The following is a 57,671-nucleotide window of genomic DNA, read 5'->3' on the forward strand; positions in this document are numbered from 1 at the left end:
GCCCGGTTACATTCCGAACCCGGAAGCTAAGCCTTACAGCGCCGATGGTACTGCAGGGGGGACCCTGTGGGAGAGTAGGACGCCGCCGAACAATTATTCCGAAAAGCCCCTTCCCATCCGGGAAGGGGCTTTTTGCGTTACCCTCTGCCAATGCAGAACCTGACCCTGACCTGGCAGTCCGCCGGGGCCGCCGCCATCGCTCTCCATGCGGGCGCGTACGCCGTGGCGAGGGGCCGGAAGCCGGCGCTGTCCGCGCTGCTGCGGGAGGCCGGCACGCTGCTGGCGCTGTTCGCGCTCTGGCAGTTGGTCGGGCACCTCTCGGTGATGAGCACGGACCACGCGCTGGATCGGGCGAGCTGGATCCACCACACCGAGCAGGTGGTGGGACTGCCGGACGAGGCCTCCTGGCAGAGGGCGGTCACGCCGTACCCGGTACTGGTGAGGCTGGCGAACTACTACTACGCGGTCATGCATTTCGCGGTGATGCTCGCGGTCCTGCTCTGGGTGTTCGTGCGGCACCGGGAGCGCTACGCGTGGGTGCGCAACACGGTGGTGATCACGACCGCGGTCTGTCTGCTGGTGCAGTTCATCCCCGTGGCGCCGCCGCGGATGCTGCCGGAGAGCGGCTTCGTCGACGTGGCGGCCCAGTACGGGCAGTCGGTGTACGGCGGCGCGGTCGGCGGTGTGGTGGTGGCGGACCAGTTGTCGGCGATGCCGTCGGTCCACGTCGCCTGGTGCGTGCTGGTGGCGGTCGCGGTGATCCGGGTGTCGCGCAGTTCGCTCCGTTGGGTGATGGTGCTGCACCCGTTGCTGACGGTGGCGGTGGTCGTGGTGACGGCCAACCACTTCTGGCTGGACGGCATCGTGGCGGTGGTGATCCTGCTCCTCGCCTACGCCGTGCTGGCGTTGGCGGCACGGCGACGGGGCCGGGCCTCCGCCGGGACGGAGGTCCGGCCCCTCGGTGCCGCCGAGGAGCGGCTGGAGCAGGTCGGCTGAACCGACGGTCACGTGAACCGACGGTCACGTGAACCGACGGTCACGTGAACCGACGGTCACGTGAACCGACGGTCACGTGAACCGACGGTCACCTGAACCGACGGTCACCTGAACCGACGGTCACTTGACCGGCAGGGCGACCCTTCCCCAGGAGCCGTTGGTCAGCCCGGAGGTGGCCCAGTACCAGGCGGCGAGCCCGGAGAGGGCCGCGATCCAGCCCGCGGTCTTGGCCAGACCGCCGTAGCCGCCGAAGGTGGCGATGGCGGAGAGCAGCAGGGAGACCGTCAGCAGGCCGTAGACGGCGCGGCTGAGCAGGTTCGTGCCCCAGCTCGCGGCGGTGAGGGTGAGGGCGAGCAGGGCCCACAGGAGCAGGAAGAGGCCGGCGGCGTTCTTGCCCGCCCCGCCTGCCGCGGACCAGACCGCCCAGAAGGCGCCGAGGCTGGTGAAGGCGGTTCCCGTGAAGCCCTCGCCGCCGCGGAGCTGCCAGAGGCCCGCGATGAAGAGGGTGACGCCGCCGAGCAGATGGGCGAGGTGGGCCGCGTTCCCGACGCCTGCTCCGTGCAGGATGCCGGTGGAGAGCAGGCCGTAGGCGAGCAGTGTGAGTCCGAGCGCGAGGTAGCCGAGGTTACCCGCGTCGGCTCCGGTGGAGCGGGCGTTCGTTGCCCCGGTAGCGTCGTTGCTCACCGGAGGCTCCTTTCACTCTGGTGTTTCACTCTGGGTGCGCGCAGGGCGCGGTGACGCTGTGGTGGCGTCCGGAGGAGTGGAGGTGAGTGGATGCGCGCGACCGCGCCGAGGGCGCACGACTGAGAGCGTGCGCGGGCTGCGGTCGGAAGTGATGGGTCATCCGAAGTGACGGGCAGCGGAGAGCCGCTGGTCACGTCCCCGCCGGAGGGAATCCCCGGTGGGATCGGTCTACCCGGCCCGATCCGCTTGTACCGTTGTGAATATAACAATTTGTGACTGCGTCAGCACGGCGCGATCGTCAAAGCCCGATCGACGCAGCCTGATCGACACAGCCCGGTCGGGGCAGCCCGCTCGGCGGGGCGCACCCCGCGGAGCTCTCACGCCTGACGCTGGGTGGGCACCCGCAGGGTGAGGATCGCCATGTCGTCGGAGGGCGGCTCCGGGGCGAAGCGCTCGACCGCGCGCTGCACCCGGGCCGCCACCGCGCCGGCGGTCAGGCCGGTACAGCCGGTGAGCACCTCGGCGAGGCCGTCGTCGCCCAGCATCCGCCGGCCTTCGCGGCGTTCGGTGACCCCGTCGGTGACGCAGAGCAGGACCTCGCCGGGGGCGAGCACCAGGTGCTCGGCGGTCAGGTCGAGGTCGTCCATGACGCCGAGCAGCGGCTGCGGGGTGGCGGCACGGTCGACCTGGCCGTCGGTGCGCAGCCGTAGCGGCAGCGGGTGGCCGGCGCAGACGAGGGAGAGCTCGGTGCTGCCGTCCGGGCGGGGCGTCAGCTCGCCGTAGAGCAGGGTGAGGAAGCGGCTGCGCGAACCCTCGTCCAGGATGGCCGCGTTGAGCCGGCGCAGGACCTGCGGGGCGTCCAGGCCCTCGCGGGCGAGCAGGCGCAGCGAGTGCCGGGCCAGGCCGGTGACCGAGGCGGCCTCGGGGCCGGTGCCGCAGACGTCGCCGATGGCGAAGCCGTAGGTGCCCTCGCGGATGGTGAACAGGTCGTAGAAGTCGCCGCCGACCTCGTTGCCCTCGCCGGCCGCCTGGTAGTAGACGTCCACCTCGACGCCGGGGATCTCCGGGAGGTCCGGCGGGAGCAGGCTGCGCTGGAGGGCCTGGCTGGTGGCGGTGCGCTCGGAGTAGAGGCGGGAGTTGTCCAGGGCGAGGGCGGCCCGGCGGGAGAGGTCCTCGGCGAGTTCGAGGATCTCCTGGCGGAACCGGACGCCGGTCGGGACGCCGAGCACCAGCAGGCCGATGACGCGGTTGCGGGCGGTCAGCGCGAGGACGACGGTCTCGCCGAGCAGGCCGGCGAGTTCCGGGCCGTCGGTGAGTCCGCAGGCCTCGGCGGTCTCGGCGGGGGCGGTCCAGAACCGGACGCCGTGGGTGGGCCCGGCCTCCGGGGCGGGGGTCTTGTCGAGCAGGTCGCGCAGCGGGTCGATGCGGTCCTCGTCCTCGTGCAGCACGAAGGCGAGCCGGGCCACGGAGGCGTGGTCGGCGGTGGTGTAGACGGCGCACCAGGAGGCGAGGGTGGGGACGGCCATCTGGGCCATCAGCGCCAGGGTCTGCTCGTGTTCGAGGGTGCCGGCCAGCAGGTCGGAGGCCTCGACCAGGAAGGAGAGCGAGCCGCGGCGCAGCTGTTCGAGCTCGGTCAGCCGGGTGCTCTCGACGGCGAGGGCGACCCGGTCGGCGGCGAACTGGAGGCGCAGCGCGTCCTCGTTGTCGTAGCGGCCGGGGACGGCGGCGGCGATGCCGAGCGAGCCGATCAGCCGGCCCTCGACCTTCAGCGGGACGGTGATCAGGGAGCGCATGCCGCTGTCGGAGAGCAGGGGCAGGCCGGTGGGCCGGGTGGAGAGGTCCTCGTGGACGGAGGGCAGCCGGGCGGAGTCGTAGCGGTTGCCGGTCCCGACCGGGAAGCGGGTGTGCCGGCGGTGCCCGGCGGTGAGGCCGGTGGCGGCGCGGACCTCGAACTCGGCCTCGTCCTCGGTGGTGAGCAGCAGGTACGCCGCGTCGCCGTCGAGCAGGTCGCGGGCGCGTTCGACGGTGCGCTGGAGCAGGGTGTCGAGGTCCTCGGTGGCGACCGGGCCGGCCAGCAGGTCGAGCCGGGGGCCGGCCTGGTCCGGGCGGTCGCCGGGCAGGGCGCGGGCGGGGGAGCGCAGCACCGCGCGGTCGGGTTCGAGGACGAGCAGACAGAGGGTGGAGGGGACACCCTCGGTGTCGCGCAGCCGGACCTGGACGCCGTACACCTCGACCTCGCGGCCGTCCTGGCGGCGGATGCCGTAGCCGCCCTCCCAGCGGGCCATCCGCAGGGTGTCGGTCAGGCCGAGGCCGCGGGCGGGGGACTGCGGCCAGACCGCGAGGTCGGCCCAGGGGCGGCCGAGGACGGCGGCGGCCGGGTACTGGAAGAGCGCCTCGGCGTCCTGGTTCCAGGCCAGCACCCGGCCGTCCTCGTCGAGCTGGACGACGGCGACGCGCACCGGGCCGGGGCCACTGGGCAGGTCGCTGCCGGGGGTGGCGGGAACGGCGTAGCGGGTGCCGAGCACGTGTGCTGGCAGCGTGAGGCGGAACCAGACGGTCTTGCGGCCGGCCGCGTACTCGACGCCCCACCGTTCGGCGAGGGCGGAGCACATCAGGAGGCCGCGGCCGCCCTCGCCGTCCGGGTCGGCGTAGCGGTCGGAGTCGGCGACCGGACCGTCGCCGAGCGAGGGCAGGCCGCGCTCGGGATGGTGGTCGGTGACCTCGATCCGGACGCTCTCCTCCTCGCGCAGGCAGCAGACCTCGGCGGCGGTGCCGGCGTGCACGACGGCGTTGGTGACGAGCTCGCTGACCAGCACGACCGCGTCGTCGACGACCTCGGGCAGCCCCCAGCCGAGCAGCGCGTCCCGGACGAAGCCCCGCGCGGCGGCCGCGGACCGGCCGTCGGGGTCGAAGGTGGCGGCTGCGCGCGCGGTGACCACGTTGCCACTTCTCCTCTGCTGCTCTTGCCCTGGTTGTCCGGGGTGCGGCGCCGACTCCCCCTGCGCGCCGTCGGGGGTGAGCGGCGGCGCTGGGTCGGGTTGTGGCCCGGTGCAGCGCTCCACCCTACTTTCCGCTTGGTTCCCCGTGGGGGCGGGGAGTCGAAACAGGCACCAGAGGGTGATTCTGCCCACCTGTTTCGGACGGTGCGGTACGAACCGAGCGCAACCGGCCGTACACCCGGTGCCGGTGCTGCCAGACTGGGGGGTCCGCGACGGCCGACGGGAGCAGTACGGTCGTGTGGGTGCCGGCGCGTCGAGGGCCGCCGGTACACAGCCCAGCCGGGCCGGTGCCCGGGTGCGTGCCGCACCGGCACGGCCGGTCACCGGACAGTTCACGATGTGGGAGGGGCCCGTTGAGTTCGGCCACCAAGGACGCAACCGGAACGACGCCGCCCGCCCCGCGCGGTGCGCGCCCCGGGGCCGTGCCGCGGAACGCGGCCGGCCGTCGGGCGAGCCACAACCGCGGAGCGGAGCCCGCCGAGCTGCGCAAGCTGCTGTCGGCGCTGACCGCGATGAGGGACGGCAACTTCCGGCGCCGGCTGACGGTCCCCGGGGACGGGCCGCTGGCCGAGATCGCCGCGGTCTTCAACGAGGTCGCCGAGCGCAACCAGCACCTGACCGGTGAGCTGGCGCGGGTGCGTCGGGCGGTGGGCCGCGAGGGCCGGCTGAACGAGCGGCTGGAGACCGGCGCGGGCGAGGGCGCCTGGATGGCGGCGGTCGACAACTGCAACGCGCTGATCGACGACCTGGCCCGTCCGATGTCCGAGGTGGGCCGGGTGCTCACCTCGATCGCCGAGGGTGACCTGGACCAGAAGATGGAGCTGCGCTCGCTGCACAGCAACGGGGTGAGTCACCCGCTGCGCGGCGAGTACCTGAAGATCGGGCGGACCGTCAACGGGCTGGTGGACCAGCTCTCCGAGTTCACCGACGAGGTGACCCGGGTGGCCCGCGAGGTCGGCACCGAGGGCAAGCTCGGCGGCCAGGCCAAGGTCCGCAGCGTGTCCGGCAGTTGGAAGGACCTGGCGGACTCGGTCAACACCATGGCGGGCCGGCTGACCGCCCAGGTGCGCAACATCGCCCAGGTGACCACGGCGGTGGCCAAGGGCGACCTGTCCCGCAAGGTCACCGTCGAGGTGGCCGGCGAGATGCTGGAGCTGAAGAACACCGTCAACACGATGGTGGACCAGCTGAACGGCTTCGCCGCCCAGGTCACCACGGTGGCCCGGGACGTGGGGACGGAGGGACGGCTCGGCGGTCAGGCCCAGGTGCCGGGGGTGGCCGGGGTCTGGCGGGACCTGACCGACTCGGTGAACTTCATGGCCGACAACCTGACCGGCCAGGTGCGCAACATCGCCCAGGTGACCACGGCGGTGGCGCGCGGGGACCTCTCGCAGAAGATCGAGGTGGACGCGCGCGGCGAGATGCTGGAGCTGAAGAACACCATCAACACGATGGTCGACCAGCTCTCCGGCTTCGCCGAGCAGGTGACCCGGGTGGCCCGCCAGGTGGGCACCGAGGGACGGCTCGGCGGTCAGGCGCAGGTGCCCTGGGCGGCCGGGGTCTGGCGGGACCTGACCGACAACGTCAACTTCATGGCGAACAATCTCACCGATCAGGTGCGGAACATCGCCCAGGTGACGACCGCGGTCGCCAAGGGCGACCTGTCGCAGAAGATCCAGGTGGACGCGCGCGGGGAGATCCTGGAGCTGAAGAACACCATCAACACGATGGTCGACCAGCTGGGCGCCTTCGCGGACGAGGTCACCAGGGTCGCCCGGGACGTCGGCACCGAGGGCATCCTCGGCGGCCAGGCCAGCGTGCCCGGCGTGGCCGGCATCTGGAAGGACCTGACCAACTCCGTCAACCTGATGGCCAACAACCTCACCAGCCAGGTCCGGAACATCGCCGAGGTGACGACGGCGGTGGCGCGCGGCGACGTCTCCAAGAAGATCACCGTCGACGCCCGGGGCGAGATCCTGGAACTGGTGACGACCGTCAACACCATGGTCGACCAGCTGTCGGCGTTCGCCGACGAGGTGACCCGGGTCGCCCGTGAGGTGGGCACCGAGGGCATCCTGGGCGGCCAGGCCCGGGTGCGCGGGGTGTCGGGCATCTGGAAGGACCTGACCGACAACGTCAACTTCATGGCGTCGAACCTGACCGGGCAGGTGCGCAACATCGCCGAGGTCGCCGGTGCGGTGGCGCGCGGCGACCTCTCCAAGAAGATCGCCATCGACGCGCAGGGCGAGGTGGCGGCGCTCGCCGCGACCCTCAACACCATGGTCGACCAGCTGTCCTCCTTCGCGGTGGAGGTCACCCGGGTGGCCCGCGAGGTGGGCACCGACGGCACCCTGGGCGGCCAGGCGAGCGTGCCGGGCGTGGCCGGCATCTGGAAGGACCTGACCGACAACGTCAACCAGATGGCCAACAATCTCACCGGTCAGGTGCGGAACATCGCGCTGGTGATCACCGCGGTGGCCCGCGGCGACCTCTCGCAGAAGATCGACGTCGACGCGCGCGGCGAGATCCTCCAGCTCAAGACCAACATCAACACCATGGTGGACCAGCTCTCCGCCTTCGCCGACGAGGTGACCCGGGTCGCCCGGGAGGTGGGCACCGACGGACGGCTCGGCGGCCAGGCCCGGGTGCCCGGCGTGGACGGCACCTGGCAGGACCTCACCGAGTCGGTGAACGAGCTGGCCAACAACCTGACCCGGCAGGTGCGCGCGATCGCCCAGGTCGCCACCGCGGTCACCAGGGGCGACCTGAGCCTGCGGATCGACGTGGACGCCGCGGGCGAGCTCGACGAGCTCAAGGACAACATCAACCAGATGATCGCCAACCTGCGCGAAACCACCCGCACCAACCAGGAGCAGGACTGGCTCAAGACCAACCTGGCCCGGATCTCCGGCCTGCTCCAGGGCCGCCGGGACCTGGAGGCCGTCGCCTCGCTGATCATGACCGAGCTGACCCCGGTGGTCTCCGCCCAGCACGGTGCCTTCTTCCTCTCCCAGCCGGCCGGCCGCACCGCGGAGCTGATCACCGAGGACGACGACGAGAACGACACCGTGCTGCGCCTGATCGGCAGCTACGGCTACCAGCGGCGGGCGATGCCGACCACCTTCCGGCCCGGGGAGTCGCTGATCGGGCAGGCCGCGGTGGAGAAGCGGGCGATCATCCTCAAGGAGGCGCCGCCCGGGTACCTGAAGATCGCCTCCGGGCTCGGCGAGGCCTCCCCGGCCCACATCGTGGTGCTGCCGGTGTTGTTCGAGGGCCGGCTGCTGGGTGTGATCGAGCTGGCCACCTTCAGCTCCTTCACCACCGTCGCGCTGGACTTCCTGAACCAGATCGCCGACCTGATCGGCGTCACCGTCAACACCATCAGCGTCAACACCAAGACCGAGGGCCTGCTGCTGGAGTCCCAGCGGCTGACCGCCGAACTCTCGATGCGTTCCGCCGAGTTGGAGGCCCGCCAGGAGGAGCTGGAGCGCACCAACGAGGAGTTGCAGGAGAAGGCCGAGCAACTCGCCCAGCAGAACCGCGACATCGAGATCAAGAACGGCGAGATCGAGGAGGCCCGGCAGGTCCTGGAGGAGCGCGCCGAGCAGCTCGCCCTGGCCTCCCGGTACAAGAGCGAGTTCCTCGCCAACATGTCGCACGAGCTGCGCACCCCGCTCAACTCGCTGCTGATCCTGGCCAAGCTGCTCTCCGACAACAACGAGGGCAACCTCTCGCCCAAGCAGGTCGAGTTCGCCGACACCATCCACGGCGCGGGCTCCGACCTGCTCCAGCTGATCAACGACATCCTCGACCTGTCCAAGGTCGAGGCCGGCAAGATGGACGTCCGCCCTGCCCGGATCGCCCTGGTCCAGCTGGTCGACTACGTCGAGGCCACCTTCCAGCCGGTCGCGCTGGACAAGAACCTGGACTTCGCCGTCCGGGTCTCGCCCGCGCTGCCGGTCACCCTGCACACCGACGAGCAGCGGCTCCAGCAGGTGCTGCGCAACCTGATCTCCAACGCGGTGAAGTTCACCGACGCCGGAGCCGTCGACTTCTCGATCCGCCCGGCCGGCCCGGAGGTCCCGCAGCACGTGCGCGAGCGGCTGCTGGAGTCCGGCTCGATCCAGGACCCGGACGACGGGCTGATCGCCTTCTCGGTCTCCGACACCGGCATCGGCATCCCCGGCAACAAGCTGCGGGAGATCTTCGAGGCGTTCAAGCAGGCCGACGGCACCACCAGCCGCAAGTACGGCGGTACCGGCCTCGGCCTGTCCATCAGCCGCGAGATCGCCCGGCTGCTCGGCGGCGAGATCCACGCCGAGAGCGAGCTCGGCAAGGGCTCCACCTTCACGCTCTACCTGCCGCTGCGCACCGAGGCCCCGGAGGCCATCGGCGAGCCGCGTCCGGGCGTCTCCAACGGCCTGGCGCCGCGCGCCTCGGTCGGGGTGACTCCGGTGGGCCTGCCGGTGCCGGTCGGCGAGAACCCGGCCGACCACTGGGCCCAGGAGGTCCGCGAGCTGGCCGAGGAGCGCCGCCGAGGCGCGGTGGAACGCCGGCGCAGCGCCCTGGAGAGCGCCGCCGGGCCGCGGGCGGTGGAGCCCGTGCAGCCCCGCCCGGTCAACGGCGACCGGCGCTTCGACGGCCAGCAGGTGCTGATCGTGGACGACGACGTCCGCAACGTGTTCGCCCTCACCAGCGTGCTGGAGCAGCACGGCCTGACCGTCCTGTACGCGGAGAACGGCCGCGAGGGCATCGAGATGCTGGAGCAGCACGAGAGCGTGGCGCTGGTCCTGATGGACATCATGATGCCGGAGATGGACGGCTACGCGACCACCGAGGCGATCCGCCGGATGCCCCAGTTCGCCGGCCTGCCGATCATCGCGCTGACCGCCAAGGCGATGAAGGGCGACCGGGAGAAGTCGCTCCAGGCGGGTGCCACCGACCACATCACCAAGCCGGTGGAGACCGACCACCTGCTGTCGGTCATGCACGAGTGGTTGAACGGTGACCGCACGTGATCGCGAGGGGAGGCGTGAACCCCGGACCGGGCCCCCGGGTTCACGCCGGTCGGCCGGTCGGTTTGCTGGCGGTCGGACCCGGGAACCCGGTAGGGTCACCGATCGTTGCGAACAGTGACCGGACGGCGACACGCTGGTGAGCGTGCGCCGGAGCACTGGCTGCGCGCCGCTCCGATTCGGGTCACGACGGGGCGATGTGCCGGGCGAGGGGGTGCGGCTAGCATGACCGGGGTAGCGGTGGGCAGTACGCGGGTGCCTGCACCGGGCGGCAGGCAGGCGACAGGAGGGCGAGCCCTGATGCAGAAGGCCAAGATCCTCCTGGTCGACGACCGACCGGAGAACCTGCTGGCGCTGGAGGCGATCCTCTCGGCGCTGGACCAGACGTTGGTGCGCGCGGCCTCCGGGGAGGAGGCGCTGAAGGCACTGCTCACCGACGACTTCGCGGTGATCCTGCTGGACGTCCAGATGCCGGGGATGGACGGCTTCGAGACGGCCGCCCACATCAAGCGCCGCGAGCGCACCCGGGACATCCCGATCATCTTCCTGACGGCGATCAACCACGGCCCGCACCACACCTTCCGCGGCTACGCGGCCGGCGCGGTGGACTACATCTCCAAGCCCTTCGACCCGTGGGTGCTGCGCGCCAAGGTCTCCGTCTTCGTCGACCTGTACGCGAAGAACTGCCAGCTGAAGGAGCAGGCCGCACTGCTGCGCCTGCAGCTGGAGGAGGGCGGAGGCGAGCAGACCCTCGGCGGGGCGCTGCTGGGCGAGCTGTCGGCCCGGCTGGCGGCGGTCGAGGAGCAGGCGGAGGCGCTCGGCAAGCAGCTGGACGGCGGCGAGGACGCCGGGGTCGCGGCCACCGCCGCGCACCTGGAGCGCAAGCTCGCGGGGCTGCGTCGGGCCCTGGACGCGATGCGTCCGGGCAGTTCCTGACCCTCGGTTCACCCGTCCGGGTGGTCTCGATGCGGCGACCGGGTGAAACCCGGTCAGGGTGACGGTGTGTCTGCGACACGTCCGGCCGCCCGGGCTCGGGCACATGTGCAGTGGTCGCCCGCCCCGGTAGGCTGCTGACCCATGGCCACTCGCACGCCCGGGAACGCAGCACGTAAGCCGAGTCCGGGACCGTCCAAGAAGACGGCGGCGGCGAAGGCCCCGGGCAAACCGCCCGCGAAGAGGGCGGCGGCGAAGAAGGCGGCACCCGCGAAGAAGGCGGCGGCCAAGTCGGCCCCGCCCCCGCCGAAGCCGTCCAGGTCGGTGCTGATGGGGGCGCTCAACGCCCTGGCGAGCCCGATCGCCGCGATCTTCCGGGGCTTCGGTGACGGTGCCAAGAACCTGCACCCGGACCACCGCAAGGACGGCGTGGGACTGCTGCTGTTCGCGCTCGCGCTGGTGACCGCGGCCGGCACCTGGTTCAGCCCGCAGGGCTGGCTGGGCGAGGGGGCCACCGCCGTGGTGTCCGGGCTGTTCGGCCGGCTCGACGTGCTGGTGCCGTTCCTGCTGGCCGCGATGGCGATCCGGCTCTGGCGCCACCCGGAGCTGCCGGAGGCCAACGGGCGGATCATGATCGGGCTGAGCGCCCTGCTGGTCGGCGTCCTCGGGCTGGTCCACATCGGCTGCGGCGCGCCCATGATGGGCAGCGGCGCCTCCCGGATACGGGCGGCCGGCGGGATCATCGGGTGGGCCGCGTCCACCCCGATGATGGCCGCCGCCGGGCCGGCCCTGGCCGTGCCGCTGCTCCTGCTGCTGGCCTTCTTCGGGCTCCTGGTGGTCACCGCCACCCCGATCAACCGGATCGGCGAGCGGGTGCGGGGGATCGGCATACGGCTCGGCGTGGTCGAGCCCCGGCCCGAGGACGAGCTGCACTGGGGGCGCACGCCGGAGCGCGAGCTGTCCACCGACCCGCCGGAGGACGCCGACCCCGACGCGCTGCCGTTCACCGTGGACACCAACGGTGACGACCCCTCGGACGAGGTGGCCGCCCGCCGGCGCCGCCGCCGGCGCAAGCCGACCGACGAGCCGGAGGACGCCGAGCGGATCTCCCTGGACAAGGAGCCGCTGGACCCGTACGCCACCCGGGACCTCGCCGCCGGCGCGGCCGCCGACCTCGACGGCGCGCTGGTCTACGGCGTACCCGCCTCCTCCGCGGTGGCGGACATGATGCACCAGGTGCAGGACCGCACCGCCCCGCCCGAGGAGGCCGCCGTCCCGGCCGCCCGCAGCGGCCCGGGCGCGCCCGAGGAGCACGGCCCGGCGCCGGTGCGGATGGAGCAGCTCCAGCTCGGTGAGGGCGTCACCTACGCGCTGCCCTCCCTGGACCTGCTGGAGCGCGGCGGCCCGGCCAAGGCCCGCAGCGCCCTCAACGACGAGGTGGTCGCCCAGCTCACCGGCACCTTCGCCGAGTTCAAGGTGGACGCCAAGGTCACCGGCTTCACCCGGGGGCCGACGGTCACCCGCTACGAGGTCGAGCTCGGCCCGGCCGTCAAGGTGGAGCGGATCACCGCGCTCGCCAAGAACATCGCGTACGCGGTGGCCAGCCCGGACGTGCGGATCATCAGCCCGATCCCGGGCAAGTCCGCGGTCGGCATCGAGATCCCCAACCGGGACCGCGAGATGGTCAACCTCGGCGACCTGCTGCGCTCGCGCACGGCCGCGGAGGACACCCATCCGATGGTCGTCGGCATGGGCAAGGACGTCGAGGGCCACACCGTGATGGCCAACCTCGCGAAGATGCCGCACATCCTGGTGGCCGGCGCGACCGGCGCGGGCAAGTCGTCCTGCATCAACTGCCTGATCACCTCGATCCTCGCCCGGGCCACCCCGGACGAGGTGCGGATGGTGCTGGTCGACCCCAAGCGGGTCGAGCTGACCGCCTACGAGGGCATCCCGCACCTGATCACGCCGATCATCACCAACCCCAAGAAGGCCGCCGAGGCCCTCCAGTGGGTGGTGCGCGAGATGGACATGCGCTACGACGACCTCGCGGCGTTCGGCTTCCGGCACGTGGACGACTTCAACGCGGCGGTGCGGGCCGGCAAGGTCACCCCGCCGCTGGGCAGCGAGCGCGAGCTGAGGCCGTACCCGTACCTGCTGGTGATCGTCGACGAGCTGGCCGACCTGATGATGGTCGCGCCGCGCGACGTCGAGGACTCGGTGGTCCGGATCACCCAGCTGGCCCGCGCGGCCGGCATCCACCTGGTGCTCGCCACCCAGCGGCCCTCGGTGGACGTGGTCACCGGCCTGATCAAGGCCAACGTGCCGTCCCGGCTGGCCTTCGCAACCTCCGCGATGGCCGACTCCCGGGTCATCCTGGACCAGCCCGGCGCGGAGAAGCTGATCGGCAAGGGCGACGCGCTCTTCCTGCCGATGGGCGCGAGCAAGCCGATCCGCATGCAGGGCGCGTTCGTCACCGAGGCGGAGATCGCCAAGGTCGTGCAGCACTGCAAGGACCAGCTGAGCGCCGTCTACCGGGACGACGTGATGGCCGGGGCGGGCCCGAAGAAGGAGATCGACGAGGAGATCGGCGACGACCTGGACCTGCTGATCCAGGCGGCCGAACTGGTGGTCTCCACCCAGTTCGGTTCGACCTCGATGCTCCAGCGCAAGCTCCGGGTCGGCTTCGCCAAGGCGGGCCGGCTGATGGACCTGATGGAGTCGCGCGGGATCGTCGGCCCGAGCGAGGGCTCCAAGGCCCGCGACGTGCTGGTGAAGCCCGACGAGCTGGACGGGGTGCTGATCACCCTTCGGGGTTGACGGAAGGGGCCGTGCGGGGCCCGGACCGTGTCCTGAGCGAGGCATCACTCGTTCGGAGGAGGGTAGGCGCCGTGTGGGGAACCGAACGTCCGTGCGCCGCGTCACACGGCGGAAAGCGAACGCCGGGCTCCCCGCGCGGCCGCGCTGACGGCCCGTCGGCGCGATGCCGGGCCCCGGCCGGATCGGGCGCGCACATTCGGGCCCGTTCCGCTTGAGAAACGATCCGCCCACGCCCCTAGACTGTTCCCCAGCAGGTGGCCATCCGCTCGAAAGGCGTGCCCCGTGACCATCGGCAAGTCCTCCGACCGCGAGAACGCCATGTCGTCCGTCGAGCCGACCGACGACGTGGCGCAGGCGGCCGATGCCCCGAGCATCGGCCGGGTGCTGTCCACCGCCCGGATCGACTCGGGGCTCACGGTGGACCAGGTGAGTACCGCCACCCGGGTGCGGGTGCCGATCGTCCATGCCATCGAGGAGGACGACTTCGCCCGCTGCGGCGGGGACTTCTACGCGCGCGGGCACATCCGCCTGATCGCCCGGGTGGTCGGCCTGGACGGCGAGGCGCTGGTCGCCCGCTACGACGCCGCGCACGGCGGCCCGCCCGCCGACAAGCGCCCGGCGACCCAGCTGATCGACAGCGGCCCGATCAAGGTGCCCGGTCGCGGCCGGCCGAACTGGGCGGCCGCCATGGTCGCCGCGATCGTCGCCGTGGTCGCGCTGATCGGCTTCAACCTGGTCAGCGGCAAGGGCGGGCACGGCACCACCGGCTCGGCCAGCGCTCCGCTGCCCAGCGGCTCCGGGACCGGCTCGGTGGCCCCCGCCGCCACGCCCACCGTCCAGCCGCCGGCGCCCGTGCCCAGCGCCGCCGCGATCGCCGCCGTCCCGGCCGACAAGGTCACCGTGAAGCTGGTCGCGGAGGGCACCAGCTGGGTTTCCGCGATGGACGGCAACGGCAAGTCGCTGTTCCAGAACAACATCGGCAACGGCCAGGACCAGACCTTCACCGACCCCAAGCAGATCAAGCTGGTGCTCGGCAACGGCGGGGCCGTTCACGCGTACGTCAACGGGAAGGACCTCGGCCTCCTGGGCAAGGACGGGCAGGTGGTGCACGTCACGTACACCCCCGGAGACCCGCAGGCGGGCTGACCACAGGGGTCGGACGGCCCACTGATGATCAGCTGATCCGAGGCGCGCGGCCTCCGGGGCGAACGGCACCGGAGCCCGCGCGTTAATCTTGGCCCTATGCCTGAACGCCGTACTGTCGCCCTTGTCACGCTCGGATGCGCCCGCAACGAGGTGGACTCCGAGGAACTCGCCGGGCGACTGGAAGCCGACGGCTGGTTGCTCGTCGACGACGCCGCCGAAGCGGACGTCGCCGTCGTCAACACCTGCGGCTTCGTCGAAGCCGCCAAGAAGGACTCGGTGGACGCCCTCCTCGAGGCCAACGACCTCAAGGACCACGGCCGCACCCAGGCCGTCGTCGCCGTCGGCTGCATGGCCGAGCGGTACGGCAAGGAGCTCGCCGACGCCCTCCCCGAGGCGGACGGCGTCCTCGGCTTCGACGACTACGCCGACATCTCCGACCGCCTCCAGACCATCCTCTCCGGCGGCCACCACGCCCCGCACCTCCCGCGCGACCGCCGCAAGCTCCTGCCGATCAGCCCGGCCGAGCGGCAGACCGCCGCCGAGACCGTCGCCCTGCCCGGCCACGGAGCCGAGGCCGCCGCCGAACCGATCGCCGACCTGCCCGACGGCCTCGCCCCGGCCTCCGGCCCGCGCACCCTGCGCAAGCGGCTGGACGACAACCCGGTCGCCTCGGTCAAGCTCGCCTCCGGCTGCGACCGGCGCTGCTCCTTCTGCGCGATCCCGGCCTTCCGCGGCTCCTTCATCTCCCGCCGCCCCTCCGACGTGCTGCAGGAAGCCCAGTGGCTGGCCGGGCAGGGCGTGCGCGAGATCGTCCTGGTGAGCGAGAACAACACCTCGTACGGCAAGGACCTCGGGGACATCCGGCTGCTGGAGACGCTGCTCGGCGAGATCGCCGCGATCGAGGGCGTCGAGCGGGTCCGGGTCTCCTACCTCCAGCCGGCCGAGATGCGCCCGGGCCTGGTCGACTCGATGACCGGGACCGCCGACGTGGTGCCGTACTTCGACCTCTCCTTCCAGCACTCGGCGCCCGCCGTGCTGCGCCGGATGCGCCGCTTCGGCTCCACCGACCAGTTCCTCGAACTGCTGGGGACCATCCGCGGCAAGGCCCCGCAGGCCGGTGCCCGGTCCAACTTCATCGTCGGCTTCCCGGGCGAGACGGCGGAGGACTTCGCCGAGCTGGAGCGCTTCGTCACCCACGCCGGGCTGGACGCGATCGGCGTCTTCGGCTACTCGGACGAGGACGGCACCGAGGCCGCGACCTTCGACGGCAAGCTCGCCGACGACGTGATCGCCGAGCGGCTGGACCGGCTGAGCCGACTGGCCGAGGAGATGACCGCCCAGCGGGCCGAACAGCGGATCGGCACCGAGGTCGAGGTGCTGATCGAGTCGGTCGAGGACGGCGTGGTCGAGGGCCGCTCCGCCCACCAGGCCCCGGAGACCGACGGCCTGACCACCCTCACCGGCGTCGAGGCCCCCGCGATCGGCCAGTTCTGGCGGGCCAAGGTGGTCGCCAGCGAGGGCGTCGACCTGATCGCGGAGGCGCTGGAGCAGGTGCGACTGCCCAAGGCGGCCGGGGCCTCCCAGGCCGGGACCCAGCAGGCCGGGACCTCGGGGGTCGGGACCTCGGGGGTCGGGGAATGACCAAGGGGCCAGGCGCCCCGGCCGCGGCCCACCCGGGGAGACCGGTGGCCGCGGCGCCGTCCGCCCCGGGGGTCTGGAACATCGCCAACGTGCTCACGATGGTCCGGGTGCTGCTGGTGCCCGTCTTCGTGGCGCTGCTGTTCGCCGGCGGCGGGCACGACCCCAAGTGGCGCTCGGTCGCCTGGGCCTCGTTCGCTATCGCGATGATCACCGACCTGTTCGACGGTGAACTGGCCCGGCGCAAGGGCCTGGTCACCGACTTCGGGAAGATCGCCGACCCGATCGCCGACAAGGCGATCATGGGCTCCGCGCTGATCGGCCTCTCGCTGCTCGGTGACCTGCCCTGGTGGGTCACGGCGGTGATCCTGGCCCGCGAGCTGGGCATCACCCTGATGCGGTTCTGGGTGATCCGCTACGGGGTCATCCCGGCCAGCCGCGGCGGCAAGCTCAAGACGCTGACCCAGGGCACCGCGGTCGGCATGTACGTACTGGACCTGACCGGCTGGCTGGCCACCGGGCGGGCCGTGCTGATGGGGCTGGCGGTGCTGCTGACCGTCGGCACCGCGCTGGACTACATCGGGCAGGCGCTGCGCCTGCGCCGCGAGGGACGACAGGCCGCCGCGCGGGCGGGCCGCTGAGCGACGGGGGGACCGGGTGGCGGATCGGGACGCGGTGGAGCGCGACGCGGCGGAGCGGGCCGAGGCGGAGCGGGACTACGCACTGGCCGAACGCGCGCACGCCGCGCTGCGGGCCGAGGGCGGCACCCTGGCCGTCGCCGAGTCGCTGACCGGGGGCCTGCTGGCCGCCGCCCTGGTGGACGTCCCCGGGGCGTCCACGACCTTCCGGGGCTCGGTGACCGCGTACGCGACGGAGCTGAAGGCCTCGGTGCTCGGGGTGGACGAGGGCCTGCTGGACGTGTACGGGCCGGTCCACCCGGTGGTGGCCCGACAGATGGCCGAGGGCGTGCGGGGGCTGCTGGGCGCCACGTACGGGCTCGCGACGACCGGGGTGGCCGGGCCGGACCCGCAGGACGGGCGACCGGTGGGCACCGTACACCTGGCGGTCGCCGGCCCGGGCGGAACTCTGGTCAGTTCTCCCCTGCTGTCGGGCGGTCGTGCCACAATCCGTCACGGGGCGGTGACCGCCGCGCTGGAGCTGCTGGTCGGTCGGTTCGCACGGTAGGCCCCTTCGTACGGCGGGTCCGTCCGTACGACAGGGGGCCCGCCGGGAACGGCTCCACGGACCGGGATCCGTCGGCCCGGCGCGCGGGTATGGGACAGCTGGAGGATCGTGTTACATCCAACACCCTGGTTGGGCAGAAACCAGGTGGCGAACGAGTTGCGTGACGGTGGCCGGGCGGGCCGCGACGGGTACCACGAGGGGCCCGCGAACCCGGGTGCGACACCGGAACAAGGAGGGGGGCGGCCTTGCAGCCCAGAGTGAACACGACCGGGGTCCCCGCACGCGAAGCGGGCAAGGCGGTACGGTGGGGACGTGACATCTCGATCCGCAGTCCGAGGAGGGAGGCACCGATGATCCTGCTCCGTCGCCTACTGGGCGATGTACTGCGTCGGCAGCGCCAGCGCCAGGGCCGCACACTCCGCGAGGTGTCGGCGGCCGCCAGGGTTTCGCTCGGATACCTCTCCGAGGTCGAGCGGGGACAGAAGGAGGCCTCCTCGGAGCTGCTCTCCGCCATCTGCGACGCACTCGACGTCCGGATGTCCGAGGTCATGCGCGAGGTCAGCGACGAACTGTCGCTCGCCGAACTTGCGGCGATGGCCACCCTCTCCGAAGGTGATCTGCTGAGGCCGGTTCTCGAACCGGTTCCGCTGCCCGCCCCCGGCACCGACCGGGCGAACCTGTCGCCCAAGGCCGCCGCGATGGACGTGGTCGCCGCCTGACCCCGGCCTCGATTCCCGGGCGTCCCTGCCCGGGGCGAGCGAAGGGAGGGCGGTCGTGCGAACAGACGCGCAGACGCGCCCGATGGCCCGAATACGGGCCCGGGCGCGACTGTTCCTCCGGGTACGGCGTCCGGTGCGGTGGGTGCTGGTGGTCTCCGTGACCGGGCTCGCCTGGTGGCTCCTGGCCGTCCAGGGGCAGCTGACCCACGGCGCGGTGCTGGGGCTCCTCGCGGCCGGCGGCTGGGGACTCGGTCTCATACCGGTCCACGCCGACTGGAACGCGACCGGACCGGCCCGGCGCCCCCGTACGGAACCGGTGGGCCCGGTGGAACCTGTGGAGGCGCAGCCGCCGCCGATCGGGTGATTCGACGTTGCGAAAGGCCGCGGGGTTCTCGACCCCGCGGCCTTTCGGCGTTCTCGCACCCCCGGACCGGCGCCCCGGGCCACCGGTCCACGGTGGTCCGGGGCGCCGGGGGCTTCAGGGACGCAGCCGCAGGCCGCGCGGGGTGGCGTGGAAGCCGGCCTCCTCCAGGGCGCGGCCGAGCGGAGAACCGAGGGCGGGCTCCCCGTTGGCCCGCTCGACCGTGACGCTGCCCAGCGCGCCCTCCCGGACGGCGGCCGCGAGCGCCCCGGCCGCCAGCGCCCGGGTGGCCTCGTCCTCCGGCCAGGCCAGCAGGGACTTGCCGCCGCGCTCGACGTACAGGGCGAGCTCGCCGTCCACCAGGACCACCAGGGCACCCGCCTTGCGACCGGGGCGGTGGGCGGTGGACTCCCGGCCGCCCGGGGCGGTGGGCGGCTCGGGCCAGGGCAGGGCCGCGCCGTAGGCGTTGGCCGGATCGGCGGCGGCCAGCACCAGCGCCTGCGGCGGCTCCCCGACAGGGGAGGCCGGCCACTCGGCGGCCCGGGCGCGCTCCAGCCGGCCGCTGACCGAGCGCAGCCGGTCGGCCGCGCCCTCCATGGCGAACTGGGCACCGCCCAGGCCCTCGACGAAGTAGCCCCGGCGGGCCCGGCCGCGCTCCTCCATCGCGGCCAGCACCCGGTAGACCCCGGCGAAGCCGCCGGGCACCCGTTCGGCCGCCACCGCGCCGCGGGTGAGCAGACCGTGCCGGTCCAGCAGGTTCTGCGCCTGGGCGGTGGCCCGGACCGTCGGGTCGGAGGCGAAGGCCGGCAGCAGCGACCAGCGGCCGGCCACCGTCGGCGGACCGCTGCGCAGGGCCCCGCCGACCCGGCCGAACGACCGGCCGGCACCCCCGTAGCGGCCGCGCGGCGTGGACCGGGGCGCGCGGTGGGCGGTGGCGCCCGCCGTCCGGCCGGAGCCGAGCAGGGCACGCAGCGGGGCGAGGGTGTCGTTGGTGACGAAGCCGGCCCAGAGGAGGTCCCAGAGGGCCTCGACGACCTCCGGTTCGGGCGTCTCCTCCGGGAGCTGCTGGACGAGTTGGCGGAAGAACAGGCCGTAGCCGCCGGTCAGCGCGGACATCAGGGCGCTGTGCACCGGCGTGAGCGCGGGCGGAACGGGCTCGGGGCGCAGCAGGTGGGCGTTCTCGGCGAGGTGCAGGCTGAGCCAGCCGTCCTTGCCGGGCAGGGCGCCGGCCCCGCACCAGCCGATCTCGCCGGCCGCCATCAGCTCGTCCAGCAGGCCGGGGGAGTAGTCGGCGAGCCGGGCCGGGAGGATCAGCTTCTCCAGCGCGGAGGCGGGCAGGGCGGTGCCCTGGAGCTGCTCGACCACCCGCAACAGGCCGTCCGGGCCGCGCAGTCGATGGCCCGCCAGGTGCTGCCACTGCGGCAGGAAGGCGCCCAGGGCACGCGGCGGGACCGGCTCGACCTCCTGGCGCAGGGCGGCCAGCGAGCGGCGGCGCAGCCGGCGCAGCACCTCGGCGTCGCACCACTCGGGGGCGGTGTGCCACTCGGGGTCGATGTGGCTGCCGGCCGGCCTGAACTGGCCCTGGACCAGGCGGCCGGCGGTAGTCAGGCGGTGCAGGGTGCCGGTGACCACGGCGGTGCCGAGGCCGTGGCGGGCGGCCGCCTCGGCGGCGGTGAACGGGCCGTGGGTCCGGGCGTGGCGGGCGATCAGGTCCCCCAGGGGGTCCTTGACCGGCTCGGTGAAGGCCTCCGGGACGCCGACCGGCAGCGGGGTGCCCAGGGCGTCGCGCAGCCGCCCGGCGTCCTCGATCGCGGCCCAGCGCTGCTCGCCGGCGATCCGGACCTGGATCACCCGGCGGGCCGCCTCCAGCTCCAGCGCCCAGAGCGGCTCGGCGCCGCGGGCCGTCAACTCGGCCTCGGTGAGCGGACCGAGCAGGCGCAGGGCGTCGGCGACGCCCTCGGCGTCCTTGATCCGGCGTTCGGGGGTGAGGCGCTGGAGCTCGGCCTCCAGCTCGGCGAGCACGTCGGGGTCGAGCAGCTCGCTCAGCTCGGCCTGGCCGAGGAGTTCGGACAGCAGCCGGGAGTCGAGGGAGAGGGCGGCGGCGCGGCGCTCGGCGAGCGGGGAGTCGCCCTCGTAGAGGAACTGGGCGACGTAGCCGAAGAGGAGCGAGCGGGCGAAGGGCGAGGGCTCGGGGGTGGTGACCTCGACCAGCCGGACGGCGCGGGACTCCAGATCGCCCATCAGCTCGACCAGGCCGGGGACGTCGAAGACGTCCTGCAGGCACTCCCGGACGGCCTCCAGGACGATCGGGAACGAGCCGTACTCGGAGGCGACTTCGAGCAGTTGGGCGGCGCGCTGGCGCTGCTGCCAGAGCGGGGTGCGGCGGCCTGGGCTGCGGCGGGGCAGCAGCAGGGCGCGGCCGGCGCACTCCCGGAAGCGGGAGGCGAACAGGGCGGAGCCGCCGACCTGGTCGGTGACCAGCTGCTCGATCTCGCCCGGGTCGAACAGGGTGGCGTCGGCGCCCACCGGGGCCTCGTCCGGGGCGGAGCGCTCCGCGGGGGCGTTGAAGTCGAAGTCGAGGGCCAGCAGGTCGGCGTCGGGCAGGCGGAGCACGATGCCGTCGTCGGCGTGCATGACCTGGGGGTCCAGGCCGTGCTTCTCGCGCAGCCGGGCGCCGAGGGCGAGCGCCCAGGGGGCGTGCACCTGGGCGCCGAAGGGCGAGTGGACGACGATCCGCCAGTCGCCGAGCTCGTCCCGGAAGCGCTCGACCACGATGGTGCGGTCGTCCGGGAGGTGCCCGCAGGCGGCGCGCTGCTCGGCCAGGTAGTCCAGCAGGTTGGCGGCCGCCCAGTCGTCCAGGCCGGCCCGCTTGAGGCGTTCGGTGGCGGCCTCGGGGCCGAGGGCGCTCAGCTCGCGGGTGAACGCGCCCAGGGCGCGGCCGAGTTCGAGCGGGCGGCCGAGGGTGTCGCCCTTCCAGAACGGGAGCCGGCCGGGGACGCCGGGGGCGGGGGTGACCAGCACCTTGTCGTGGGTGATCTCCTCGATCCGCCAGGAGGTGGTGCCGAGGGTGAACACGTCGCCGACGCGGGACTCGTAGACCATCTCCTCGTCGAGCTCTCCGACGCGGCCGCCGCCCTTCTTCGCCGTCTTCGGGTCGGAGGCGGCCGACCCCGCGATGAAGACGCCGAACAGGCCGCGGTCGGGGATGGTGCCGCCGGAGGTGACGGCCAGCCGTTGGGCGCCGGGACGGCCGGTCACCGTGCCGGCCACCCGGTCCCACACCAGGCGGGGGCGCAACTCGGCGAAGGCGTCCGAGGGGTAGCGGCCCGCCAGCATGTCGAGCACGGCGTCGAAGGCGGACTGCGGGAGGGTCGCGAAGGGCGCGGCCCGGCGGACCACGGCGAGCAGCTCGTCCACCGGCCAGGAGTCCAGGGCCGTCATCGCGACGAGCTGCTGGGCGAGCACGTCCAGCGGGTTGCGCGGGATGCGCAGTGCCTCGATCCGGCCGGCCCGCATCCGCTCGGTGACCACGGCGGACTGCACGAGGTCTCCCCGGTACTTGGGGAAGAAGACGCCGGTGGAGACGGCGCCGACCTGGTGGCCGGCCCGGCCGACCCGCTGCAGGCCTGAGGCGACCGAGGGCGGGGACTCGACCTGGACGACCAGCTCGACGGCGCCCATGTCGATGCCCAGCTCCAGGCTGGAGGTGGCCACCACGGCGGGCAGCCGGCCGGCCTTCAACTCCTCCTCGACGAGCGAGCGCTGCTCCTTGGAGACGGAGCCGTGGTGGGCCCGGGCGATGACCGGGGGCGCGCCCCTGGCGGCGCCCGAGCCGCCCATCAGCTCGGCGGGGGCGTGCGCCTCGGGGAAGGCGGTGCCGGTGGCGCGCTCGTGGGCGATCTCGTTCAGCCGGTTGCACAGCCGTTCGGCCAGCCGGCGCGAGTTGGCGAAGACGATGGTCGAGCGGTGCGCCTCGACCAGGTCGACGATCCGCTCCTCGACGTGGGGCCAGATCGAGGCGCCCCCGGCCCGGCCGCCGGGAGGTGCCCCCTGCCGCTGCGGATCGCTCCCGGCGGCGCCGCCGGTGGCCGGGGCGGCGGGCAGGTCGTCCAGGTCGGGGACGGGGACGACCACCGAGAGGTCGAACTCCTTGGCGGCGGCGGGCTGGACCACGACGGCGCCCCGCCGCGGGCTGAGGAATCGGGCCACCTCCTCGACCGGGCGGACCGTCGCGGACAGGCCGATCCGGCGGGCCGGGCGGTCCAGCAGCTCGTCCAGCCGTTCCAGGCTGAGCGCGAGGTGCGCGCCGCGCTTGGTGCCGGCGACCGCGTGCACCTCGTCCAGGATCACCGTGTCCACGCCGCGCAGGGCCTCCCGGGAGGCGGAGGTGAGCAGCAGGAACAGCGACTCGGGCGTGGTGATCAGGATGTCCGGCGGGTGGGTCGCGAAGCGGCGGCGGTCGGTGGCCGGGGTGTCGCCGGAGCGGATCGCGACCTGGACCTCGGGCTCGGGCAGGCCGAGGCGGACGGCGGCCTGGCGCAGGCCGGTCAGGGGCGCGCGCAGGTTCCGTTCCACGTCCACGGCCAGGGCCTTGAGCGGTGAGACGTAGAGGACCCGGCAACGGCGCTTGGACTCGGCGGGGGGCGGGGTGCTGCTGAGGCGGTCGAGGGCGGAGAGGAAGGCGGCCAGCGTCTTCCCGGAGCCGGTGGGGGCGACCACCAGGACGTCCGTCTCCCGCTGGATGGCGCGCCAGGCCTCGGCCTGGGCGGCGGTGGGGGCGGAGAAGGCACCGGTGAACCAGGCCCGGGTGGCCGGGGCGAAGCCGGCCAGGGGGTCGTCGGCGGGCGGGGTGGGGTGCTGGGGCGCCATGCCCCCATGGTGCCGGGTGGGACTGACACGTGGGGCGGGAGGCGAGGGGGGCAGGGGAATCGGCGGGAGGGGGATACGGGCGGGGAGCAAGCCGGGGAGCAGAAACGATGATCCGCTCATATGGTGAGGAATCGGATGTTTGACCCATCCGTGACCGAACGGACCGACGAGCGGAGACCGTGCGATGGTGCAGGCGCACCCGTCGGGCCGGACCGCCCGGCGCCGTCGGCCCCGCGGACCGGCCAGGGCGCTGCTGGCGATGCTGCTCACGGCGCTGGTGGTCGGCGGCGCCGTCCCGTACATGGCCGGGCCGGGGCGGGCGTACCTCAGCTACCTGGTGCTGGCCGAGGGCGAGGACGCCGCCGGCGCGGCCCGGGCCGGGACGGAGAGCAGGGCGGCGGGCGGGCAGGTGGTCCAGGAGTACCCGCAGATCGGGGCCGTGCTGGTGTACGCGACCGGGCCGTTCGCCGAGCGCGTGCGGGCCAGGCCCGGGATCGCCGCCGTCGGGGCGACCAGGACCGCGCCGGTGGTCGCGCCGCCGCGGCAGGTGGCGGGCGCGGGGGACTTCACGGCGGGCCCCCGAGGGGGACGGGGCGGCGACCGGGCCGACGGGGAGACCGTCACGGTGCCCGACCCGGGGGAGGGGGACGCCTGGAACCTCGCCATGATCGGCGGCGGCGCCGCGCCCGGCCCCGACGTGCTGCGCGGGGTGCTGGTCGCCGTACTGGACTCCGGGGTCGACGACACCCATCCGGACCTGCGCGCCGCCGTCGACCCGAAGGCCTCCGCCTCCTGCGCGGACGGCCGGCCCGACGCCCGCACCGGCGCCTGGCGGCCCGAGCCCGGGGTGGCCGAGAGCGGCCACGGCACGCACGTCGCCGGGATCGTCGGCGCCGCCCGGGACGGCCACGGGGTCTCCGGGGTGGCGCCCGGCGTGCGGATCGCGGCGGTGCGGCTGCTCGGGCCGCTCGGGCAGTACTACGCGGAGAACATCGTCTGCGGCCTGCTCTGGGCCGCCGACCACGGGGCCAGGGCGATCAACAACAGCTACTTCGCCGACCCGTGGAAGTACAACTGCCCCGAGGACGCGGACCAGGCCGCGCTGGTCGCGGCCGTCGGCCGGGCCGCCGGCTACGCCCGGCGGAAGGGGGCGGTGGTGGTCGCCTCGGCGGGCAACGACGGGCAGGACCTCGGCGCGGCGCGGACCGACGAGCGGAGCCCCAACGACCGGATCTCGGGGCCGGCGCCCGTCCGCCGCCTCGGCACGGAGTGCGTGCGGCTGCCCGGGGAACTGCCGGGGGTGGTCACCGTCACCGCGCTGGACCGGGACGGGCACCCGGCGGGCTACTCCAACCACGGGCGCGGACGGGTCTCGCTGGCCGCGCCGGGCGGCGAGCCGGACGGCGGGCCGCAGGGGGCGGTCGTGTCCGACTGGCCGGACGGGAGGTACGCGGCGCTGGCGGGGACCTCGATGGCGGCGGCGCACGTGACGGGAGCGGTGGCCGTGGCGGCGGCGCTGCGTCCGGGGGCGGGGGCGGACGAGCTGGTGGGGATGCTGACCGGCGCGGCGGGGGCCGGGTGTGCCGCGGGGTGCGCGGACCGGGGGTACTTCGGGGCGGGGGTACTGGCCCTGCCCCGTTGAGGGGGCCGAGGAAAAGCGGGTGACGGGGCGGTGTCGCCGGGGCGAGGATCGGGGCATGGGCGATGCGGATGCGGGTGTGTTCCTGGAGACCGAGCGGCTGGCGTTGCGGCGCTTCGGCCCGGATGACGTCGAGCGGCTCGTGGAACTGGACGGTGACCCACAGGTGATGCGCTTCCTGACCGGGGGGAAGCCGAGTGCGCGGGAGTGGGTCGAGGGGGAGCTGCTGCCGCGGTACCTGGAGTGCTACCGGCGGTACGGCGATCTCGGGTGGTGGGCGGCCGAGGAGCGGGCGGGCGGGGCGTTCCTGGGGTGGTTCGAGTTCCGGCCGACGCGGGAGGGGGAGCGGAGCGAGGTCGAGCTCGGGTACCGGTTGCGGCGGGCCGCGTGGGGGCGCGGGTACGCGACGGAGGGGGCGCGGGCGCTGGTCCGGCTCGGGTTCGCGGAGCTGGGGGTGGAGCGGGTGGTGGCGTACACGATGACGGTGAACGCGGGCTCGCGGCGCGTCATGGAGAAGAGCGGGCTGTCGTTCGTCCGCACGTTCCACGAGGACTACCCGGAGATGATCCCGGGCAGCGAGCACGGGGAGGTCGAGTACGCGCTGACGCTCGGGGAGTGGCGGGCGCGGTCCGGGATACTTGGGGCATGAGGCTGACGGAGTTCTGGCGACGGATGTACGCGCACTTCGGGGAGGCGTACGCGGAGTCGTTCGCGACCGACCACGTGATGAGCGAGCTGGGCGGCCGGACGGTGCGGCAGGCGCTGGAGGCGGGCTGGGAGGCCAAGGACGTCTGGCGCGCGGTCTGCGACACCCAGGGCGTCTCCGGGGCGCTGCGCTGACTGCCGGCCTCCGGACGGCATGGGACAGACTGTCCGGGTGACAAATAGCGCGGAACAGAAGAATTCGGACCGGGATGCCGACGGCACCCCGGCGGGTGGGGGGCTGTGGGGCGGCGGCGGGATGCCGCGCTGGCTGCCGCGGGCGATGGTGCTGTTCCTGGTGCTGGTGGGGCTGTTCCAGCTCGCGGACTGGGCGTTCCGGCAGCTGATCGACCTGTTCGTGATGCTGCTGGTGTCGTTCTTCCTGTCGTTGGCGCTGGAGCCGGCCGTGGACCGGATGGCGGCGCGGGGGGTGCGCCGGGGCATCGGGACCTTCCTGGTGTTCGTGGCGGTCGGGGTCGCGGTGGTCGGCTTCCTCGCCGCGCTCGGGACGCTGCTGGTCGACCAGGTGGCGAAGATCGCCGGGGATCTGCCGCACCTGGTCGACAGCCTGATCGGGTGGATCAACCGGACCTTCCACCAGGAGCTCTCACTGGGTGAGCTGCAGAATCGATTGCTCAAGGACTCCGGCGCCATCGAGAGCTACGTCCAGCAGGCCGCCGACAACGTCTGGGGTGTCTCCTCCACCCTGATCGGCGGGCTCTTCCAGGCCTTCACGGTCGGGCTGTTCACGTTCTACTTCACCGCCGAGGGCCCGCGGGTGCGCCGGACGGTCTGTTCGATGCTGCCGCCGGCCAAGCAGGGCGAGGTGCTGCGGGCCTGGGAGATCGCGCTCGCCAAGACCGGGGGCTACCTCTACTCCCGGGCCCTGCTCGCGGTGGTGTCGTCCATCGGGCACTGGGTGATGTTCGCGCTGCTGGACCTGCCGTACGCGGCGGCGCTGGCGGTCTGGGTGGGCGTCATGTCGCAGTTCGTGCCGACCATCGGGACGTACCTCGCCGGGGCGCTCCCGGTGCTGGTGGCGCTGACGGTGGACCCGGTGGACGCGCTGTGGGTGCTGGGCTTCGTGGTGGTCTACCAGCAGATCGAGAACTACCTGCTGCAGCCGCGGATCACCGCGCGGACGGTGGACGTGCACCCGGCGCTGGCCTTCGGCTCGGTGATCGCGGGGGCGGCACTGCTCGGCGCGGTGGGCGCGCTGATCGCGATCCCGGCGGCGGCGACGCTCCAGGGCTTCGTGGGCACGTACGTGCGGCGCTACGAGGTGGCCACCGATCCCCGGATCGACCGGGGCGAGCAGCGGCGGGCCAGGCGGGAGCTGCGCCGGGAGGCCGCCCGGAGGCTGCGCCGGATGGTCGGCCGGGACGGGGCCAGGCGCGGGGAGTGACCCGGGACGCCGCTCCCGGGGGTGCCTCGGGAGCGGCACGGCCCGGACGTGCGACGCTTGAATCGAACAGATGTTCTTTGTACTCTCCGGCGAGGAGTTTTCCACAGGCGGAGCCCGGTCGGGCTCGTTTGTCAGTGGGACGCGCTAGCGTCGATGACGATGAAGCGCACAGCACAGAACCCGAGGGAAAAAGCCATGGCAGGTACGGACCGCGAGAAGGCCCTTGAGACCGCTCTCGCCCAGATCGAGCGGCAGTTCGGCAAGGGCTCGGTGATGCGCCTCGGCGAGAAGGCCAACGAGCCGGTCGAGGTGATCTCCACCGGGTCCACCGCCCTGGACGTCGCCCTCGGGGTCGGCGGCATTCCGCGCGGCCGAGTGGTCGAGATCTACGGCCCCGAGTCCTCCGGCAAGACCACCCTGACCCTGCACCTGGCCGCCAACGCCCAGAAGGCCGGCGGCACGGTCGCGTTCGTCGACGCGGAGCACGCGCTCGACCCGGAGTACGCCAAGAAGCTCGGCGTGGACACCGACGCCCTGCTGGTCAGCCAGCCGGACACCGGTGAGCAGGCGCTGGAGATCACCGACATGCTGATCCGCTCCGGCGCGATCGACCTGGTGATCATCGACTCGGTCGCGGCGCTCGTGCCGCGCGCCGAGATCGAGGGCGAGATGGGCGACTCGCACGTCGGTCTCCAGGCGCGACTGATGAGCCAGGCGCTGCGCAAGATCGCCGGTGCGCTGAACCAGTCGAACACCACCGCGATCTTCATCAACCAGCTGCGCGAGAAGATCGGCGTGATGTTCGGTTCGCCGGAGACCACGACCGGTGGCCGGGCGCTGAAGTTCTACGCCTCGGTCCGCCTCGACATCCGCCGGATCGAGACCCTGAAGGACGGCACCGAGGCGGTCGGCAACCGCACTCGCGTCAAGGTAGTCAAGAACAAGGTCGCCGCGCCGTTCAAGCAGGCCGAGTTCGACATCCTCTACGGCGTGGGCATCAGCCGCGAGGGCGGCCTGATCGACATGGGCGTGGAGCACGGCTTCATCCGCAAGTCGGGCGCCTGGTACACCTACGAGGGCGACCAGCTCGGCCAGGGCAAGGAGAACGCCCGCAACTTCCTGCGGGACAACCCGCAGCTCGCCGACGAGATCGAGCGGAAGATCAAGGGCAAGCTCGGCATCGGTCCCAAGGTGGAGGAGCCGGCTGAGGGCGCGGAGGCCGCCGCCGCTGCCGACGGCGCCGCCAAGCCGATCACCGCGACCGCCACCAAGACGGCCGCGGCGAAGAAGACGGCGGCGGCCAAGGCCTGAGCCGTTGACGCAGCACGACATGGCGGGCGGCGGCCCGGAGGACGACGACCACGGGCCGCCGGACTGGTTCGCCGCGGTCGCGGAGGAGCCCGAACCGGTGGTCGCGAAGCCCCGGGGGTCGCGCTCCCGGGGCCGCGGCCGGGCCACCACACCGTGGGCATCCGGCCCTGAGCCGGAGTTCGACCTGGCTCCGGCCCGGGCGCGGCGCGGCGCGGCGCCCGGGCCGGAGTCGGCGGAGATCCCGGTCGAGGCGCTCGGCCTGGTCTCCGCCTCCGAGCTGCCCACCGGCCGCCGGCGGAGACGCTCGGCCCTGGCGGCCGAGGAACTCGGAGCGGGGCCCGCTCCGACACCGACGGCCGCGGAGAGCGGCCGGGGCGGAGCCGAGGCGGCCGGTCACGGGGGTGCGGCCGCCTCGACCTCCCGTCGCGGCGCACGGCGGGGCCGTTCCGCGGCGGGGCCGTCCGACGAGAAGGGCACCGCCCGGGCCTCCCGGAAGCAGTCCGAGGAGTCCGCCGACCCGGAGGCCCGCGCCCGGGACATCTGCCTGCGGCTGCTGACCGGTGCCGCGAAGACCCGCAAGCAGCTCGCCGACGCCCTGCGCAAGCGGGAGATCCCCGACGAGGTGGCCGACGAGGTGCTCACCCGGCTCGAAGAGGTCGGGCTGATCGACGACGCGGCCTTCGCCCAGGCCTGGGTGGAGTCCCGGCACGCCGTCCGGGGTCTGTCCCGGCGGGCGCTGACCCAGGAACTGCGCACCAAGGGCGTCGCCGCCGACCTGGTCGAGCAGGCCGTCGCCCAGCTCGACCACGACGACGAGACGGACGCGGCCCGGGCCCTGGTCGAGCGCAAGCTGCGGTCCACCCGGGGGCTGGACGCCCAGGTGCGCACCCGGCGACTGGTCGGGATGCTGGCCCGGCGCGGCTACTCCGAGGGGCTGGCGTTCCGGGTGGTGCGCGGTGCGCTGGAGGAGGAGCAGAATGAACTGCCGGGTCCGGAATAGTCAGGAGCGGTGGCAGTTCTGTAGGCGTCTTGGAGTGAACCAGATCAACTCTTGACCGTTTCGTGACCCCCACCTAGCCTCGCCATCAGTTCCCGGGCGCCTCCGGACGGCGGCCCGCGCGGCGACGGGGGAGTGGGCGGCAATGGGGATCTCGGCGGGCACCGGCCCGAGCGGCTCACTGGTGGTGGTCGCCGGATCGGCCGCACTCCTCCTGCTGCTGTTCGCCGCGGCGGCCGGGCTGGCGATCGGGCGGCTGCGAGCGGCCCGGCGCCGTGCGTCGGCCGAGGCCGAGCAGGCCCGGCGGTGGGCCGAGGGGCAGGCCGACCGGCAGCGGGTCGAACTGGCCCGGCGCGAGGAGGACATGGCCGAGGAGCTGCGCAGGCTGCGCCGTCGAGAGGACGAACTGGCCGAGCGCTCGGCCGAGTTGGAGCTGTCCCGGGGTGAGGCCGAGGCGCTGGTCACCCGGCGGGTGGCGGCCCTGGAACGGGCCGCCGGGCTCTCCGCCGAACAAGCCCGCGCCGAACTCCTGCGGGAGGCCGAGGAGTCGGCCCGGCGGGAGGCCGCGGTCACCGTCCGGGAGATCGAGCGCGAGGCCAGGGAGGAGGGCGAGCGCCGGGCCCGGGACATCGTCGCCGGGGCGGTCCAGCGGCTGGCGACGGAGCAGACCGCGGAGAGCGCCGTCACCGTCCTCCCCTTGCCGAACGAGGACATCAAGGGCCGGATCATCGGCCGCGAGGGCCGCAACATCCGCGCCTTCGAGGCGGTCACCGGTGTGAACCTGATCGTCGACGACACCCCGGAGTCGGTGCAGCTGTCCTGCTTCGACCCGATCCGCCGGGAGACCGCCCGGCTCACCCTGGAGCAGCTGGTCGAGGACGGCCGGATCCACCCGACCAGGATCGAGCAGCTGTACGAGCGCAGTCGCGAGGAGGTCGGGCAGCGCTGCGTCCGGGCCGGCGAGGACGCCCTGATGGAGGCCCGGGTCGGCGGGATGCACCCCGAACTCGTCCGCACCCTGGGCTCGTTGCGCTACCGGGCGTCGTACGGGCAGAACGTGCTCGGGCACCTGCTGGAGTCCGCGCACCTGGCCGGGATGATGGCCGCCGAGCTCGGGGTGGACCCGGAGCCCGTGCGGCGCGCGGCGCTGCTGCACGACATCGGCAAGGCGCTCACCCACGAGTCCGAGGGCAGCCACGCCGCCGTCGGCGCGGAGCTCGCCCGGCGGTACGGCGAGACCCCCGAGGTGGTGCACGCGATCGCCGCCCACCACAACGAGGTCGACCCCCGCACCGTGACGGCCGTGCTGACCCAGGCCGCGGACGGCTGTTCGGGCGGTCGGCCGGGCGCGCGCAAGGAGTCGCTGGAGCTGTACGTCCGGCGGCTGGCGCGGCTGGAGGAGATCGCGCGCTCGCACGAGGGCGTGGCCGAGGTGTTCGCGATGCAGGCCGGCCGCGAGGTCCGGGTGATGGTCCGGCCGGAGGCGGTGGACGACCTCGGTGCCGAACTGATCGCCCGCGAGGTGGCCCGCCAGGTCTCGACCGAGCTGACCTACCCGGGCCGGATCAGGGTGACGGTGGTCCGCGAGAGCCGGGCCACCGCGGTGGCCGGCTAGGGCGGCCCCTGGCCCCCGAGCCTCGGCCCGCGCCCCGTTGGCGCGACGCTGCCTAGGAGGCGCCCCGGCTCGGGGAGTCCACCTGCTCGGACGCGGGCTGGTCGGCCGGCTCGGGCGCCGGGGTGAGTGTGGCCGGGCCGCCGCGGGCCTTGTCGGCGAGGGCGAGCAGGTCCTCGGCGACGGCGCCCTGGGTGACGCCGACCAGGTGGCCGTCCGGGCGGATCAGCAGGACGGTGTGCGGGCCGGCGCCCGGATAGTCCTCGGTGACCAGCACCTCGGCCGGGACGGGCAGAGCGGCGGCGACCTCGGCGAGGCGGGGCATCAGGCCGGCCCCGAGCCAGTGCTCGGAGGACCAGACCGCGGTGCCGGGGGCGACCAGCAGCAGCAGGAACGTGGAGCCGAGCCGGGCGTGCAGGTGGTCGGGGGTGCCGTCGTCGGCGAGCACCGGCAGGTCCGGGACGAGCACGCCGGGCGCGGTGGCGGGCAGCAGTTCGCTGAGCGAGGTGGTGCCGCGCGCGCCGCGCTGCACCGGGACCCGGCCGGGGACGCCGGAGGGCGCGGCCGGGTAGGCGGGCGCGCCGCCGAAGCGGCCGGTGCCGAGCGGCCCGTCGGCGAGCAGCGGGGCGTGCTTGCGGAAGCCGCCGACCAGCAGCGAGCGTCTGGTCTGCTGCCAGCCGCGCAGCGGGCGCAGCAGCGGCATGGACTGGTCGACGGCGCGCAGCCGGGCGCCGACCGCGCCGCGCCGCTCGGCCTCGTAGCCGTCCAGCAGCGAGCCGCCGGGCTGCGGGCCGCCGGAGTGGAGGTGCCAGGCGAGGGCGAGCCGCCAGGCGAGGTTGTCGGCGTCGCGCAGGCCGTCCGTGAGGTTCTGCATGCCGAGCGCGCCGTGCAGGTGGGCGGCGTCGCCGGCCAGGAAGCAGCGGCCGATCCGGAAGCGGGCGGCGAGCCGCTGCTGGGCGGTGTGGTCGGCGGCGGCCAGCAGCTCGAAGCGGGGCAGCTCGCCGCACCAGCCGGTGAGGGTGGAGGTGACGCGGGTGAGCAGGGTGTCGCCGGTGACGATGCCGGGCCAGGTGGCGTGCGGGTCGACCGTCTCGGTGGCGGCGGGGCGGCCGGGGGGCAGCCGCCAGTCGAGCCGCCAGACGCCGTCCGGCAGCGGACGGGCCGAGGCCTCGCGGTCGCCCCGCCACGGGGGCTCGCGGTGCAGCCGGGCGCCGTCGAAGGGCAGGTCGACCCGGACGGTGGCGATGGCGTTGCGGTCGACCGCGGGCCGGCCGGGGAAACGGATCTTCAGGAGCTTGCGGACGGCGGATCTCGCGCCGTCGCAGCCCACCAGGTGGCTGCCGCGCCACCAGGTGGTGGTGCCGTCCTGGGTGCCCACGGTGCGGATGCTGACGCCGCCGCGGTCCTGTTCGAGCTCGACGACCCGGTTGAGCGGGACCAGCTTGATCAGCGGGGTGCCGCTGAGGGCGTCGCGCAGCCCGCGCTGGAGGCGGTGCTGGGGCAGGTGGAAGGTGGGCGAGTCGGTGAGGTCGATCCGCAGCACCTCCTGGCGGCGCCGCCAGACCTCGAAGGAGTCCCAGAGCGCGGAGTCCGAGACGGCCCGCGGGTAGCCGATCCGGGTCAGGAAGGCGGCGGTGTCGGCGCCGAGGACGAGGCTGCGCGGGCCCTCCGGGCAGAGCCCGGAGCCCTCGTCGAGGACGATGGTGGGCACCTCGTGCCGGGCCAGGGCGAGGGCCAGGGCCAGACCGACCGGTCCGGCCCCGACCACGATCACCGGGTCCATGAGGGGACCTCCGGGCACGAACCGGCCGATCGGCCGGCGTCAGTTACCGCTGCCGCATATGCCGCGTGGATGCTCCCGGGAGGTGTCACGAACAGCAATGCAACAGATCACCTGCGTGTCCGTCAAGCAGAAGCCGAAGTGCGCCGGTTCGCGCCGCGACGGCCGCGTGCTTCGATCCAGCGTGCGAGCGCGGTCAACAGAAGGCACATCGCGATGTAGATCGGTCCGATCACGAGCACCACGGGGATGTAGGGGAAGCCCGCGGCGTTGATCGGCTGGCTGGCGATCTTCTTGCCCATGAACAGCAGTTCGTTGTAAGTGATGACGAAGCCGAGCGAGGTGTCCTTGAGGGTGACGACCAGCTGGCCGATCATCGAGGGCAGCATCGAGCGGACGGCCTGCGGCACCAGGATCGACGTCATCACCTGGGTCTTGCGCATGCCGAGCCCGTAGGCCGCCTCGCCCTGGCCGCGCGGGACGGCGTTGACGCCGCTGCGGATGATCTCGGCCTGGACCGCCCCGTTGTAGAGGGTCAGGCCGAGCACCAGCGCCCACATCGGCTGCTGGGCGAAGAAGGCGTAGTAGAGCGCGACGATCAGGATCAGCAGCGGCATCGCCCGGAAGAACTGGGTGAAGCCCGTGCAGAACCAGCGGACCGGCCGGTGGTCGGAGAGCTGACCGGCCGCCAGCAGCGCGCCCAGGGTGAGGGAGAAAGCCGCCGCGAGCCCGAAGGCCTCCAGGGTGGACAGCAGACCGTCCACGATCTGCTGCTGGACGTAGGTGTACTGGAAGGCGTCCCAGAGACCGGCGTCGAACTGGCCGTTGTCGTTCAGCGCGCCGAAGACGTACCAGAGGAGGCCGGCGATGCCGAGCACCGAGAGGACGCCGAACGCGCGGTAGCGGGTGCGGGCCTTCGGGCCGGGGGTGTCGTAGAGGACGCTCGCCGAAGCCTGACGGTTGAAGACGCTCATCGGGCCACCGCCAGTCGGGATTCCAGGACGCGGAAGAACGTGGCGACCGCGGCGCTGATCAGCAGGTAGGCGCAGGCCACCCAGAAGAAGATGGAGAAGATCGAGTAGCCGCGCTCGGAGAAGGTCTGCTGGGAGCTGTACAGCTCGGTGACGCTGAACGCGCCGGCGATCGCCGAGTTCCTGGGCAGGGCGATGAACACGCTGCTCATCGGGCCCAGGACGGTGCGGGCGGCCTGCGGCAGGACGACCAGGGTGAGGGTCTGGCCGAAGGACATGCCGAGGCTGCGGGCGGCCTCCGCCTGGCCGAGCGGCACGGTATTGATGCCGGAGCGGATCACCTCGCAGACGAACGAGGCGGTGTACCCGCCGAGCGCCAGCACCGCGAACACCAGGTGACTGAAGTGCACGCCCAGCGGCGGCAGTCCGAAGGTGACGGCGAAGAACAGCAGGGTCAGCGGGGTGTTGCGGAAGAGCGTCACCCAGGCGGTGCCGAAGGCGCGCAGGACCGGCACCGGGGAGACCCGGAAGGCCGCCAGCAGGGTGCCCAGCAGCAGGGCGAGCAGAGCGCTGAGCGCGCTCACCTCGATCGTCTGTAGGAAGCCGTCGCGGAACAACGCGAAGTTGTCGTCCTCGAACAGGAACCCCATCCGGCGGCCCTCCTCTCAGTTCATGGTCGGGAAACCGACGTGCGGCGGGTGGATCAGTAGCGGTCGAGGGCCGGGATCTCGGGCGCCGGGGAGCCGGAGGCGCCCAGGGTCGCGTCGTAGGCCTTCTTCCAGTCGCCGTTGTCCTCGTGGGCCTTGAGGGCGTCGCTGATCGCGTCGCGCAGGGCCTTGTCGTCCTTGTTGAGGCCGACGCCGTAGTTCTCCTTGGTGAACGGCTTGCCGACCACCTTGAGCTTGGGGGCGTACTTGGAGGCGTAGCCCTTGAGGATCGCGTCGTCGGTGGTGACCGCGTCGACCTCGCCGGACATCAGCTTCTCGACGCAGGCCGAGTAGGTGTCGAACTGGGTGACCTTCGGGTTGTACTGCTTGATGTTCTGGATCGAGGTCGACCCGGTGGCGGTGCAGACGTTCTTGCCGCCGGTGGTCTCCGCGCCGGTGATCGTGGTGTTGTCGGCCTTCACCAGGAGGTCCTGGCCGGCGATGTAGTACGGGCCGGCGAAGGAGACGCTCTTCTTGCGCTCGTCGTTGATGCTGTAGGTGCCGACGTAGAAGTCGATCTGGCCCTTGGCGATGGCCGGCTCGCGCTGCGAGGAGACCAGGGTCTGCCACTTGATCTGCTGCGGGGTGAAGCCGAGGTCGGCGGCGATCATCTTGGCGATCTCGATGTCGAAGCCGCTGCGGTCGCCGCTGGCGACGTCCTCCCAGCCGAGGTTCGGCTGGTCGGCCTTGGCGCCGATGATCAGCTGGCCGCGCTTCTTGGCCTCGGCGAGCACCGCGGAGTCGATCTTGACGTCGGTCTTGACCGTGTAGCTCGGCAGCGCCGGGGCGCCGGTGCCGCCGCTGCTCGCGGCGGTGGCACCGGGGGTGCCGTCCTTGCCGCAGGCGGCGGTGGCGGTGAGCGCGACGGCACAGAGCGCGACGGCGAGGGTGCGGGACGTCCTCATGAGGGTTCTCCTGGGGCTGGGCCGCGGTGTCGACCGGGCTCTGGCGGCTGGAAGGCGTGCACGGGCGGGGCCGGCCGGCGCCGGTGCCGGAGGCTGCCCCGCTGGTCTCGAAGCGTCAGTGGTGGAGGATCTTCGAGAGGAAGTCCTTGGCGCGGTCGGAGCGCGGTGCGGTGAAGAAGGCGTCCGGGGTGCTCTGCTCGACGATCTTCCCGTCGGCCATGAACAGCACCCGGTTGGCGGCGGAGCGGGCGAAGCCCATCTCGTGGGTGACCACGACCATGGTCATGCCGTCCGCGGCCAGCTGGCGCATGACCTCCAGCACCTCGTTGACCATCTCCGGGTCCAGCGCCGAGGTGGGCTCGTCGAAGAGCATCACCTTGGGCTTCATCGCCAGCGCCCGGGCGATCGCCACGCGCTGCTGCTGTCCGCCGGAGAGCTGGGCCGGGTACTTGTCCGCCTGCGCGCCGACGCCGACCCGCTCCAGCAGTCCCCGGGCGGTCTTCTCGGCCTCCGGGCGGGGCACCTTGCGCACCTTCACCTGGCCGATGACCACGTTCTCCAGCACGGTCTTGTGGGCGAACAGGTTGAAGCTCTGGAACACCATGCCGACCTCGGCGCGCAGCCGGGCCAGCTCCTTGCCCTCGGCGGGCAGCGGCCGGCCGTCGATGGTGATCGTGCCGGAGTCGATCGTCTCCAGCCGGTTGATCGTCCGGCAGAGCGTCGACTTGCCCGAGCCGGAGGGGCCGATCAGCACGACCACCTCGCCCTGGGCGATCCGGAGGTCGATGTCCTGCAGGACGTGCAGCGCCCCGTAGTGCTTGTTGACGTTGCTCAGCACGACCAGTGGGGCGGCTGCGGGGGTGGAGTCCTCGACCGGGCTCTCGGTCATCGCGCCTGCTCCCTCTGTCGTTGAATGGTGCCTGCCCGAGAAGTCCCAACTCCCTTGGCGGGCAACGGTGGTACGAATCCGGGAGCCGCGGCCGGCGGAGCCGCAGCCCCCGGTGGGCCGACCTTAGGAGGCGTGGCCGCGCGCCGTCAGCCCATCTGAGCGGAACTTGAGGATCACGAAACGGCCACACGGCGCCCATGCGCTGTTCGCCCGGGCGCCGACGGGGCATGTCACAGCGGGAATCCGCTCCGGTGCTCCCCGTCCCCCACGAGCCCGGTGCGCGGTCGAACCTGGCGCCGGGCCGCTCACTGGCTCATACTGCGCAGGACCGGGACCGGAACGATCGGCCCGGTGATCACGGGTGATCACGTGGGGGAAGGAGGAGGACAGGATGCGACTGCTGCTCGTCGAGGACGACGAACGCGTGGCCGCCGCGCTGGTCGCGGTGCTGGGCCGGCACGGCTTCCAGGTCCGGCACGCCCGCAGCGGGCACGAGGCACTGGACGCCCTCGTCCCGGACGGCAACGAGCCGTACCGCGTGGTGCTGCTCGACCTCGGGCTGCCCGACCGCGACGGCTTCGAGGTGTGCAGCCGGATCAGGGCCGGCAGCGGCGTGCCGGTGATCATGGTCACCGCCCGCGCCGACGTCCGCTCCCGGATCCACGGCCTCAACCTGGGCGCCGACGACTACGTCACCAAGCCGTACGACATGGGCGAACTGCTCGCCCGCATCCACGCCGTCGCCCGCCGCGGCGCGGCCCCCGCCGCGGCTGCCGTACCCGCACGCGACTCCGTGCCGCAGCAGCGCGGCCCGCTGGAGTCCCGCGGCATCCGGATCGACCGGGAACGCCGCAGGGTCAGCGTGGACGGCCGCGACGTGCCGCTCACCCGCAAGGAGTTCGACCTGCTCGCGCTGCTCGCCCAGAGCCCGGGCGTGGTCTACCGCCGCGAGCAGATCTTCAGCGAGGTCTGGCGCAGCGGCTGGGAGGGCAACGGGCGCACCCTGGAGGTGCACATCGGCTCGCTGCGCAACAAGCTCGCCCTGCCCGGCCTGGTCGAGGCCGTCCGCGGGGTCGGCTACCGGCTGATCCCCGACATCCCCGCGCCCGCCGCGACCGAACCGGCCCCGCCCGCCCCCGCGGAGCACTGACCGCACGTGCGCACCCGCCTGCTCGGCATCCTGATCGCCCTCATGCTCTGCGTCCTGGCCGCCCTTGGGCTGCCGCTCGCGGCGGCGGTCGCGGCGGCCGAGCAGACCAAGGTGGTCGTCGACCGGCTCGACGACGCCGCCCGCCTCGCCCAGGACCTGCCCACCTCCGGCGCCGCCGACTCGGCACGCAAGGGGGACCCGGAACCCGCCCCGGGGGACCAGAGCCGCGAGCGCGCGATCGACAGCGAGGTGCGCCGCTACCACGACCTCTACGGCGTGCACCTGGGCATCTTCCAGCGCGACGGCGCGGCGATCAGCGCCGCTCCGGACGGCTGGCGGGTGCCCGCCGGCGGCTGGGCCGCCCAGGCCTTCCAGGAGGCGCTCGACGGGCGGCGCAGCCACAACCCGCCGCAGGTCTGGCCGTGGACGCCGGACCGGACGATCACCGTCGCCGCCCCGGTGGTGCGCGACGGCGACGTGGTCGCGGTGGTGCTGAGCGAGTCCCCGACCGAGGCGCTGCGCACCCGGGTGCTGCACCAGTGGCTGGTGATCGGCGCGGGCGAGGCCGCCGCGATGATCGTCGCCGTGCTGCTCGCCGTCCGGCTCACCGAGTGGGTGCTGCGCCCGGTGCGCACCCTGGACCGGGCCACCCACGACATCGCCACCGGCCGGATGGCCGCGAGGGTCGCCCCCGGCGGCGGACCGCCCGAACTCCAGCGGCTGGCCCGCTCGTTCAACGAGATGGCGGACCACGTGGTGCTCGCCATGGACCAGCAGAAGGCCTTCGTCGCGGACGCCTCGCACCAGCTGCGCAACCCGCTGTCGGCACTGCTGCTGCGGGTCGAGGTGCTCGGTCTGGAACTGCCCGAGGGCCACGAGGAGGAGCTCAGCGGCGTACGGGAGGAAGGCGTCCGGCTGGCCCGGGTGCTGGACGACCTGCTCGGGCTGGCCACGGCCGAGCACGCCCGCCCCGAACCGGAGCGCACCGACCTCGCCGAACTCACCCTGGCCCGGGTGGACGCCTGGCGGCCGGCGGCCGAACAGCGCGGGATCGCGCTGCGCTGGGACGGCCCGGCGCTGGCGATCGGGATGGCCGACCCGATCGGCTTCGGCTCGGCCCTGGACGCCGTGGTGGACAACGCGCTCAAGTTCAGCCCGGCCGGCAGCGAGGTGCGGCTGCGGGTCGCGGTGCGCCGGGACGAGGTCGCGGTGACCGTCAGCGACGCCGGGCCCGGCCTCACCGAGGACGAGCTGTCCCGGGCCGGGGACCGGTTCTGGCGCAGCACGCGGCACCAGAACGTGGACGGATCGGGGCTCGGGCTGTCCATCGCCCGCACCCTGCTGGCGGCCGGCGGCGGCTCGCTCGGCTTCGCGCCGGTCAGGCCGACCGGGCTCGCGGTGACGCTCGCGGTGCCCCGGCCGGAGAAGTAGCCGCCGGGACGGCCCCCCGGGGCGCCCGCGGGAGGCGTCCCGCGGCTCCTACGGCTTCACCGAGCGGTAGTAGCGCGCCGCGCCGGTGTGCAGCGGGAGCGGGTCGGTGTAGACGGCCGTGCGCAGGTCGACCAGCTGGGCCGCGTGCACCTGGGCGCCGATCTGGTCCCGGCTGTCGATCACCGCGCGGGTCATGCCCTCGATCAGGCCCGGGTCCGCGTCGTCCCGGGTGATCAGCAGGTTGGGCACGGCCACCGTGGCGACGGCGTCCTTGGGCTCGGCGTTCGGGTAGGTGCCCTTGGGCATGGTGGCCGCCCGGTAGGCGTCGCTGCCGCCGCCCTCGGCCTTGTGCAGCGCCTCGGAGAGGTCGCCCAGCGGCACGACCCGGATCGGGAAGTGGTCGGAGAGGTCGGTGAGCGCGCTGGTGGGCAGGCCCCCGGACCAGAAGAAGGCGTCCAGCCGGCCCGCGCGCAGGTCGTCGGCGGCCTCGCCGATGCCCTTCGGCACCGGGACGACGTCGTGCTCCGGGTCCAGCCCGGCCGCGTCCAGCAGCCGCGTGGTCACCAGGTTCACCCCGGACTGCGGCAGCCCGACGCCGACCCGCAGGCCCTTGAGGTCGGCCGTGCGGCGCACCGGGGAGGAGGCCGGGACGATCAGCTGCAGGTAGTCGTCGTACAGCCGGGCTATCGCCCGCAGCCTCCCCTTGCCGGCGCTCTGGTAGTCGGCGACCGCGTCGGCGGTGGCTATCGCGAAGGTGTCCCGGCCGTCGACCACCCGGGCCAGGTTGTCGATCGAGCCCTGGGTGTTGTCCAGCGCCAGCCGGACCCCCGGCATCGCCCGGGAGACGTGGGCCTGGAGCAGCTGCCCGTACCGGTCGTAGACGCCGCGCTGCACCCCGGTGGCGAAGCGGACCTCGCCGCGCGGGTACCCGGGCGAGCGGCCCGCCGACAGCCACCAGCCGCCGAACCCCGCCACCAGCAGGACCAGCACCAGCACCGTCCGCCACAACGGGCTGCGGGCCGTGGTGCGGACGGCGGTGCCGAGACGGGACGGGGTGGTGGGGACCATGCAGGGATACTGCCAGGCGCTCCGCCCGAACGGGAGGGGAACGGGTGGTGGAAGCTCGGGGAAAAGCCCTTCGCGGCTGCCCGTACCCTGGTCTGGTGAGCGGTGAGAGCGGATTGAAGAGCTACAAGGTCGTCACGCACGGCTGTCAGATGAACGTCCACGACTCCGAGCGGCTGTCCGGCCTGCTGGAGGACGCGGGGTACGTCAAGGCCGGGCCCGAGGGCGACCCGGACCTGGTGGTGTTCAACACCTGCGCGGTGCGCGAGAACGCCGACAACAAGCTGTACGGCAACCTCGGCCAGCTCGCGCCGGTCAAGACCCGCCACAAGGGCATGCAGATCGCCGTCGGCGGCTGCCTCGCCCAGAAGGACCGCGAGACCATCGTCAAGCGCGCCCCCTGGGTCGACGTGGTCTTCGGCACCCACAACATCGGCCACCTGCCGGCGCTGCTGGAGCGGGCCGCGGTCGAGCGCAAGGCCCAGGTCGAGATCCTGGAGTCGCTGGAGACCTTCCCCTCCACCCTGCCGACCCGCCGCGAATCCGCGTACGCCGCGTGGGTCGCCATCTCGGTCGGCTGCAACAACACCTGCACCTTCTGCATCGTCCCCGCGCTGCGCGGCAAGGAGGAGGACCGCCGCCCCGGCGACGTCCTCGCCGAGATCGAGGCACTGGTGGAGGAGGGCGTCATCGAGGTGACCCTGCTCGGCCAGAACGTCAACGCCTACGGCTCCGACCTGGGCGACCGCGAGGCCTTCTCCAAGCTGCTGCGCTCCGCGGGCCGGATCGAGGGCCTGGAGCGGATCCGCTTCACCTCGCCGCACCCGCGCGACTTCACCGACGACGTGATCGCCGCGATGGCCGAGACCCCGAACGTGATGCACCAGCTGCACATGCCGCTGCAGTCCGGCTCGGACCGCGTCCTCAAGGCGATGCGCCGCTCCTACCGGCAGGAGCGTTTCCTCGGGATCATCCGGAAGGTCCGCGAGGCGATGCCGGACGCGGCCATCTCCACGGACATCATCGTGGGCTTCCCCGGCGAGACCGAGGAGGACTTCGAGGAGACGATGCACGTCGTCCGCGAGGCCCGCTTCACCAACGCCTTCACCTTCCAGTACTCCAAGCGTCCCGGCACCCCCGCCGCGGAGATGGCGGACCAGGTGCCGAAGGAGGTCGTGCAGGCCCGCTACGACCGGCTGATCGCCCTCCAGGAGGAGATCTCCTGGGAGGAGAACAAGAAGCAGGTCGGCCGCACCCTGGAGATCCTGGTCGCCGAGGGCGAGGGCAAGAAGGACGACCGGACCCGGCGGCTCTCCGGGCGCGCCCCCGACAACCGGCTGGTGCACTTCGAGAAGCCGGAGGAGCCGGTGCGCCCCGGCGACACGGTGACCGTCGAGATCACCTACGCCGCCCCGCACCACCTGCTCGCCGAGGGCCCGGCGCTCGCGGTGCGCCGCACCCGGGCCGGTGACGCCTGGGAGAAGCGCCAGGCGAAGCCCGCCGCCAAGCCGGCCGGCGTGCTGCTCGGCCTGCCGAAGATCGGCGCCCCGGCGGAGCTGCCGCTCGCCGCGCCGGCGGGCGGGGCTTGCTGCGGCGACTGAGGCCGCGCTCCGCACGGCGGCCCGGTGGGAGTGCGCACTCCCGCCGGGCCGCCGCCGCGTTTGGCTAGAGTGATCCGCATGCTGGTAGCCGCCGCCGTGTGCCCCTGTCCGCCCCTGCTCGTCCCCGAGGTCGCCGCCGGGGCCGCGCCCGAGCTGGACGGCCTGCGGGCGGCCTGCGACGAGGCTCTGGCGGCGCTGGTCGCGGCCGGACCGCAGCTGGTCGTGGTGGTCGGCACCGGGCCGGCCGCCGAGGTGTGGACCGAGGGCGGGGCCGGCTCCTTCCACCGCTACGGGGTGCCGCTGGTCGCCAAGCTGCCCGGCGACCGGGTCGAGGGGCCGGAACTGGCGCCCTCGCTGACCATCGGCGCCTGGCTGCTGGAGCGCGCCGGGGTGACCCTGCCGACGCACGCCTGCGCGGTCCCCGCCGACGCCCCCGCCGACCGGATGCTCGGCCTCGGGCAGGGCCTGGCCGGCCTCGCCGACCGGGTCGCCCTGCTGGTGCTCGGCGACGGCAGCGCCTGCCGCTCGCTGAAGGCGCCCGGCTACCTGGACGAACGGGCCGAGGGCTTCGACACCGCCCTCGCCGCCGCCCTGGGCGCGGCCGACCTGCCCGCCCTGGCCGCGCTGGACCCGGGCCTGGCCGCCGAGCTCAAGGCCGACGGCCGGGCGCCCTGGCAGGTGCTGGCCGGCGCCGCCGGGGGCGCCGGCCTCACCGGGCGGCTGGCCTACCGGGACGCGCCCTACGGGGTCGGGTACTTCGTGGCGTCCTGGAGCTGAGCTCCGGGAGCCCGGGCCCGGAGCCGAGTGCTCAGGACCGCGGGTCCTGGGCCGGGCCCCCGTCCTCCGGGTGCGGCTTGTGGGCGAAGTCGCCGACCGCGCCCTTGGCCTTGTCGGCGCCGTGCTCGATCTTGTCGCTGTACTTGCCCTTGGTCGCCTTGTCGATCGCGCCGCCGGCCTTGTCCACGGCCTTCTCGATCTGGTCGCTGTGCTTGCCCGCGAACTCGCTGGCCTTGCCCTTGAGCTCCTCGGCCTTGCCCTTGAGGTTGTCCATCAGACCCATGGCGATCTCCTTCATCCGCTGTCTCCCGCACAACGTCCGAGCTCGGCGAAGCGTTCGCAAATCCGGCCCAACCCGGGGAAACGGCCGGAAAGAGTCCGGGAAACAGTCATATCGTCGCGCAGTCCGGGGCGGGTGGCAGCCCGGTGCCCGGCGGCCCGGCGGTTTTGGGAGACTGGAACGGTGAGCAGCTCCAGTACCCCGCGTGTCGTCTCGATCGTCGGCGCGACCGCCGCCGGCAAGTCCGACCTGGCCGTCGCCATCGCCCGCACTCTCGGCGGCGAGGTGATCAACACCGACTCGATGCAGCTGTACCGGGGCATGGACATCGGCACCGCGAAGCTCACCCCGGCCGAGCGCGGGGGAGTGCCGCACCACCTGCTGGACGTCTGGGACGTCACCGAGGCCGCCAGCGTCGCCGAGTACCAGCGGCTGGCCCGGGCCGAGATCGACCGGCTGCTCGCCGCCGGCCGCACGCCCGTCCTGGTCGGCGGCTCCGGGCTGTACGTCCGGGCGGCGATCGACGAGATGGAGTTCCCGGGCACCGACCCGGCGGTGCGGGCCCGGCTGGAGGCCGAGCTGGAGGAGTCCGGCCCGTACGCGCTGCACCGGCGACTGGCCGGGCTGGACCCGCAGGCCGCCGAGGCGATCCTCACCACCAACGGCCGGCGGATCGTCCGCGCCCTGGAGGTCATCGAGATCACCGGGCAGCCGTTCACCGCCAACCTGCCGAGCAACACCGCCGTCTACGAGGCGGTGCAGATCGGCGTCGCCGTGCCCCGCCCCGAGCTGGACGAGCGGATCGCGCTGCGGGTCGACCGGATGTGGGAGGCCGGACTCCTGGACGAGGTGCGGGAGCTGGAGAAGGCCGGACTGCGGGAGGGGCGGACGGCCTCCCGGGCGCTCGGCTACCAGCAGGTGCTCGACCACTTCGCCGGCGAGTGCACCGAGGACGAGGCCCGGGCCGAGACCGTCCGGGCCACCAAGCGCTTCGCCCGCCGTCAGGAGTCCTGGTTCCGCCGCGACGACCGCATCGTCTGGCTCTCCCGGCCGGCCGGCACCGACCCCGTCGAGCTGCTGGAACGGTCCCTGGAACTGATCGACCGTCAGGGAGTTCCGGCCGCGTAGGAAGGGTTTCCGGCCAATCCGGCGGTGCACCTGCGCGCGCAGCCGACCGTGCAGGACGAACCGGCGGTCACGGCCCGATCACGTGATGGCCACGGATCACCCGTCGACCCCGGTCAGGCCCGGAACGCCACTCTGGACATGCCATCATCGATGCCGTAGGGGTCGACCGGAACGGGCCGACCGTGCCCGGCCGCGAGTCCGCTCGTGTCGAACTGTCAGGGGAGGCCGTGTGTCGACGGGTACCGGCCCCGAATCCGGCCAGGGCGGGAGCGTCACCGCACCGGCCGAGGAGTTCGACGAGTCGACGATGGGCGACCTCCCCGTGCTGACCGGGCTGGAGGCGCCGACCTCCTACGCGGCCGCGGTGCCCGCCCTGGACACCCGCACCCCGCCCGACGCCGCGGTGCACGAGCGGGAGATCCGCCCGCTGCGCCGGCTGCGCTGGTGGCAGACGCTGCCGATCGCCCTGCTGGGCACCCTCGGTTCGCTGATGTTCGCCTTCCCGCTCGCCTTCGGCTCGGCCGGCGCGCGCGCCACCATGGTCGGGATGCTCGGGCTGCTGTTCACCGCCGCCTCGATGGGCTGGGGCGCGATGGCCGCCCGGCACGCCGGCTACAAGTGGCCGGGGCTGCCGCGCCGGGGCTCCGGACAGCGGGCCGGCTGGAAGGCGATCGCGGTCTACACCCTGATCGCGCTGGTCGCCTGCGCGCTCGCGGTCTGGCGGGTCGCGTACCTGCGCTGAGCCTCCCACCGGCGGCTCAGTACCATCGGAGGGGTGAGCGCATCCTCCCCCCAGCAGGGCGGCCTCCCCTTCTTCAAGGGGCACGGCACCCAGAACGACTTCGTCATCGTCCCGGACCCGGACGGCGCGCTGGAGATCGGTCCCGAGACCGTCGCCGCGCTGTGCGACCGGCGGGCCGGCATCGGCGGGGACGGGCTGCTGCGCGTGGTGCGCGCCGCCGCCGACCCGGCCGCCGCGGGGATGGCCGACCGGGCCGAGTGGTTCATGGACTACCGCAACTCGGACGGCAGCATCGCCGAGATGTGCGGCAACGGCCTGCGGGTCTTCGCGCGCTTCCTGGTCGAGGCGGGCCTGGCCGAGCCCGGCGAGCTGGCCGTCGCCACCCGCTCCGGGGTGCTCACCGCGAAGGTCGCCGCGGCCGCCGCGGACGGCACGCCCGGCGACGTCACCATCGACATGGGCCGGGCCCGGCTGCCCGGACCGGACGGCATCGAGGTCGCGGTCGGCGAACGGCGCTGGCCGGCCCTGAACGTCAACATGGGCAACCCGCACGCGGTGGCCTTCGTGGAGAGCCTGGACCACGCCGGGGACCTGTTCGCCGCGCCGCTCACCAGCCCCGCGGGCGCCTATCCGGAGGGCGTCAACGTCGAGTTCGTGGTGGACCGCGGGCCGCGGCACGTCGCGATGCGGGTGCACGAGCGCGGCTCGGGCGAGACCCGCTCCTGCGGCACCGGCGCCTGCGCGGTGGCGGTGGCGGCCATCCGCCGGGACGGCGCCGACCCGGCCGTCACCGGTGAGGCGGTCGCGTACACCGTGGACGTGCTGGGCGGCCGGCTCGTCATCACCGAGCACCCGGACGGCCGGGTGGAGATGACCGGACCGGCGGAGATCGTGGCCGAGGGGCGGCTGGACGGGCGCTGGTGGGAGTCGGTGCGCTGAGGGCGCCCGGCCCGGGGCCCGGTTTGCCCAATTCGCGCCGTGACGAATCCCCCCGATCGGGTGATACCGGTCGCGGACGGGAATCAGGGCGTCGCGGAACGTGCTCTGCTCGGTAGCATGGACCACCGGGTCGATCACCCCATGGGGAGGGGTGTCGAGATCACCCCCTCGGACGGGGCGGTGCCCGGCGACCGTTGCCGGAGGTGCCGATGACCATCGAAGCCGGACAGCCCCTGGAGGGGCTGCAGCAAGCGGGGCAGCCCCTGACGGGGCAGCCGATGACCGTGCGGCAGGCCGGGGCCAGGCGGCCCCTCGGGGGGCTCGGCCGGGGCGCCCTCGGCCGGGCCGGGCGGGCCGCGCTGCTCGCCACCGGCCGCCCGCCCGTGCCGGACGCCCTGGAGCCGCTGGTCCGGGTCCACCGCCGGCACCACCCGCAGGCCGACCTCGGCCTGCTCGCCCGGGCGTACCGGCTCGCCGAGGCCAGCCACCGCGGCCAGAAGCGCAAGAGCGGCGAGCCGTACATCACCCACCCGCTGGCCGTCACCATGATCCTGGCCCAACTCGGCGCCGGGACCACGACCCTGGTCGCCTCGCTGCTCCACGACACCGTCGAGGACACCGAGTTGACGCTCGACCAGGTGGGCGCCGGGTTCGGTCCCGAAGTCGCCTACCTGGTCGACGGGGTGACGAAACTGGAGAAGGTCGACTTCGGCGCCGCCGCCGAGGCCGAGACCTTCCGCAAGATGCTGGTCGCCACCGGGGACGACGTCCGGGTGATGGTGATCAAGCTCGCCGACCGGCTGCACAACATGCGCACCATCCGGCACATGAAGCCGGCCAGCCAGGTGCGGATCGCCAAGGTCACCCGGGACGTGCTGATCCCGCTGGCCGAGCGGCTCGGCATCCAGGTGCTCAAGGCGGAGCTGGAGGACATCGTCTTCGCCACCCTGCACCCCGAGGAACACGCCCGCACCCGGGCCCTGATGGCCGGTCACGAGGCCGAGCCGGACACCCTGCTGGAGCCCTTCGCCCGGCGACTGGCCCGCCAGCTGGCCGAGGCCGGGGTGGCCGCCGAGGTGACCGTCCGGCCCCGGCACTGCGTGTCGCTGCACCGGGTGCTGCTCCGGCGGGCCGCCCTGCCCGGGCCGGACGGCCTGCCGCAGGGGCCGCGGCCGGCCGACTACGGACGACTGCTGGTGGTGGTCGAGGAGAACGCCGACTGCTACGCCGTGCTCGGCGAGCTGCACACCTGCTGGACGCCGCTTCCCGGCGAGTTCAAGGACTTCGTGGCCGCGCCCAAGTTCAACCTCTACCAGTCGCTGCACACCGCCGTGGCGCTCAGCGGCGGCGCGGTGGTCGAGGTGCTGGTCCGCACCCGGCGGATGCACGAGGTGGCCGAGACCGGCGTGGTCGCGCTCGGGGACCCGTCCCCGGCCGTCGCCGTGCAGGACGCCGACGAGCTGGACCGCACCGACCCGGCCCGCCCGGGCTGGCTCAGCCGGCTGCTGGAGTGGCAGCAGGAGACGCCCGACCCGGACGCCTTCTGGTCCGCGCTCACCGCCGACCTCGCCGGGGACCGCGAGATCACCGTGGTGACGGAGGGCGGCGAAACGCTTCAGCTGAGGGCCGGCGCCACCTGCGTGGACGCGGCCTACCGGCTCGGCGAGGAGACCGGCCACCGGTGCATCGGCGCGCGGGTCAACGGGCGGCTCACCGCGCTGTCCACCGTGCTGGAGGACGGCGACCAGATCGCGGTGCTCACCGAGACCCTCCCGGCCGGCGGCGGACAGCCCTCCGGCCCCGCCCCCGAGTGGCTGGCGCACGCCCGCACCCCGGCCGCCCGGCTGGCCATCGAGCGCTGGCTGGCCGACCACCCGGCCCGGCAGCCGGTGGTCCGCACCGGCCCGGCCGGCGGCCAGCCCGCCCCGCCCGGGCGCCCGGCCGCCGAGCGGCGGGCCGCCCCGGTCGTGGTGGCCGGCCGGCCCGGGGCGTCCGTCCGGCTGGCGCGCTGCTGCACCCCGGTGCCGCCGGACGAGGTCGCCGGCTACCCGATCCGCGGCGGCGCGGTCGCGGTGCACCGCACCGGCTGCCCGGCGGGAGAGCGGATGCGCGCCGACGGGCGGGCCGAGCTGGAGGTGCGCTGGCACCCGGAGGGCGGGCCGGCGGCCGGGCACCGGGTCACCCTGCGGGCCGAGGCGCTGAACCGGCCCCGGCTGCTCGCCGACCTCACCGCGGCGATCTCCGGGGCGGGAGTCGGCATCGTCTCGGCGGAGGTCGAGCCGCCGCAGGAGTCCCGGGTCCGGCACACCTACACCGTCGAACTGCCCGAGCCGGCCGCGCTGCCGGGGCTGATGCGGGCGATGCTCAAGGTCTCCGGGGTGTACGACGTGAGCCGCCCGCACGCCCCCGAGGGGGTGTAGCCGGGACGGGCGGGGCCCGGGAGCGGCGCCGGAGCGGCCGTCCCGGGGAAATGGGGATGACCGGCCCGGTCCGGGCGTGCGACCATCATGGGGAATTCACGGCCGGTCCACGGCGTTCTCCGGGCACAGGAGCCCGGGCGGCACCCGGGGACCTGAGGGGTAGCTCACCCCGCTCGGACGGTAATCGGGGCGGCAGCTGGGCAGACTCCGTACGGGGCCGCAGCCGCGGTCCCCGAAGGCCACCCGTACCAGCGAGCCAAAGGACAGAATGACCTCCACGTTCGACACCCGCGACCACGCCGACGCTCCGCGCCGCCTCGACGGTCTGCGGGCGGAAGCCCTCATGGACGAGGACCTCGCGGCCATCGACGAGGACCTCGGCCACCACTACGACGGCGACCAGTACGACCGCAGCGAGCGAGCAGCCCTGCGCCGTGTCGCCGGCCTCTCCACCGAACTCGAGGACGTCACCGAGGTCGAGTACCGCCAGCTCCGCCTGGAGCGCGTGGTCCTCGTCGGCGTCTGGACGGACGGCACGCTGGAAGAGGCGGAGAACTCGATGGCCGAGCTCGCCGCACTCGCCGAGACGGCCGGCTCCCAGGTGCTGGACGGCGTCATCCAGCGCCGCGACAAGCCCGACGCCGCCACCTACATCGGCTCCGGCAAGGCGAAGGAGCTGCGCGACATCGTCGCCTCCACCGGCGCCGACACCGTGGTCTGCGACGGTGAGCTCACCCCCGGCCAGCTGATCCACCTGGAGGACGTGGTCAAGGTCAAGGTCGTCGACCGGACGGCCCTGATCCTGGACATCTTCGCCCAGCACGCCAAGTCCCGGGAGGGCAAGGCCCAGGTCTCGCTCGCGCAGATGCAGTACATGCTGCCCCGGCTGCGCGGCTGGGGTCAGTCGCTGTCCCGGCAGATGGGTGGCGGTGGCTCCGGCACCTCTGGCGGCGGCATGGCCACCCGTGGTCCCGGTGAGACCAAGATCGAGACCGACCGGCGCCGGATCCGCGAGAAGATGGCGAAGCTCCGCAGGGAGATCGCCGACATGAAGAAGGGCCGCGACACCAAGCGCCAGGAGCGCAAGCGCCACCAGGTGCCGTCCGTGGCCATCGCCGGGTACACCAACGCCGGCAAGTCCTCCCTGCTCAACCGGCTCACCGGCGCGGGCGTGCTGGTGGAGAACGCGCTGTTCGCCACCCTGGACCCGACCGTGCGCCGGGCCGAGACCCCGAGCGGGCGGCTCTACACGCTGGCCGACACCGTCGGCTTCGTCCGGCACCTGCCGCACCACCTGGTCGAGGCGTTCCGCTCGACCATGGAGGAGGTCGCCGACGCGGACCTCATCCTGCACGTGGTGGACGGCTCGCACCCCGAGCCGGAGACGCAGCTGGCCGCCGTCCGCGAGGTCATCGTCTCGGTCGACGCGCAGAACGTGCCGGAGATCGTGGTGATCAACAAGGCGGACGCCGCCGATCCCCACGTGCTCCAGCGGCTGCTGCGCCGCGAGCCGCACGCCATCGTGGTGTCGGCCCGCAGTGGCGCGGGCATGGAGGAGCTGCTGCAGCTCATCGACGACGAGCTGCCGCGCCCGGCGGTCGAGGTGCGGGCCCTGGTGCCCTACACCCAGGGCGCGCTGGTCTCCCGGGTGCACGCCGAGGGCGAGCTGATCTCCACCGAGCACACCGGCGAGGGCACCCTGCTGCACGCCAAGGTGGCGGCCGAACTGGCCGCCGAGCTGGAGTACTTCGCGGTGGCCCTGCGGGGCTGAGGCCGGAACGCGCGGAAGGGCCCCGGGACGGGACTGTCGTCCCGGGGCCCTTCCGCGCGCCCGCGGGGACTACCTGACGTTCTTGGCGAAGTAGTCGAAGGCCTGCTTCGCCTGGTCCTGCAGCGAGGGGCCGGCCTGGTAGCCGGCCGGAGCGCGGTTGCCGACCGCGCCGACACTGACCAGGTTGGGCTTGCCGTCCCGGGTGACGAACCAGCCACCGCCGGAGGAGCCCGCCGTCATGGTGCAGCCGATCACGTACATCGGCGGGCGGGCCGGGTCGAAGGAGAGCCGCCCGGGGGCGACCGGGGAGTCGCAGTGCTCGAGCTCCAGGCCGTCGAACGGCCGCTCGGCCGGGTAGCCGTAGGCGGCGGCCGCGGTGATCCGGTCGCGCGGGGCGTTGAACCAGATCGGCACCGAGCCGCCGACCGCCTCCTCCAGGGACCGGCCGGAGCCGTCCTCCGCGCGCACCCGCAGCACGCCGTAGTCGTACTGGTGGCGGGCGCCGACGCCGTTCTCCTGGAGCCAGGTCGGCGAGACCAGCGCGCGCACCGCCGTCCACCGGCCGTACGGGGCGGCCTGCTGGTCGGCGCCCGGCTTGCCGCGGACCACCCGGCCGTCCCGGTTGAAGCCGGGCACGAAGACCAGGTTCTTCAGCCAGCCGCCGCCCCTGCCGTCGTGCAGGCAGTGCGCGGCGGTGTAGACGAGGTTGCTGCGGCCCGGGTTGACCGGGTCGGAGACCACGGTGGCGGAGCAGGCCGCGTCGCCCTGCGGTGTGGTCATGAAGAGCCGGCCGACCACCGAACCGACCTGCCCGTACGGGTGCGGCTGCGGCACGGCCGGGACGGCGGCGGGCGCGGCGTCCCGCTCCACACCGGCCGCCGCGGGGGCGGTCAGCGAGTACTCCGGGGTGGGCCGGGGCTTGGCGGCGTCCATCCGGGCCGCCGTCCAGGAGCCGGGCGCCGGCTCGTCGGCGAAGCCGCTGTCGGCGACGTAGCGGGCCCAGTCCTCCACCTTCCAGCCGGAGAGGTCGCCCGCACTGGTGGGTGCGGACCTGGGCATGGCCAGCGGAGCGGTGGCGGGCCGGGCGGGGCCGTCCGGGCCGCACCCGGCCGCGCCCAGGGCGAGCGCGGCGAGCAGCGCGGCGCCGGCCGTCGCGGCCCGGCGGATGGTTCTCGGCATGCTGGCTCGTCCCCCGTGCTGTGCTGGTGGTTCCGTGCCGCCCCTCGTGGCGGCCGCCGTTCCGTCGGTTCGCCGGCGCGGCCGCCGCTCCGACGGAACGGCGGCCGCGTCCGCGACCCGGCTACTTCTTGGAGATCCAGTCCAGCGCCTGCCGGGCGACCGCCTCCAGGTACGGGCCGCTCAGCGAGGTGTGGTCCTGGGTCCCGATCGAGGTGTTGCTGACCAGGGCGGTCCTGCCGTCCGGCATGGTGGCGAACCAGCCGCCGCCGCTGGCGCCCTGGGTCATGTCGCAGCCGATGGTCAGCATGGTCGGGCGCTTGGCGTCGAAGGAGAGCCGGGTGGGCCTGCCGCCGTCGCACTTGTACAGCTCCTGGCCGTCGAACGGCTTGACCAGCGGGTAGCCGGCGGCCGAGACCTTGAGCTGGTCGCGCGGCGCGTCGAACCAGACCGGGACGGCCGAACCGACCGTCTCCTCCAGGGACTTGCCGGTGTCGTTCTGGTTGTGCACGCGCATGACCGCGAAGTCGTACTGGTTGGCGGCGTCGCCGGTGCCGCCGCCCTCGACCATCCACTGCGGGGAGGTGGTGACCTGGTCGGCCCACCAGGTGCCGAGCGGGGCCAGCTCGGACAGCGGAGCGCGCTTCCCGCCGCTGGAGGCGCCCGAGTTGTTGTAGGCGGGCACGAAGACCAGGTCCTTGTAGAAGTTCCCGCCCTTGCCCTCGTGGACGCAGTGGCCGGCCGTCCAGACCAGGTTGCTCCTGCCCGGGTGCTGCGGGTCGGTGATCACCGTCGCCGAGCAGTTGCCGCGGCCGCCCTGGGCGGAGAAGAACACCTTGCCGGAGGGCTGCTTGGTGTACGGGCGGGGCACCGTCACGGCCTTGACCACCGCGGGCTCCGGGTCGGTCACGCCCTCGTCGGTGGATGGCTTGGGCGTGGCGGGGGCGGGCTTGGCGGCGGGCGGGGCCGGGTCGGCGGGCTTGGAGTCGCCCATCTTGTCCGGGTCCCAGAAGTCCTTCACCACCGGGTTGTTGAAGACGTGCTTGGACGCCCACTTGTCCCAGTCCTCGTACTTCCACTTCTTCAGGTCGTCCCAGCTCCTGGGCAGCCCCTCCAGCAGGCCGGTGGGCAGCCCGGACGGGAGGGTGATCCCGCCGATCACGCCGCCCGAACCCGCGGCCGTGCCCGCCTGGGAGGAGGGCGGCGGCGCGGCGGTGGTCCCGTTGTCTCCCGCCGGGCCGTCCGGCCCGCAGGCGCTCACGGCCAGCAGGGTGCCCGCGGCCAGGGCGGCGGCCAGGGCTGACCGGTGGATCCTAGGCATCTGTGCGCTTCCCCCTGTGATCGGTCGATCGGTGCTGGGCGGTGCCGGGCGGCCGGGTGGCGCCGGGCCGCCGGACGGTACCGCGGCCGGCGGCTCCGGGCCGGGGTGGTGCGTGTCCGGTCGGTCCGCGGTGCGGTGGTCCGCCGCCCTGGAGTCTTCCATCGCGGAGGAGGACGGCGATGCCCGCCCCCCGGGTTGCGGCGCGGGCCGGAGGTCACCGATCCGTGATCCCGGCCCGGCCCGTTCACCGGCCCAGCAGGGCATCCGGCCCCGGAGGTGGACAATCGCCGATTCTCACCCGGACGAGTGAGCGGTCCTTGTGATCACCCGTCATGGATAGGTAACCCTTACCTGACGCGACGGTGCGAGCGCCCGCCGATCCCCTCCACCACAGCGCGCGTCTGCACCCCCACGCGCCCCAAGGAGCAGCCTTGAGCACCGCCGCCCTCACCGGAGCCCCGCCCGCCCCCGTCGCCGTCCCCGTCCCGCCGCCCGCCGCGGAGCGGCCCCACGGGAAGGACCTGCTGCTGCACCCCGACCCGGCCGTCGCCGCCGAACAGGCCGGGCTGGAGGCCCTGTTGCGCTGCTGGACCCGGGAGACCGGGGCCCGGCCCGGCCCGGACGGCCGGCTGCGGATCGCCGTCCTCGGCGGGGCCGCCCGGCTCACCGCCCCGGTCGCCTACTGGTCGCCCGGCGGCTGGCACCGCTTCGGGTCGGCCACGCTGTCGGCCGGCGAGGGCACCGCCGAGGCCCCCGTGGACGCCGTCACCGCCGCCGCGCTGCTCGCCGCCGCGGCCGCCGAACGGCCCGACCCCGGGCAGGTCGCCGACCTGGCCGCCAGGGTCGCCGACTCGGTCGTGCGCACCGCCGAGATCCTCGCCCACCGCCGCACCGCCGCCACACCCGGCGGACCGGAGCGCTCGCACTTCCTCGCCGCCGAGCAGTCCCTGCTGCTCGGCCACCCGCTGCACCCCACGCCGAAGAGCCGCGACGGCCTCGGCCCGGCCCAGAGCGCCGCCTACTCGCCCGAACTGCACGGCTCCTTCCAACTGCACTGGTGGGCGGTGGACCGCGAACTGCTGGCGGCCGGCTCCGCCGTCGCCGAGAGCGCCGAGCGGCTCACCGCCGGCCTGCTCGACGGCGGCACCGCGCTGCCGCCCGGCACCGCCGCCGTCCCGCTGCACCCCTGGCAGGCCCGTGAACTCGCCCACCGCCCGGCCGTCGCCGCACTGCTCGCCGACGGACTGCTGCACGACCTCGGCCCGGCCGGCGAACCCTGGTACCCCACCTCCTCGGTGCGCACCGTCTACCGGCCCGGCACCCCGTGGATGCTCAAGCTCTCGCTCGGCCTGCGGATCACCAACTCCCGCCGGGAGAACCTGCGCAAGGAACTGCACCGCGGCCTGGAGATGCACCGGCTGCTGGAGAGCGGGCTGGCCGCCGAGTGGCGGGCCGCCCACCCCGGTTTCGACATCGTCCGCGACCCGGCCTGGATCGGCGTCGACCACCCCGACCTCGGCGACCCGGGCGGCCTGGACACCGTGCTGCGCGCCCAGCCCTTCGCGCCCACCGACCGCGTGCTGTGCGTCGCCGGGCTGGCCGCCGAACAGCCGCTGGGCACCGGCGACACCGTGCCCTCCCGACTCGGCGACATCCTGCGGGCCCTGGCCGCCCGCTGCGCCCGCCCGCTGCAGACCGTGGCCGCCGAATGGTTCCTTCGCTACCTGGACGCGGTCGTCCTGCCGATCCTCTGGCTGGACGGCCGGGGCGGCATCGCCCTGGAGGCGCACCAGCAGAACAGCCTCGTGCAGCTGGACGCCGAGGGCTGGCCGTGCGGCGGCCGCTACCGCGACAACCAGGGCTACTACTACCGGGAGAGCGCGGCCGACCGGCTCACCGCCCGGCTGCCCGGACTCGGCACGGACAGCGACACCTTCCTGCCGGACGGGGTGATCGACCACCACTTCGCCTACTACCTCGGCATCAACCACGTGCTCGGCCTGATCGGCGCCCTCGGCTCCCAGCGGCTCGCCGACGAGACGGTGCTGCTGGCCGCGCTGCGCCGGTTCCTCACCGGCCCTCAGGCCGCCGCCACCGGCTCGGCGCTGCCCGGACTGCTGCTGGAACAGCCCACGCTGCCCTGCAAGGCCAACCTGCTCACCCGGATCAACGGCATGGACGAACTGGTCGGCCCGGTCGCCAGCCAGTCCGTGTACGTGGACATCCCCAACCCGGTGGCGGGAGCCTGATGCCCTGTGACCCGCCCGGGTGGGGCCCCGTCCCCACCCCGGCCGGTGAGTTCAGGCTCGGCCCGGTCCGGTTGCCCGCCGACCTGGCGCTGCTCGCCGGCTGGATGAACGACCCCGAGGTCGACGCCTTCTGGACGCTCGCCGGGCCGCCGGAGGCCACCGAACGGCACGTCCGCGCCCAACTGGACGGCGACGGCCGCAGCACCCCGTGGCTCGGCCTGCTCGACGGCGAGCCGATGAGCTACTGGGAGGTCTACCGCGCCGACCTCGACCCGCTCGCCGCGCACTACCCGGCGCGGCCGCACGACACCGGCGTGCACCTGCTGCTCGGCCCCGCCGCCAGCCGGGGCCGCGGGCTGGGCGCCGTCCTCCTCGCCGCCCTCGCAGAATTGATTCTGCTCCGGAACCCGCGCTGCGAACGGGTGGTGGCCGAACCGGACGTCCGCAACCGGCGGTCCGTCCGGGCCTTCGAACGGGCCGGATTCCGGGCCGCCGCCGAACTCGACCTGCCCGACAAGCGTGCCGCCCTGATGGTCCTCGAACGGGCCGGCCGGCCCGTCGCGCAGGACCGACTCCCCGCCTAGGACAAACCCGTGGACACCTCGACACCCCCTCCCTACGACCTGCTCGGCGTCGGCATCGGCCCGTTCAACCTCTCGCTCGCCGCACTCGCCGAGCCCGTCCCCGGCCTGCGCACGCTCTTCTGCGACCAGCGGCCGGAGTTCCGCTGGCACCCCGGGATGCTGGTGGACGGGGCCCGGATGCAGGTGCCGTTCCTCGCCGACCTGGTCTCCCTGGTCGACCCGACCAGCCCGTGGTCCTTCCTCAACTACCTGCGCGAGCAGGACCGGCTCTTCCCGTTCTACTTCGCCGAGCGCTTCCAACTGCCGCGCCGCGAGTACGACCACTACTGCCGCTGGGCCGCCGAACACCTGGCCAACTGCCGCTTCGGCACCGAGGTCACCGCCCTGCACTGGCAAGCGCCCTGGTACCGCGTCGAGCTGACCGACACCGCGACCGGCCGGCGATCCGAGGCCAGGGCCCGCAATCTCGCCCTCGGCGTCGGCACCCGGCCCGTGCTGCCCGAGGCCTTCACCGCGCTGGCCGGCCACCCGCGGGCCTTCCACTCCGCCGAGTACCTGGAACGCCGCGCCGACCTGGCCGGCGCCCGGGACATCACCGTGGTCGGCAGCGGGCAGTCCGGGGCCGAGGTCTTCCTCGACCTGCTCCGGCGCCACGAGGGCGACGGCGTCCGGCTGCGCTGGCTCACCCGGACCAGGGCACTCGCCCCCATGGAGTACTCCAAGCTCGGCCTGGAGCACTTCACCCCCGACTACACCCGCTACTTCCACGGCCTGCCCGCACCCGTCCGGGCCGCCCTGGTCACCGCCCAGTGGCAGCTGCACAAGGCCGCCAGCGCCGAGACCCTCGCCGAGATCCACGACCACCTCTACGAGCGCACCATCGGCCGCCCGATCGACGCCCTCCCGGTCGAGATCACCCCCGGCACCGCCGTCGACGCCGCCCGCCCGGGCCCCTGCGGCGGCCTCGAACTGCACTGCCGGCACACCGACTCCGGCGCCGAGCACCTGCTGCGCACCGACGCCGTGGTGCTCGCCACCGGCTACCGGGCGGCCCGCCCCGCCGCACTCGAACCGCTCGCCGAGCTGATCGACTGGGACGAGGCCGGACGCTACAGGGTCGACCTGGACCACCGGGTCGCCACCCGGCCCGAGCTCGCCGGCGGGCTGTACGTCCAGAACGCCGAACTGCACACCCACGGCGTCGGCACCCCCGACCTCGGGCTCGGCGCCCACCGGGCGGCCGTGATCCTCAACGCCGTCACCGGGCGCACCGTCCACCGGCTGCCCGGGCGCACCGCCTGGACCGGCTTCGCGCCGCCCGTCCACGCGGACGCGTCCCCCGACCCGGCCGCGTCCCCCGACCCGGCCGCCGACCGGCCCCCGGTCGACCCGGCCCGAGTCGACGGGACCCGCGCCGACCGGAGTCATGCCGGTCCGGCCGCCGCCGACCCGACCCCCGCCGTCCCCCGCCCCCAGGAGTTGACCCGTGCCGCAACAGTCGGCCGCTGAACCGCCGCTCCACCTGCCCCCGCACCTCACCGCCGGGCACTGGCGGCGAGCCGGCCGCGCCCTGCTGGCCAAGATGCTGGGAGAGTTCGCCTACGAGGAGCTGCTGCGGCCCGTCCCCGGCGACGAGCCCGGGGAGTACCGGCTGGAGCTGCCCGAGGCCGAGTACCGCTTCACCGCCCGCCGCGGCGCCTACGACAGCTGGCAGGTCGACCCGGAGTCCGTCCGCTGCTCCCGCCCGGACGGCCTGGACCCGCTGCGCTTCCTCCCGTACGCCCGGCAGACCCTCGGCCTGCGCGGCGAGACCACCGGCCACCTGATCCGCGAGCTCTCCGCCACCCTCACCGCCGACGCCCGCCAGCTCGCCACCGCGCTGACCGCCGCCGAACTCGCCGACCTCGACCACGCCGCGCTGGAGGGCCGGCAGACCGGCCACCCCTGGATCGTCCCCAACAAGGGCCGGATCGGCTTCTCCGCCGCCGACACCGCCCGCTGGGCCCCGGAGGCCCGCAGCCCGCGCCCGCTGCCCTGGATCGCGGTCCACAAGCGGCTCGCCGAGTACCGCGGCGTACCCGGCCTGGAACGGCCCGAGCAGCTGTACGCCCGCGAGCTGGACGACGTGGACGCGCTGCGCGCCGCGCTCGGCCCGGACGCCGAGGACTACCTGCTGCTGCCCGTCCACCCCTGGCAGTGGGAGGAGACGGTCCTGCCGCTGTTCGCCCCCTGGATCGCCTCCGGCGAGATCGTCCCGCTGCCCTCGGACGGCGACCCACGGCTGCCCCAGCAGTCCATCCGGTCCTTCTTCAATACCGCCCACCCCGAGCGCTGCACCGTCAAGCTGCCGCTGTCCATCCTCAACACCCTGGTCTGGCGCGGCCTGCCGGTGGAGCGCACCCTGGCCGCCCCCACCGTCACTGCCTGGCTGCTCGGACTGCGCGACGCCGACCCGTACCTGCGCGACGAGTGCCGGGTGGTGCTGCTCGGCGAGATCGCCTCCGTCACCGTCGACCACCCGCTCTACCGCGAGCTGCCCGAGGCGCCGTACCAGTACAAGGAGCTGCTCGGCGCGATCTGGCGCCAGCCGCTCGGCCCGTTCCTGGACGGCGACGAACGGGCCCGCACCCTGGCCTCGCTGCTGCAGAGCGGCTCCGACGGGCGGGCGCTGGCCGCCGAGCTGATCGACCGCTCCGGCCTGCTTCCCGGCGACTGGACCGCCCGGCTGTTCGCCGCGATGATGCCGCCGCTGCT

Annotated in this window: 42 protein-coding genes and 1 rRNA gene (1 of these 43 running past the window's edge); 31 read left to right on the forward strand and 12 right to left on the reverse strand. The window is 73.8% G+C overall.

The genetic code is table 11. The features are described 5' to 3' along the window. Window positions 1–91: ribosomal RNA gene (gene rrf, locus ACWD4P_RS05085) — 5S ribosomal RNA — on the forward strand; the annotation flags it as partial. Between the two features lie 59 nt (window positions 92–150). Beyond that, entirely contained in the window at window positions 151–996 is an 846-nt protein-coding gene (locus tag ACWD4P_RS05090) for a phosphatase PAP2 family protein (protein WP_449778593.1), read from the forward strand. A 120-nt stretch (window positions 997–1,116) separates the two neighbouring features. Here ACWD4P_RS05090 and ACWD4P_RS05095 read toward each other — a convergent pair whose 3' ends face one another. Further along, window positions 1,117–1,680 carry an acetate uptake transporter gene (locus ACWD4P_RS05095; protein WP_449778594.1) on the reverse strand — a complete coding sequence of 188 codons (564 nt, stop codon included), beginning with the start codon at window positions 1,678–1,680 and terminating at the stop codon, window positions 1,117–1,119. A gap of 377 nt (window positions 1,681–2,057) precedes the next feature. Then, on the reverse strand, window positions 2,058–4,742 hold the full coding sequence (locus ACWD4P_RS05100) for a SpoIIE family protein phosphatase (protein WP_449778595.1): 2,685 nt from the start codon (window positions 4,740–4,742) through the stop codon (window positions 2,058–2,060). Window positions 4,743–5,191: 449 nt separating this feature from the next. Between ACWD4P_RS05100 and ACWD4P_RS05105 the strand changes: the two genes are divergently transcribed. The 9 genes from ACWD4P_RS05105 (at window position 5,192) to ACWD4P_RS05145 (ending at window position 18,499) form a co-directional block, all read left to right on the forward strand. Beyond that, window positions 5,192–9,697, forward strand: coding sequence for a HAMP domain-containing protein (locus tag ACWD4P_RS05105; protein WP_359822113.1), 4,506 nt, complete (start codon window positions 5,192–5,194; stop codon window positions 9,695–9,697). A 294-nt stretch (window positions 9,698–9,991) separates the two neighbouring features. Next, complete coding sequence (locus ACWD4P_RS05110) at window positions 9,992–10,630, forward strand: response regulator (protein WP_449778652.1); 639 nt, start codon at window positions 9,992–9,994, stop codon at window positions 10,628–10,630. A 141-nt stretch (window positions 10,631–10,771) separates the two neighbouring features. After that, on the forward strand, window positions 10,772–13,447 hold the full coding sequence (locus tag ACWD4P_RS05115) for an FtsK/SpoIIIE family DNA translocase (RefSeq protein ID WP_359822084.1): 2,676 nt from the start codon (window positions 10,772–10,774) through the stop codon (window positions 13,445–13,447). Window positions 13,448–13,765: 318 nt separating this feature from the next. Next, complete coding sequence (locus ACWD4P_RS05120) at window positions 13,766–14,593, forward strand: helix-turn-helix domain-containing protein (protein ID WP_449778653.1); 828 nt, start codon at window positions 13,766–13,768, stop codon at window positions 14,591–14,593. Window positions 14,594–14,689: 96 nt separating this feature from the next. Further along, the gene (gene rimO / locus ACWD4P_RS05125; RefSeq protein ID WP_359822087.1) at window positions 14,690–16,234 is read left to right on the forward strand and encodes a 30S ribosomal protein S12 methylthiotransferase RimO; all 1,545 of its coding nucleotides are present in this window, start codon (window positions 14,690–14,692) and stop codon (window positions 16,232–16,234) included. Next, complete coding sequence (gene pgsA, locus ACWD4P_RS05130; RefSeq protein ID WP_359822089.1) at window positions 16,231–16,872, forward strand: CDP-diacylglycerol--glycerol-3-phosphate 3-phosphatidyltransferase; 642 nt, start codon at window positions 16,231–16,233, stop codon at window positions 16,870–16,872. The genes rimO and pgsA overlap by 4 nt, the downstream gene beginning before the upstream one ends. A gap of 82 nt (window positions 16,873–16,954) precedes the next feature. Continuing rightward, window positions 16,955–17,416 (forward strand): CinA family protein, encoded by a 462-nt coding sequence (locus ACWD4P_RS05135; protein ID WP_449778654.1) that lies wholly within the window; start codon window positions 16,955–16,957, stop codon window positions 17,414–17,416. 350 nt (window positions 17,417–17,766) lie between these two features. Beyond that, window positions 17,767–18,135, forward strand: a complete 369-nt coding sequence (locus ACWD4P_RS05140; protein WP_350739875.1) for a helix-turn-helix domain-containing protein — start codon at window positions 17,767–17,769, stop codon at window positions 18,133–18,135. 55 nt (window positions 18,136–18,190) lie between these two features. Continuing rightward, window positions 18,191–18,499, forward strand: a complete 309-nt coding sequence (locus tag ACWD4P_RS05145) for a hypothetical protein (RefSeq protein WP_449778596.1) — start codon at window positions 18,191–18,193, stop codon at window positions 18,497–18,499. A gap of 114 nt (window positions 18,500–18,613) precedes the next feature. Here the strand turns inward: ACWD4P_RS05145 and ACWD4P_RS05150 are convergent, their stop codons facing one another. Continuing rightward, window positions 18,614–23,365, reverse strand: a complete 4,752-nt coding sequence (locus tag ACWD4P_RS05150; RefSeq protein ID WP_449778597.1) for an ATP-dependent helicase — start codon at window positions 23,363–23,365, stop codon at window positions 18,614–18,616. 184 nt (window positions 23,366–23,549) lie between these two features. Between ACWD4P_RS05150 and ACWD4P_RS05155 the strand changes: the two genes are divergently transcribed. From ACWD4P_RS05155 to rny, 7 genes are all read left to right on the forward strand, one after another. Beyond that, a complete protein-coding gene (locus tag ACWD4P_RS05155; protein ID WP_449778598.1) occupies window positions 23,550–25,007 on the forward strand; it encodes a S8 family peptidase in 1,458 nt (485 codons plus the stop codon). A 55-nt stretch (window positions 25,008–25,062) separates the two neighbouring features. Continuing rightward, on the forward strand, window positions 25,063–25,653 hold the full coding sequence (locus ACWD4P_RS05160) for a GNAT family N-acetyltransferase (RefSeq protein ID WP_449778599.1): 591 nt from the start codon (window positions 25,063–25,065) through the stop codon (window positions 25,651–25,653). Next, window positions 25,650–25,844, forward strand: a complete 195-nt coding sequence (locus ACWD4P_RS05165) for a DUF3046 domain-containing protein (RefSeq protein WP_449778600.1) — start codon at window positions 25,650–25,652, stop codon at window positions 25,842–25,844. Before ACWD4P_RS05160 ends, ACWD4P_RS05165 begins: the two co-directional genes overlap by 4 nt. 19 nt (window positions 25,845–25,863) lie before the next feature. Beyond that, window positions 25,864–27,111, forward strand: a complete 1,248-nt coding sequence (locus ACWD4P_RS05170) for an AI-2E family transporter (protein WP_449778601.1) — start codon at window positions 25,864–25,866, stop codon at window positions 27,109–27,111. Window positions 27,112–27,306: 195 nt separating this feature from the next. Further along, the gene (recA, locus tag ACWD4P_RS05175; protein WP_449778602.1) at window positions 27,307–28,422 is read left to right on the forward strand and encodes a recombinase RecA; all 1,116 of its coding nucleotides are present in this window, start codon (window positions 27,307–27,309) and stop codon (window positions 28,420–28,422) included. Window positions 28,423–28,426: 4 nt separating this feature from the next. Continuing rightward, on the forward strand, window positions 28,427–29,422 hold the full coding sequence (recX, locus tag ACWD4P_RS05180; protein WP_449778603.1) for a recombination regulator RecX: 996 nt from the start codon (window positions 28,427–28,429) through the stop codon (window positions 29,420–29,422). A gap of 142 nt (window positions 29,423–29,564) precedes the next feature. After that, window positions 29,565–31,034 carry a ribonuclease Y gene (gene rny, locus ACWD4P_RS05185; protein ID WP_449778604.1) on the forward strand — a complete coding sequence of 490 codons (1,470 nt, stop codon included), beginning with the start codon at window positions 29,565–29,567 and terminating at the stop codon, window positions 31,032–31,034. A gap of 52 nt (window positions 31,035–31,086) precedes the next feature. Here rny and ACWD4P_RS05190 read toward each other — a convergent pair whose 3' ends face one another. The 5 genes from ACWD4P_RS05190 to ACWD4P_RS05210 form a co-directional block, all read right to left on the reverse strand. After that, window positions 31,087–32,814 carry an FAD-dependent monooxygenase gene (locus tag ACWD4P_RS05190; RefSeq protein WP_449778605.1) on the reverse strand — a complete coding sequence of 576 codons (1,728 nt, stop codon included), beginning with the start codon at window positions 32,812–32,814 and terminating at the stop codon, window positions 31,087–31,089. A gap of 122 nt (window positions 32,815–32,936) precedes the next feature. Continuing rightward, window positions 32,937–33,785, reverse strand: a complete 849-nt coding sequence (locus ACWD4P_RS05195; protein ID WP_449778606.1) for an amino acid ABC transporter permease — start codon at window positions 33,783–33,785, stop codon at window positions 32,937–32,939. Next, the gene (locus tag ACWD4P_RS05200) at window positions 33,782–34,432 is read right to left on the reverse strand and encodes an amino acid ABC transporter permease (RefSeq protein ID WP_359829332.1); all 651 of its coding nucleotides are present in this window, start codon (window positions 34,430–34,432) and stop codon (window positions 33,782–33,784) included. The genes ACWD4P_RS05195 and ACWD4P_RS05200 overlap by 4 nt, the downstream gene beginning before the upstream one ends. Before the next feature lie 53 nt (window positions 34,433–34,485). Next, the gene (locus tag ACWD4P_RS05205; protein ID WP_359829331.1) at window positions 34,486–35,394 is read right to left on the reverse strand and encodes a glutamate ABC transporter substrate-binding protein; all 909 of its coding nucleotides are present in this window, start codon (window positions 35,392–35,394) and stop codon (window positions 34,486–34,488) included. 115 nt (window positions 35,395–35,509) lie between these two features. Beyond that, a complete protein-coding gene (locus ACWD4P_RS05210; protein ID WP_359829330.1) occupies window positions 35,510–36,283 on the reverse strand; it encodes an amino acid ABC transporter ATP-binding protein in 774 nt (257 codons plus the stop codon). Window positions 36,284–36,674: 391 nt separating this feature from the next. Between ACWD4P_RS05210 and ACWD4P_RS05215 the strand changes: the two genes are divergently transcribed. Both ACWD4P_RS05215 and ACWD4P_RS05220 read left to right on the forward strand, forming a co-directional pair. Continuing rightward, window positions 36,675–37,433 (forward strand): response regulator transcription factor, encoded by a 759-nt coding sequence (locus ACWD4P_RS05215; RefSeq protein WP_359829329.1) that lies wholly within the window; start codon window positions 36,675–36,677, stop codon window positions 37,431–37,433. A gap of 6 nt (window positions 37,434–37,439) precedes the next feature. Continuing rightward, window positions 37,440–38,864, forward strand: a complete 1,425-nt coding sequence (locus tag ACWD4P_RS05220; protein ID WP_359829328.1) for a sensor histidine kinase — start codon at window positions 37,440–37,442, stop codon at window positions 38,862–38,864. Between the two features lie 48 nt (window positions 38,865–38,912). Here the strand turns inward: ACWD4P_RS05220 and ACWD4P_RS05225 are convergent, their stop codons facing one another. Then, window positions 38,913–39,932 (reverse strand): TAXI family TRAP transporter solute-binding subunit, encoded by a 1,020-nt coding sequence (locus ACWD4P_RS05225; RefSeq protein ID WP_449778607.1) that lies wholly within the window; start codon window positions 39,930–39,932, stop codon window positions 38,913–38,915. A 95-nt stretch (window positions 39,933–40,027) separates the two neighbouring features. Between ACWD4P_RS05225 and miaB the strand changes: the two genes are divergently transcribed. Next, window positions 40,028–41,530 carry a tRNA (N6-isopentenyl adenosine(37)-C2)-methylthiotransferase MiaB gene (miaB, locus tag ACWD4P_RS05230; protein WP_449778608.1) on the forward strand — a complete coding sequence of 501 codons (1,503 nt, stop codon included), beginning with the start codon at window positions 40,028–40,030 and terminating at the stop codon, window positions 41,528–41,530. A 78-nt stretch (window positions 41,531–41,608) separates the two neighbouring features. Continuing rightward, window positions 41,609–42,307 (forward strand): class III extradiol ring-cleavage dioxygenase family protein, encoded by a 699-nt coding sequence (locus ACWD4P_RS05235; protein ID WP_359831205.1) that lies wholly within the window; start codon window positions 41,609–41,611, stop codon window positions 42,305–42,307. Window positions 42,308–42,338: 31 nt separating this feature from the next. Here the strand turns inward: ACWD4P_RS05235 and ACWD4P_RS05240 are convergent, their stop codons facing one another. Beyond that, window positions 42,339–42,605: an antitoxin gene (locus tag ACWD4P_RS05240; protein WP_449778609.1), complete on the reverse strand. Its 267-nt coding sequence runs from the start codon at window positions 42,603–42,605 to the stop codon at window positions 42,339–42,341. 165 nt (window positions 42,606–42,770) lie between these two features. Here ACWD4P_RS05240 and miaA point away from each other — a divergent pair, with 165 nt between their 5' ends. The 5 genes from miaA to hflX all read left to right on the forward strand — a co-directional run bounded on the left by miaA (window position 42,771) and on the right by hflX (window position 49,587). After that, complete coding sequence (gene miaA / locus ACWD4P_RS05245) at window positions 42,771–43,715, forward strand: tRNA (adenosine(37)-N6)-dimethylallyltransferase MiaA (protein WP_359831201.1); 945 nt, start codon at window positions 42,771–42,773, stop codon at window positions 43,713–43,715. 229 nt (window positions 43,716–43,944) lie between these two features. Beyond that, window positions 43,945–44,457: a hypothetical protein gene (locus tag ACWD4P_RS05250; protein WP_359831199.1), complete on the forward strand. Its 513-nt coding sequence runs from the start codon at window positions 43,945–43,947 to the stop codon at window positions 44,455–44,457. Between the two features lie 33 nt (window positions 44,458–44,490). Beyond that, the gene (gene dapF / locus ACWD4P_RS05255; protein ID WP_449778610.1) at window positions 44,491–45,396 is read left to right on the forward strand and encodes a diaminopimelate epimerase; all 906 of its coding nucleotides are present in this window, start codon (window positions 44,491–44,493) and stop codon (window positions 45,394–45,396) included. A gap of 278 nt (window positions 45,397–45,674) precedes the next feature. Then, window positions 45,675–47,816: a RelA/SpoT family protein gene (locus ACWD4P_RS05260; protein WP_449778655.1), complete on the forward strand. Its 2,142-nt coding sequence runs from the start codon at window positions 45,675–45,677 to the stop codon at window positions 47,814–47,816. A 268-nt stretch (window positions 47,817–48,084) separates the two neighbouring features. After that, window positions 48,085–49,587, forward strand: a complete 1,503-nt coding sequence (gene hflX / locus ACWD4P_RS05265) for a GTPase HflX (RefSeq protein ID WP_359826537.1) — start codon at window positions 48,085–48,087, stop codon at window positions 49,585–49,587. A 69-nt stretch (window positions 49,588–49,656) separates the two neighbouring features. Here hflX and ACWD4P_RS05270 read toward each other — a convergent pair whose 3' ends face one another. Both ACWD4P_RS05270 and ACWD4P_RS05275 read right to left on the reverse strand, forming a co-directional pair. Continuing rightward, window positions 49,657–50,766, reverse strand: a complete 1,110-nt coding sequence (locus tag ACWD4P_RS05270) for a trypsin-like serine peptidase (RefSeq protein WP_359826534.1) — start codon at window positions 50,764–50,766, stop codon at window positions 49,657–49,659. A 121-nt stretch (window positions 50,767–50,887) separates the two neighbouring features. Next, a complete protein-coding gene (locus ACWD4P_RS05275) occupies window positions 50,888–52,084 on the reverse strand; it encodes a trypsin-like serine peptidase (protein ID WP_449778611.1) in 1,197 nt (398 codons plus the stop codon). Between the two features lie 431 nt (window positions 52,085–52,515). On the opposite strand from ACWD4P_RS05275, the gene ACWD4P_RS05280 reads away from it, so the two are divergent. The 4 genes in view from ACWD4P_RS05280 to ACWD4P_RS05295 are tightly spaced (at most 9 nt apart) and all read left to right on the forward strand, a layout consistent with a single transcriptional unit that may run on beyond the window. Further along, the gene (locus ACWD4P_RS05280) at window positions 52,516–54,333 is read left to right on the forward strand and encodes an IucA/IucC family protein (protein WP_359826530.1); all 1,818 of its coding nucleotides are present in this window, start codon (window positions 52,516–52,518) and stop codon (window positions 54,331–54,333) included. Then, on the forward strand, window positions 54,225–54,917 hold the full coding sequence (locus ACWD4P_RS05285) for a GNAT family N-acetyltransferase (protein ID WP_449778656.1): 693 nt from the start codon (window positions 54,225–54,227) through the stop codon (window positions 54,915–54,917). The genes ACWD4P_RS05280 and ACWD4P_RS05285 overlap by 109 nt, the downstream gene beginning before the upstream one ends. Before the next feature lie 9 nt (window positions 54,918–54,926). Then, window positions 54,927–56,426 (forward strand): lysine N(6)-hydroxylase/L-ornithine N(5)-oxygenase family protein, encoded by a 1,500-nt coding sequence (locus ACWD4P_RS05290; RefSeq protein ID WP_449778612.1) that lies wholly within the window; start codon window positions 54,927–54,929, stop codon window positions 56,424–56,426. Beyond that, window positions 56,404–57,671 carry the 5' portion of an IucA/IucC family protein gene (locus ACWD4P_RS05295; RefSeq protein ID WP_359826526.1) on the forward strand. Its footprint extends 556 nt past the window's final position, so the window shows 1,268 of its 1,824 coding nt (coding positions 1–1,268); its start codon is at window positions 56,404–56,406; its stop codon lies beyond the right edge, outside the window. Before ACWD4P_RS05290 ends, ACWD4P_RS05295 begins: the two co-directional genes overlap by 23 nt.

Source organism: Kitasatospora sp. NPDC002543 (assembly GCF_053594915.1).

Excerpts from the sequence above, each read along its gene's own strand:
- ACWD4P_RS05260 (WP_449778655.1), top strand. The coding sequence starts at position 45,675 with ATGACCGTGCGGCAGGCCGGGGCCAGGCGGCCCCTCGGGGGGCTCGGC.
- rimO (WP_359822087.1), top strand. The coding sequence starts at position 14,690 with ATGCCTGAACGCCGTACTGTCGCCCTTGTCACGCTCGGATGCGCCCGC.
- pgsA (WP_359822089.1), top strand. The coding sequence starts at position 16,231 with ATGACCAAGGGGCCAGGCGCCCCGGCCGCGGCCCACCCGGGGAGACCG.
- ACWD4P_RS05160 (WP_449778599.1), top strand. The coding sequence starts at position 25,063 with ATGGGCGATGCGGATGCGGGTGTGTTCCTGGAGACCGAGCGGCTGGCG.
- ACWD4P_RS05225 (WP_449778607.1), bottom strand. The coding sequence starts at position 39,932 with ATGGTCCCCACCACCCCGTCCCGTCTCGGCACCGCCGTCCGCACCACG.
- ACWD4P_RS05155 (WP_449778598.1), top strand. The coding sequence starts at position 23,550 with ATGGTGCAGGCGCACCCGTCGGGCCGGACCGCCCGGCGCCGTCGGCCC.
- ACWD4P_RS05205 (WP_359829331.1), bottom strand. The coding sequence starts at position 35,394 with ATGAGGACGTCCCGCACCCTCGCCGTCGCGCTCTGTGCCGTCGCGCTC.
- ACWD4P_RS05235 (WP_359831205.1), top strand. The coding sequence starts at position 41,609 with ATGCTGGTAGCCGCCGCCGTGTGCCCCTGTCCGCCCCTGCTCGTCCCC.
- ACWD4P_RS05120 (WP_449778653.1), top strand. The coding sequence starts at position 13,766 with ATGTCGTCCGTCGAGCCGACCGACGACGTGGCGCAGGCGGCCGATGCC.
- ACWD4P_RS05165 (WP_449778600.1), top strand. The coding sequence starts at position 25,650 with ATGAGGCTGACGGAGTTCTGGCGACGGATGTACGCGCACTTCGGGGAG.
- ACWD4P_RS05200 (WP_359829332.1), bottom strand. The coding sequence starts at position 34,432 with ATGGGGTTCCTGTTCGAGGACGACAACTTCGCGTTGTTCCGCGACGGC.
- rny (WP_449778604.1), top strand. The coding sequence starts at position 29,565 with ATGGGGATCTCGGCGGGCACCGGCCCGAGCGGCTCACTGGTGGTGGTC.
- ACWD4P_RS05115 (WP_359822084.1), top strand. The coding sequence starts at position 10,772 with ATGGCCACTCGCACGCCCGGGAACGCAGCACGTAAGCCGAGTCCGGGA.
- ACWD4P_RS05195 (WP_449778606.1), bottom strand. The coding sequence starts at position 33,785 with ATGAGCGTCTTCAACCGTCAGGCTTCGGCGAGCGTCCTCTACGACACC.
- ACWD4P_RS05275 (WP_449778611.1), bottom strand. The coding sequence starts at position 52,084 with ATGCCTAGGATCCACCGGTCAGCCCTGGCCGCCGCCCTGGCCGCGGGC.
- ACWD4P_RS05210 (WP_359829330.1), bottom strand. The coding sequence starts at position 36,283 with ATGACCGAGAGCCCGGTCGAGGACTCCACCCCCGCAGCCGCCCCACTG.
- ACWD4P_RS05215 (WP_359829329.1), top strand. The coding sequence starts at position 36,675 with ATGCGACTGCTGCTCGTCGAGGACGACGAACGCGTGGCCGCCGCGCTG.
- ACWD4P_RS05140 (WP_350739875.1), top strand. The coding sequence starts at position 17,767 with ATGATCCTGCTCCGTCGCCTACTGGGCGATGTACTGCGTCGGCAGCGC.
- recA (WP_449778602.1), top strand. The coding sequence starts at position 27,307 with ATGGCAGGTACGGACCGCGAGAAGGCCCTTGAGACCGCTCTCGCCCAG.
- ACWD4P_RS05190 (WP_449778605.1), bottom strand. The coding sequence starts at position 32,814 with ATGGACCCGGTGATCGTGGTCGGGGCCGGACCGGTCGGTCTGGCCCTG.
- ACWD4P_RS05150 (WP_449778597.1), bottom strand. The coding sequence starts at position 23,365 with ATGGCGCCCCAGCACCCCACCCCGCCCGCCGACGACCCCCTGGCCGGC.
- ACWD4P_RS05170 (WP_449778601.1), top strand. The coding sequence starts at position 25,864 with ATGGGACAGACTGTCCGGGTGACAAATAGCGCGGAACAGAAGAATTCG.
- ACWD4P_RS05105 (WP_359822113.1), top strand. The coding sequence starts at position 5,192 with ATGAGGGACGGCAACTTCCGGCGCCGGCTGACGGTCCCCGGGGACGGG.
- ACWD4P_RS05240 (WP_449778609.1), bottom strand. The coding sequence starts at position 42,605 with ATGAAGGAGATCGCCATGGGTCTGATGGACAACCTCAAGGGCAAGGCC.
- ACWD4P_RS05270 (WP_359826534.1), bottom strand. The coding sequence starts at position 50,766 with ATGCCGAGAACCATCCGCCGGGCCGCGACGGCCGGCGCCGCGCTGCTC.
- ACWD4P_RS05090 (WP_449778593.1), top strand. The coding sequence starts at position 151 with ATGCAGAACCTGACCCTGACCTGGCAGTCCGCCGGGGCCGCCGCCATC.
- hflX (WP_359826537.1), top strand. The coding sequence starts at position 48,085 with ATGACCTCCACGTTCGACACCCGCGACCACGCCGACGCTCCGCGCCGC.